This window comes from Desulfothermus okinawensis JCM 13304 (assembly GCF_054654515.1).
Genome location: NZ_BAAIEW010000024.1, coordinates 1 through 57,647, shown reverse-complemented (window position 1 = coordinate 57,647; position 57,647 = coordinate 1). Strand labels below are relative to the sequence as shown.

Annotated in this window: 47 protein-coding genes and 4 tRNA genes; 23 read left to right on the top strand and 28 right to left on the bottom strand. The window is 36.6% G+C overall.

Annotation, left to right across the window (positions count from 1 at the left end; translation table 11 throughout):
* Window positions 1–4: 4 nt before the first annotated feature.
* The 3 genes from ACYQ0O_RS10000 to ACYQ0O_RS09990 all read right to left on the bottom strand — a co-directional run bounded on the left by ACYQ0O_RS10000 (window position 5) and on the right by ACYQ0O_RS09990 (window position 1,698).
* The gene (locus ACYQ0O_RS10000; RefSeq protein ID WP_459892642.1) at window positions 5–1,048 is read right to left on the bottom strand and encodes a DUF3800 domain-containing protein; all 1,044 of its coding nucleotides are present in this window, start codon (window positions 1,046–1,048) and stop codon (window positions 5–7) included.
* 84 nt (window positions 1,049–1,132) lie between these two features.
* On the bottom strand, window positions 1,133–1,471 hold the full coding sequence (locus ACYQ0O_RS09995) for a type II toxin-antitoxin system PemK/MazF family toxin (RefSeq protein ID WP_075069942.1): 339 nt from the start codon (window positions 1,469–1,471) through the stop codon (window positions 1,133–1,135).
* Window positions 1,456–1,698, bottom strand: a complete 243-nt coding sequence (locus ACYQ0O_RS09990) for a ribbon-helix-helix domain-containing protein (RefSeq protein ID WP_459892640.1) — start codon at window positions 1,696–1,698, stop codon at window positions 1,456–1,458. The genes ACYQ0O_RS09995 and ACYQ0O_RS09990 overlap by 16 nt, the downstream gene beginning before the upstream one ends.
* A gap of 653 nt (window positions 1,699–2,351) precedes the next feature.
* Here ACYQ0O_RS09990 and ACYQ0O_RS09985 point away from each other — a divergent pair.
* Window positions 2,352–3,587 (top strand): integron integrase, encoded by a 1,236-nt coding sequence (locus tag ACYQ0O_RS09985; RefSeq protein WP_459892638.1) that lies wholly within the window; start codon window positions 2,352–2,354, stop codon window positions 3,585–3,587.
* A 132-nt stretch (window positions 3,588–3,719) separates the two neighbouring features.
* Here the strand turns inward: ACYQ0O_RS09985 and dapA are convergent, their stop codons facing one another.
* From dapA to pyrR, 4 genes are all read right to left on the bottom strand, one after another.
* Window positions 3,720–4,601, bottom strand: coding sequence for a 4-hydroxy-tetrahydrodipicolinate synthase (gene dapA, locus ACYQ0O_RS09980; protein ID WP_459892636.1), 882 nt, complete (start codon window positions 4,599–4,601; stop codon window positions 3,720–3,722).
* Window positions 4,602–4,704: 103 nt separating this feature from the next.
* On the bottom strand, window positions 4,705–6,309 hold the full coding sequence (locus ACYQ0O_RS09975; RefSeq protein WP_459892634.1) for a hypothetical protein: 1,605 nt from the start codon (window positions 6,307–6,309) through the stop codon (window positions 4,705–4,707).
* A gap of 132 nt (window positions 6,310–6,441) precedes the next feature.
* Window positions 6,442–7,875 carry an acetyl-CoA carboxylase biotin carboxylase subunit gene (locus ACYQ0O_RS09970; RefSeq protein ID WP_459892632.1) on the bottom strand — a complete coding sequence of 478 codons (1,434 nt, stop codon included), beginning with the start codon at window positions 7,873–7,875 and terminating at the stop codon, window positions 6,442–6,444.
* Window positions 7,876–7,949: 74 nt separating this feature from the next.
* Window positions 7,950–8,486: a bifunctional pyr operon transcriptional regulator/uracil phosphoribosyltransferase PyrR gene (gene pyrR, locus ACYQ0O_RS09965; protein WP_075069946.1), complete on the bottom strand. Its 537-nt coding sequence runs from the start codon at window positions 8,484–8,486 to the stop codon at window positions 7,950–7,952.
* A gap of 181 nt (window positions 8,487–8,667) precedes the next feature.
* Between pyrR and galE the strand changes: the two genes are divergently transcribed.
* Together galE and ACYQ0O_RS09955 are read left to right on the top strand one after the other, a co-directional pair.
* Window positions 8,668–9,663 carry a UDP-glucose 4-epimerase GalE gene (gene galE / locus ACYQ0O_RS09960; protein WP_459892630.1) on the top strand — a complete coding sequence of 332 codons (996 nt, stop codon included), beginning with the start codon at window positions 8,668–8,670 and terminating at the stop codon, window positions 9,661–9,663.
* Between the two features lie 247 nt (window positions 9,664–9,910).
* Window positions 9,911–10,312: a Ros/MucR family transcriptional regulator gene (locus tag ACYQ0O_RS09955; RefSeq protein ID WP_459892628.1), complete on the top strand. Its 402-nt coding sequence runs from the start codon at window positions 9,911–9,913 to the stop codon at window positions 10,310–10,312.
* Window positions 10,313–10,409: 97 nt separating this feature from the next.
* Here ACYQ0O_RS09955 and ACYQ0O_RS09950 read toward each other — a convergent pair.
* Window positions 10,410–10,501 (bottom strand) — tRNA-Ser (locus ACYQ0O_RS09950).
* A 436-nt stretch (window positions 10,502–10,937) separates the two neighbouring features.
* Here ACYQ0O_RS09950 and pyrG point away from each other — a divergent pair.
* From pyrG to ACYQ0O_RS09890, 12 genes are all read left to right on the top strand, one after another.
* The gene (gene pyrG, locus ACYQ0O_RS09945) at window positions 10,938–12,581 is read left to right on the top strand and encodes a CTP synthase (protein ID WP_459892626.1); all 1,644 of its coding nucleotides are present in this window, start codon (window positions 10,938–10,940) and stop codon (window positions 12,579–12,581) included.
* 15 nt (window positions 12,582–12,596) lie between these two features.
* Window positions 12,597–13,406, top strand: coding sequence for a 3-deoxy-8-phosphooctulonate synthase (gene kdsA / locus ACYQ0O_RS09940; protein WP_459892624.1), 810 nt, complete (start codon window positions 12,597–12,599; stop codon window positions 13,404–13,406).
* Window positions 13,403–13,927 (top strand): KdsC family phosphatase, encoded by a 525-nt coding sequence (locus ACYQ0O_RS09935; RefSeq protein WP_459892622.1) that lies wholly within the window; start codon window positions 13,403–13,405, stop codon window positions 13,925–13,927. Before kdsA ends, ACYQ0O_RS09935 begins: the two co-directional genes overlap by 4 nt.
* On the top strand, window positions 13,906–14,448 hold the full coding sequence (lptC, locus tag ACYQ0O_RS09930; protein ID WP_459892620.1) for an LPS export ABC transporter periplasmic protein LptC: 543 nt from the start codon (window positions 13,906–13,908) through the stop codon (window positions 14,446–14,448). Before ACYQ0O_RS09935 ends, lptC begins: the two co-directional genes overlap by 22 nt.
* A complete protein-coding gene (locus ACYQ0O_RS09925) occupies window positions 14,445–15,044 on the top strand; it encodes an LptA/OstA family protein (RefSeq protein ID WP_459892618.1) in 600 nt (199 codons plus the stop codon). The genes lptC and ACYQ0O_RS09925 overlap by 4 nt, the downstream gene beginning before the upstream one ends.
* A gap of 30 nt (window positions 15,045–15,074) precedes the next feature.
* Entirely contained in the window at window positions 15,075–15,800 is a 726-nt protein-coding gene (gene lptB, locus ACYQ0O_RS09920) for an LPS export ABC transporter ATP-binding protein (RefSeq protein WP_459892616.1), read from the top strand.
* Window positions 15,801–15,942: 142 nt separating this feature from the next.
* Window positions 15,943–17,367 carry an RNA polymerase factor sigma-54 gene (gene rpoN / locus ACYQ0O_RS09915; RefSeq protein WP_459892614.1) on the top strand — a complete coding sequence of 475 codons (1,425 nt, stop codon included), beginning with the start codon at window positions 15,943–15,945 and terminating at the stop codon, window positions 17,365–17,367.
* A gap of 19 nt (window positions 17,368–17,386) precedes the next feature.
* Window positions 17,387–17,926, top strand: a complete 540-nt coding sequence (gene hpf / locus ACYQ0O_RS09910) for a ribosome hibernation-promoting factor, HPF/YfiA family (RefSeq protein WP_459892612.1) — start codon at window positions 17,387–17,389, stop codon at window positions 17,924–17,926.
* Between the two features lie 19 nt (window positions 17,927–17,945).
* The gene (locus ACYQ0O_RS09905) at window positions 17,946–18,395 is read left to right on the top strand and encodes a PTS sugar transporter subunit IIA (protein WP_459892610.1); all 450 of its coding nucleotides are present in this window, start codon (window positions 17,946–17,948) and stop codon (window positions 18,393–18,395) included.
* A 4-nt stretch (window positions 18,396–18,399) separates the two neighbouring features.
* Complete coding sequence (gene rapZ / locus ACYQ0O_RS09900) at window positions 18,400–19,281, top strand: RNase adapter RapZ (RefSeq protein WP_459892608.1); 882 nt, start codon at window positions 18,400–18,402, stop codon at window positions 19,279–19,281.
* A gap of 78 nt (window positions 19,282–19,359) precedes the next feature.
* Window positions 19,360–19,779, top strand: coding sequence for a PTS sugar transporter subunit IIA (locus ACYQ0O_RS09895; RefSeq protein ID WP_075069948.1), 420 nt, complete (start codon window positions 19,360–19,362; stop codon window positions 19,777–19,779).
* Entirely contained in the window at window positions 19,766–20,257 is a 492-nt protein-coding gene (locus ACYQ0O_RS09890; protein ID WP_459892606.1) for a PTS sugar transporter subunit IIB, read from the top strand. Before ACYQ0O_RS09895 ends, ACYQ0O_RS09890 begins: the two co-directional genes overlap by 14 nt.
* A gap of 91 nt (window positions 20,258–20,348) precedes the next feature.
* Here ACYQ0O_RS09890 and ACYQ0O_RS09885 read toward each other — a convergent pair whose 3' ends face one another.
* Window positions 20,349–21,566 carry an IS256 family transposase gene (locus ACYQ0O_RS09885; RefSeq protein ID WP_459892604.1) on the bottom strand — a complete coding sequence of 406 codons (1,218 nt, stop codon included), beginning with the start codon at window positions 21,564–21,566 and terminating at the stop codon, window positions 20,349–20,351.
* A gap of 172 nt (window positions 21,567–21,738) precedes the next feature.
* Here ACYQ0O_RS09885 and ACYQ0O_RS09880 point away from each other — a divergent pair, with 172 nt between their 5' ends.
* Window positions 21,739–22,344: a hypothetical protein gene (locus ACYQ0O_RS09880; protein ID WP_459892602.1), complete on the top strand. Its 606-nt coding sequence runs from the start codon at window positions 21,739–21,741 to the stop codon at window positions 22,342–22,344.
* Window positions 22,345–22,374: 30 nt separating this feature from the next.
* On the opposite strand, the gene ACYQ0O_RS09875 is transcribed toward ACYQ0O_RS09880, so the two are convergent.
* The 4 genes from ACYQ0O_RS09875 to ACYQ0O_RS09860 all read right to left on the bottom strand — a co-directional run bounded on the left by ACYQ0O_RS09875 (window position 22,375) and on the right by ACYQ0O_RS09860 (window position 24,884).
* Window positions 22,375–22,458 (bottom strand) — tRNA-Leu (locus ACYQ0O_RS09875).
* Between the two features lie 55 nt (window positions 22,459–22,513).
* Window positions 22,514–22,834, bottom strand: a complete 321-nt coding sequence (gene secG, locus ACYQ0O_RS09870; protein WP_459892644.1) for a preprotein translocase subunit SecG — start codon at window positions 22,832–22,834, stop codon at window positions 22,514–22,516.
* A gap of 87 nt (window positions 22,835–22,921) precedes the next feature.
* On the bottom strand, window positions 22,922–23,677 hold the full coding sequence (gene tpiA, locus ACYQ0O_RS09865; RefSeq protein WP_459892600.1) for a triose-phosphate isomerase: 756 nt from the start codon (window positions 23,675–23,677) through the stop codon (window positions 22,922–22,924).
* A 19-nt stretch (window positions 23,678–23,696) separates the two neighbouring features.
* Window positions 23,697–24,884, bottom strand: coding sequence for a phosphoglycerate kinase (locus tag ACYQ0O_RS09860; protein ID WP_459892598.1), 1,188 nt, complete (start codon window positions 24,882–24,884; stop codon window positions 23,697–23,699).
* A 255-nt stretch (window positions 24,885–25,139) separates the two neighbouring features.
* On the opposite strand from ACYQ0O_RS09860, the gene ACYQ0O_RS09855 reads away from it, so the two are divergent.
* A complete protein-coding gene (locus ACYQ0O_RS09855; RefSeq protein ID WP_459892596.1) occupies window positions 25,140–26,720 on the top strand; it encodes a tetratricopeptide repeat protein in 1,581 nt (526 codons plus the stop codon).
* Between the two features lie 20 nt (window positions 26,721–26,740).
* On the top strand, window positions 26,741–29,104 hold the full coding sequence (locus tag ACYQ0O_RS09850; RefSeq protein ID WP_459892594.1) for a FecR family protein: 2,364 nt from the start codon (window positions 26,741–26,743) through the stop codon (window positions 29,102–29,104).
* On the opposite strand, the gene ACYQ0O_RS09845 is transcribed toward ACYQ0O_RS09850, so the two are convergent.
* The 12 genes from ACYQ0O_RS09845 to waaA form a co-directional block, all read right to left on the bottom strand.
* On the bottom strand, window positions 29,105–31,048 hold the full coding sequence (locus tag ACYQ0O_RS09845; protein ID WP_459892592.1) for a CHASE2 domain-containing protein: 1,944 nt from the start codon (window positions 31,046–31,048) through the stop codon (window positions 29,105–29,107).
* Between the two features lie 88 nt (window positions 31,049–31,136).
* A tRNA-Pro gene (locus tag ACYQ0O_RS09840) sits at window positions 31,137–31,210 on the bottom strand.
* Between the two features lie 59 nt (window positions 31,211–31,269).
* Complete coding sequence (locus ACYQ0O_RS09835) at window positions 31,270–31,704, bottom strand: archease (RefSeq protein WP_459892590.1); 435 nt, start codon at window positions 31,702–31,704, stop codon at window positions 31,270–31,272.
* Between the two features lie 23 nt (window positions 31,705–31,727).
* A complete protein-coding gene (locus tag ACYQ0O_RS09830; RefSeq protein ID WP_459892588.1) occupies window positions 31,728–33,041 on the bottom strand; it encodes a nicotinate phosphoribosyltransferase in 1,314 nt (437 codons plus the stop codon).
* Window positions 33,042–33,059: 18 nt separating this feature from the next.
* Window positions 33,060–33,617 (bottom strand): isochorismatase family protein, encoded by a 558-nt coding sequence (locus tag ACYQ0O_RS09825; protein WP_075069469.1) that lies wholly within the window; start codon window positions 33,615–33,617, stop codon window positions 33,060–33,062.
* Window positions 33,618–33,752: 135 nt separating this feature from the next.
* Window positions 33,753–33,827, bottom strand: a tRNA-Pro gene (locus ACYQ0O_RS09820).
* Window positions 33,828–34,032: 205 nt separating this feature from the next.
* Window positions 34,033–40,689, bottom strand: a complete 6,657-nt coding sequence (locus tag ACYQ0O_RS09815) for a PKD domain-containing protein (RefSeq protein ID WP_459892585.1) — start codon at window positions 40,687–40,689, stop codon at window positions 34,033–34,035.
* Between the two features lie 506 nt (window positions 40,690–41,195).
* Window positions 41,196–41,777, bottom strand: a complete 582-nt coding sequence (locus ACYQ0O_RS09810) for a hypothetical protein (RefSeq protein WP_459892583.1) — start codon at window positions 41,775–41,777, stop codon at window positions 41,196–41,198.
* Between the two features lie 26 nt (window positions 41,778–41,803).
* Entirely contained in the window at window positions 41,804–42,595 is a 792-nt protein-coding gene (locus ACYQ0O_RS09805; RefSeq protein WP_459892581.1) for a substrate-binding domain-containing protein, read from the bottom strand.
* A gap of 97 nt (window positions 42,596–42,692) precedes the next feature.
* The gene (locus ACYQ0O_RS09800; protein ID WP_459892579.1) at window positions 42,693–45,326 is read right to left on the bottom strand and encodes a cobyric acid synthase; all 2,634 of its coding nucleotides are present in this window, start codon (window positions 45,324–45,326) and stop codon (window positions 42,693–42,695) included.
* Between the two features lie 107 nt (window positions 45,327–45,433).
* On the bottom strand, window positions 45,434–46,339 hold the full coding sequence (locus ACYQ0O_RS09795) for a lysophospholipid acyltransferase family protein (protein WP_459892576.1): 906 nt from the start codon (window positions 46,337–46,339) through the stop codon (window positions 45,434–45,436).
* 4 nt (window positions 46,340–46,343) lie between these two features.
* Window positions 46,344–47,624 (bottom strand): lipid IV(A) 3-deoxy-D-manno-octulosonic acid transferase, encoded by a 1,281-nt coding sequence (gene waaA / locus ACYQ0O_RS09790; RefSeq protein ID WP_459892574.1) that lies wholly within the window; start codon window positions 47,622–47,624, stop codon window positions 46,344–46,346.
* Window positions 47,625–47,813: 189 nt separating this feature from the next.
* Between waaA and aat the strand changes: the two genes are divergently transcribed.
* Window positions 47,814–48,533, top strand: coding sequence for a leucyl/phenylalanyl-tRNA--protein transferase (gene aat / locus ACYQ0O_RS09785; RefSeq protein ID WP_459892572.1), 720 nt, complete (start codon window positions 47,814–47,816; stop codon window positions 48,531–48,533).
* Here the strand turns inward: aat and ACYQ0O_RS09780 are convergent.
* The 3 genes from ACYQ0O_RS09780 to ACYQ0O_RS09770 all read right to left on the bottom strand — a co-directional run bounded on the left by ACYQ0O_RS09780 (window position 48,516) and on the right by ACYQ0O_RS09770 (window position 52,969).
* Window positions 48,516–51,137 (bottom strand): PAS domain S-box protein, encoded by a 2,622-nt coding sequence (locus tag ACYQ0O_RS09780; protein ID WP_459892570.1) that lies wholly within the window; start codon window positions 51,135–51,137, stop codon window positions 48,516–48,518. The two genes, aat and ACYQ0O_RS09780, sit on opposite strands and share 18 nt — an antisense overlap.
* A gap of 81 nt (window positions 51,138–51,218) precedes the next feature.
* On the bottom strand, window positions 51,219–51,650 hold the full coding sequence (locus ACYQ0O_RS09775) for an ACT domain-containing protein (protein ID WP_459892568.1): 432 nt from the start codon (window positions 51,648–51,650) through the stop codon (window positions 51,219–51,221).
* A gap of 14 nt (window positions 51,651–51,664) precedes the next feature.
* A complete protein-coding gene (locus ACYQ0O_RS09770; protein ID WP_459892566.1) occupies window positions 51,665–52,969 on the bottom strand; it encodes a phenylacetate--CoA ligase family protein in 1,305 nt (434 codons plus the stop codon).
* Between the two features lie 227 nt (window positions 52,970–53,196).
* Between ACYQ0O_RS09770 and rsfS the strand changes: the two genes are divergently transcribed.
* From rsfS to ACYQ0O_RS09750, 4 genes are all read left to right on the top strand, one after another.
* Window positions 53,197–53,577 carry a ribosome silencing factor gene (rsfS, locus tag ACYQ0O_RS09765; protein ID WP_459892564.1) on the top strand — a complete coding sequence of 127 codons (381 nt, stop codon included), beginning with the start codon at window positions 53,197–53,199 and terminating at the stop codon, window positions 53,575–53,577.
* On the top strand, window positions 53,564–55,111 hold the full coding sequence (gene gpmI, locus ACYQ0O_RS09760; protein ID WP_459892562.1) for a 2,3-bisphosphoglycerate-independent phosphoglycerate mutase: 1,548 nt from the start codon (window positions 53,564–53,566) through the stop codon (window positions 55,109–55,111). The genes rsfS and gpmI overlap by 14 nt, the downstream gene beginning before the upstream one ends.
* A gap of 232 nt (window positions 55,112–55,343) precedes the next feature.
* Window positions 55,344–55,583 carry a hypothetical protein gene (locus ACYQ0O_RS09755; protein WP_075069490.1) on the top strand — a complete coding sequence of 80 codons (240 nt, stop codon included), beginning with the start codon at window positions 55,344–55,346 and terminating at the stop codon, window positions 55,581–55,583.
* A gap of 27 nt (window positions 55,584–55,610) precedes the next feature.
* Window positions 55,611–57,647 (top strand): cysteine synthase (locus ACYQ0O_RS09750; RefSeq protein ID WP_459892560.1); only part of this gene is annotated, 2,037 nt, incomplete at its 3' end.

The window sequence follows — 57,647 nt, the reverse complement described above, 5'->3', positions numbered from 1 at the left end:
ATTGTTAGCTGAAATTTTTTGCCACGAAATCAATAAATTCATGTGCCTGAGTTCCTGAGCGAAATTCCTTGTTTTCTTCAAAGCTCACGCTTGGCAGCATATGTATAATGTTGTTGTCACCGTATAAGCTTATTACGTTTTGATTGTAGTCGTTTTTTTCAATCAAGCCCGCCAGCGACATCGAATACTCAATTACACCTCCGATAAGAATGTCAGCTAATTGAACAGCATAACTTTGACGGGAATCTCTTTGTGATACATTCGATAGCTTCATGGGAAATCTAAAAGATGTAGCTTTTGTTTGCCTAAACTCAAGGTCAGAATCCATAGAAATAAACCAGTTTATTATCTGGTTGTACCTACGAAGATTATTTGATGTATCGTGAATAATCTCATACTCTGAATCAACGTGTTTTTCAATATGACTAATAAGGCTAAGCAAAACTACAAAAGCAGCGTCAGTATTTGATTTTGGATTCTTTATTTCCTTGATGCATGCGGGATATTCAACAATTAAAGGAAAGAGGTATTCTGCTAGTTCTTGCCCCATTAGTGATTTGGCTTTTTCTATTAAGGCCTGCACCGCTACGTTTGATTTGGCTTTTACTGCCTTTTGAAACAGAAACAATAGTTCTTCATAATTTTCCGCTCCCCAAAAGGTAGTGGCTGTATAGTATAAAAGCGATGCAAGAGCGTAATTCTGTCCGTCAGCATAGAAATTTACGCCTCTCTCATAGAAGAATGGCTCTACACATGAATCCAAGAACATCAGAGTTAACAAGTATTTCTTGTCACATACATAAGTAAATCCCATATGATCACTCAGTAGTACACGCTGAATATCCAGCAAAGCTTTCCAATTGTTTTTTCTCCGAGAAAGGCTTCTGTGCTTAAGCTCCTTAGATTTGTTTCTTGGAAAGTGCTCTTTAACAAGCCCCGCTGCACACTTTTCATCAATCTGTATAGAAGATGCACCTTGGAATGGCTGCTGCTTATTCAGCAGGTCATATCCTGTATATCCACTCTCATCTATGAAAAATGCATCCATAATTCTTCAGCTAACGATAAAGGTCAGCGGCGAGCAACCGCAAGGCAAAGCCGCAGCGGGTTGCGAGTCCGCTGGACCGATTGGTTAGCCGTCAATTATTTCATTTAACCCTTCAATTATTATCTCAAGTTCTGCAGGAGATACTCTTGCTATTCTTTCCTTAAGTCTTTTTGTGGATAATGTCCTTATCTGACTTATTTTAACCCACGACCTTTTAGGTAATTTTGTCTTTGATAGTTCCAAAGTCAAAGGAAATCCTGCTCTTTGAGGCTGGCTTGTTATTGCCATGGCTATAACAGTACCTGACTTCTCGTTAAAAATATCATGACTCAAAATAAGAACAGGACGAAAACCGCCCTGTTCACTTCCTATTACTGGATTTAAATCAGCCCAATAAATATCACCCCTTAATATTCTGGCCATTCATTTATCTCCATTGAAAATCCCTCTTCTGCCATCCTCTGTTCAAAATCTGGATCAAGTTTAGCACATTCTTTAGCCAATCTAGTTTTTTTTAGTTTTTTAATCTTCTCAGCAACAGCTTCTTGAATAGCTTTGCTCCTACTGGGAAACAAATTAGATTTTACAAGCATATCAATCTCTTTAAGTAAGTTACTATCTATTGTAATTGCAATTTTTGAAACAGCCATTTTTGTCACCCCTAGTATGATATTACATCATACTCAAACTTATTTCAACTTTCAATTTTTGTTTTTACGGCTAACGTCACGGATCAGGGGCGGCAAACAATGCGGGGCAACAAGCCTGGAAATGCCGCAAGACTTCTTGCGGGGCAGGGCCTTGGAAAACCGCCACGCTGTTTGCCGTCACCTGCAGCCGATGGTTCGGTTAAACAATGAATATTTTTAAAAGCAAATCGAAGTAATGCCACCTCTCAAAAAATTGCTCTGCAAGTTCTTCTGTTTTGTTGCCATCTTTTCAGCCTGTGATTTGCATATATGCGTTTGGGTAGGGGCTTCTTTGTCTTCGCAAACGCAAGACACAAATTTGATTCCCGATACCGAACATTGTCGTTTAACTTTATTCTCTTTTTATAAATTTTATATCAGAATATTCCCTATTTGTAAAGTTGTTTTGTGGGTTAGGGAAGGATTTTAAATGAATTTTTGGAAGCTATAAATGCCTTATAACTTAAGGATATTATTAGAGAAATTATGCAAACACCAAATTTTCAAAAAGGCTCATCAATAGAGACTTTTTTAAAGGTTGCATAAAACATAAATTCTATATAAGTTCGAAAATTATTTGTGTATATTGAAAGTGATTAAGATGGAGATATGATATGCTCAAAAGGTTCCAGGCGTTTCTTCTGCGCAATAGGGCAGTGAGACCTAGGTACATCTCCTATTACCTGAAGTGGGTGTTAGACTGCTACCATTTTCTGGATAAATCTCTTTCCAACCGTTTAGGTAGCGATCAGATAAAAAAATTCCTCGCTCATCTGGAAATACGCCACGAGGAGTGGCAGGTGAAACAGGCGGACACGGCACTGCGACTCTACGACTTTTTCCTCTCCAAAGATGTGCCACATGGAAAATCGCCAACTTCCACACAAAAGAAAAAATGGGCCAGCCTCCATGAAAAGATGTGCCAGGCCTTGAGAATTCGCCATAGATCACTTAGCACTGAGAGGACGTACCTCATGTGGGTAAGGAGATTTCAGGCCTTTGTGTTAAAAAAGGAGCCATCGCATCTCCAGGGTAGCGATCTCAGGGACTTCCTTACCCACCTGGCCGTGGAAAAGAAGGTATCTGCATCCACCCAGAATCAGGCCCTTAATGCCCTTGTGTTCTTCTTTCGCCACGTATTAAAAAAAGACGTGGCAGATCAACTTAGCGCTGTTCGTGCCAGGGAGCGAAGAAGACTTCCCGTGGTGCTCACGCCAAGGGAGGTGAAAGAGATCTTTCGTCACATGTCTGGGGTGCAGAAGCTCATGGCCATGCTCATATATGGGTGTGGCCTTAGACTCCAGGAGTGCGTAAGACTCAGAGTAAAAGACTTGGACATCGAACAGAACGCGGTAATAGTGCGTTCCGGGAAAGGTGACAAGGACAGGGTAACCGTACTTCCAGAAACCCTCAAGGACGGACTCATCAGGCACCTTGCACAGGTGAGATCCTTATACGAGAAGGACAGGAAGGAGGGAATAAACGGGGTTTGGCTTCCCCATGCCCTGGAAAGAAAGTATCCCAATGCAGGGAAGGAGTGGGCGTGGTTCTGGGTATTCCCCGCCAAATCGCTTTCCGTGGATCCTCAGAAACTCGTTGTAAGAAGGCATCACGTACATCCCAATTCCCTTCAGAAAGCGTTCAAATCAGCGGTGAGCAGGGCAGGAATCCCAAAGAACGCCTCTGTGCACACCTTAAGGCACAGCTTCGCCACCCATCTACTGGAGAAAGGATACGACATCAGGACCGTGCAGCAGTTGCTGGGGCATAAAAACCTTCAGACAACCATGATATACACCCACGTGGCCAGGAAGGATTTACTGAGGGTCAAGAGTCCCCTGGACGAATAAAGCCTCCAATGAAATAGTGGAGTCACCTATTAGCCCAAGTCTATCAAAATGACAAACTTGGGCTAATAAATATCCATAAAAAAATAGCAATAGGGAATGGAGCGTTGTCTGGATTCTCTTACAACAAATGTGTTATATTAGACCTGCTTTTTTCAAAACACTTTCAAGTTTTTGTCTATTTTCAGGTTTCATTTCGCATAAAGGGAGGCGAAGTTCCATCTCTATTCTACCCATTAGGTGAAGAGATGTCTTAACTGGTATTGGGTTGGTCTCAAAGAACATTGCCCTGCATAAGGGGGCAAGCTCATAGTGAAGTCTCCTTGCACCTTCAATATTACCATCAAAAAAACTGTTGCAAAGGGATGCCATTTTATCAGGCACTATGTTACTTACAACAGAGATTACCCCTCTGCCACCAATTGAAAGCATTGGAAAGGTAATAAAGTCATCTCCTGAAAGCACTATAAAGTCCTCTCCACATAACTCTAAAATATCCGATGCCTGCCTTATATTTCCACTTGCCTCCTTAACCCCAATGACCTCAGGTACATTCTTCTTTATTTCATAAAGGGTTTCAGGCAATAGATTAGTTCCTGTCCTCCCAGGGACGTTGTATACAACTATTGGAATGGGAGCTGCTTTTGCAATCTCTTTGTAGTGCAGGAGCAATCCCTGTGGGGTGGGCTTGTTGTAATATGGAGTTATCACCAGGGCCCCGTCAACACCAGCCTCTTTGGCAAAGGCGGTTAATTCAATGGCCTCTTTAGTATTATTTGAGCCTGTCCCGGCAATTACCGGAACACGGCCTTTAACCTGTTCCACGCAAATTTTTATCACCCTCTTGTGTTCATCATGGGACATTGTAGCAGATTCTCCAGTGGTTCCACAAGGGACCAAGCCATGGATACCCTTTTCTATCTGCCACTCTATATGCTCTCTGTACTTTTCTTCGTCTATTTGCCCATTTTTAAAAGGTGTTATAAGGGCAGTAAATGCTCCTTTAAAAAAATCCATAGTTATTCCTCCTCTTCCTTAAAATAGGTTGTTAATTCTTTCCTAATCCTTATAGATATTTTATTTGGAAATTTGGTGATTGTAAACCTGATATTAGACATTTCTATTTCTCTGCCACTTTTACGCTATAAGTCTTAAAGTGATGGTCTACCAGACATGAAGTCTTTACCTGATCTTCAAAAAGTTGAGTTGATATAATATCTATCCAGTGGAGCTTTCCCGTGTCATCGGAAAAAGAAATCCTTCTGCCGTTTTCAAATCTGCCTTTATGAAACCATATGTCAGGGGGTAACAACCATGTCCTTCCAAATTTTTCTTCAAATTTTACATACTCTACAAAATCCCTTGGGAATAAAAGATATAGAGCCAAATCTTCATCTGTTGGTTCCCTTTTTATTTCCTCCTCCAACTCTTTTTTTCTCTTAGCTAAATCTTCCTGGGCTACTGGTTGACTCCTTACGCTGCTTCCAGTTTTTATCTCTTTTTTAAATACCTTTTCATAGATCCATTCTGGAGGATCATAAAATGGGAAAGGCCCATAACCACCAAGAAGGAGCCTCTTTAAATCATCTGAGGGTTGTTCATATCTACCGTATAAAACATTGCTAACAGCAGTTGACCAGAGGATTTGACTCCCAGGTGTAAGGGGCCAGATGTCTCCAAGTTCCAGTATAACCATTGAGAGTTCTTTGAATATTTCATTTATTCTCTGTAAAAGTCCTAGGGCTTCAGCCTGTTCATATGCCATGGACACTGCCCCTCCTGTCAACCTATGGGCATGTACCAATGGATCTATCCCCCTAAAAGGACTCTCAAAATCAGCGTAGTATCTTCTTTCAAATCTAATAATTTCTGAAGTCTCAATAATTGCCTCAATATTTAACCCGTTGGGCTTTATGTCATATTCATCCAACAATTGAATAAGAGATAGTGCTGGGGCCTGGGAATACCAAGCTCCATATCCATGGTCACACACCTCAACTATCTTGACCCCTGCTTTAATTGCAGCAACCATCCTGGACAGATCATTCCCATCTGTGTTGTGGCCATGATAAGCAAGCGGTACCTCGGGAAATTCTGAATTTATGGCCTTAATTAAATCAGATATCCTTTCTGGAGGACCAACTGCAGAGGAATTTTTTATACATAAAATTAAATTTGTACCAAATAACTCCACAATTTCCTGGACCTTGGACAGATAGAACTCATTTGTGTGCTCTGCACCAATACCAAAACAAAGGGAAGGCATGAAGACCTTTCCAGCTTTTATCACTTCCTCGCCTATTATCTTCATATTTGGTATGTGATTTAAAAAATCATACACCCTAAACACATCTACATATTTTGCAATCTGGGAGATAACCTTTCTTATTACATTTTCCCCATAAGGACGATATCCAAATAAATTGTGGCTTCTGACACCAGCCTGAATAAGGGTATTTGGCATGGCCTTTCTAACGAGACTCAATTTATCAAATGGATTAATTTGTTTCTTCATAAGATCCACATGCACAGAAGCACCGCCAGACACCTCAAATGCAAAATAGCCTACCATATCCCGAGGAGATGCTGCCCTTAGGGTGGTCCACGGCATAATGCGACCCTTAAAGTCAGACTGTGAAACATCTCTCTCATTGTTTGTAAGCATATATCCATCAAAATTTTTTACATATTCTACAATTTGGCTATTTGTCATCTCTCTTAACATAAAATAACTCCTTCTCACACCTTCTATTGTTCGATCTTTGCTGTGTCTGTGGTCTGTGGACTGTGTATATGCTCTGTAACTTTCACTCACACCCACACATACACACACACTTACACAATATACATATCACCATCAAATGTATGGATTGCATCCATGAGCATTAACTTCTGATACAAACCTTGCCAATTTATCCATTTCATCTTCATGTTCCCTATAATTTAATAGCTCTGGATGTTTATCTATATATGTAGTATCAAAATTTCTGGCCATAAAATCAGGCTCCTCAATAATCGCCTTATAATATGGAATAGTGGTCTTAACACCAACAACATTGAATCCACCAAGGGCACGTCTTAATCTATCCACTGCCTCTTTCCATGTAAAACCATATACTGTTAATTTTACTATAAGGGAGTCGTAAAACTGAGGAATCTCGTAGCCTTGATAAACCGCACCATCTAACCTTACTCCATGACCTCCAGGAGATTGATATGCTTCAATCAACCCTGGACTTGGCATAAAGCCCATTTTTGGATCTTCTGCATTTATCCTCAGTTCAATAGCACAGCCCCTTACATTTACGTCTTCCTGCTTTATGGATAAGGGTTCACCTGATGCAATTCTAAGTTGTTCCCTGACAATATCAATACCAGTGACCATTTCAGTTACTGTATGCTCCACCTGAATTCTGGTATTTACTTCTAAAAAATAATAGTTGTTATCTACATCCACTAAAAACTCCACTGTTCCGGCACTTCTATAGCCAGCCAACCTGGTCGCCCTTACTGCTGCTTCACAAATTTCCCTATCAATTGCAGGAGGTAAAAAAGAAGGTGCCATCTCCACTAACTTTTGGTGCCTTCTCTGTATTGAACAATTTCTTGATCCAAGATGGATCACATTCCCAAAATTGTCTGCAAGGATTTGAACTTCCACATGTCGGGGTTTAACAATCCCTTTCTCAAGATATATATCTTCATTTCCAAATGAAATCCTTGCCTCGGACCTTGCCAATTTTAACCCTGATATTAATTGTTCTTCAGTTGTAACAACCCTAATACCCTTGCCGCCGCCACCAGACACGGCCTTTATCATTATTGGGAATCCATATTTTCTGGCAAAATCCAGGGCAAATTTCTCACCTTCACTTCCTGGAGGCAACGTCTCAGTACCTGGAATCAGCGGTATACCCACGTTACTCATAATCTCTCGTGCAATTACCTTGCTTCCCATCTTACAGATTATATCAGAGGGCGGACCAACAAAAATAAGTCCAGCTTCTCTACATTTTTTGGGAAAGTCAGGATTTTCAGACAAAAAACCATATCCTGGATGGATGGCATCAGCCCCAACCTCTTTGGCAGCATGAATTATTTTTTCAATATTTAAATAGTCCTTCCTTGGTCCAGGTCCAATACACACCGCCTCATCTGACCTCATTACATGTAATGCAAATCTATCGGTCTCTTCGTAAATAGCCACTGTTTTTATTCCCAATTCCTGGGCAGACCTCATGATCCTAATTGCAATTTCTCCCCTATTTGCAACTAGCAATTTTTTTATCATATTACTCCCTCTATTAGCTATATGATTAGACTATTAAATATTTCTAACCTGAATATTAATTATAAAAATAAAAATTATGTCTTGTGCAATTCCACAATATCTCTTTTATCTATCTCTTCTAGAAGAACATCCACATGTTCTCGTCTTGCAGTATCGATCTTTTTCCCACAATAATCAGGGTGGATTGGCAGCTCTCTATGTCCCCTATCAACCAGTGTCAGCAACTCTACTTTTGAAGGCCTACCAAAATCAAGTATTGCGTCAAGGGCTGCCCTCACGGTTCTCCCCGTGTAAATCACATCATCTACGAGTAAAATCTTCTTTCCATTAATGTCAAAGTGAATCTCAGTTTCATTTATAATTGGATGCTTGTCTAAAGAAGTCCAATCATCTCTATAAAAATTGATGTCCAATTTGCCCATGGGGATCTTGCTCTTTGTATTTTCCTGCAAAATATTTCTTATCCTCTGAGCCAAAAATACTCCTCTTCTGTGTATTCCTATCAATGCAAAATTTTCGCAGTCTCCATGCCTTTCCAAGATTTCAAAACAAAGTCTCTGGATAACCCTTTTGATTTGTTGTTTATCTAAAATAATCACCTTATTCCCCATAGTTAAACTCCTGCAATAAATTTTAAATAGCATTGTATATAAAAATCTATATGAAGAAAAGTTCCAAAATAAGGAGAAAATCTTTATTGATTTTGAAAATAATGTCAACTATACTTTTAAAAAAAGCCAAATCTAATTATGTTATTAGATTAAAAATAGTTAACAACAAGGAGACTCATTTATGGCAAGGATTATGATAACTGGAGGAGCCGGTTATATTGGTTCCCATGTGGTTAAATTACTTGGAGAATATGGACACCAAATAGTGGTATATGATAACCTGTCCAACGGAAATAAGTGGGCAGTGTTATATGGAGACTTAATAAAGGGAGATATTGGAGACGAAAATTTATTAAATAAGGTTTTTAAAGACTTTAAACCAGATATAGTTATGCATTTTGCTGCATTTATTCAGGTCAATGAATCAGTGAAAGACCCTATAAAATATTATCAAAATAACACATCAAACACCTTAACTCTAATTAAATCAATGATAAACAACAAGATAAATAATCTTATATTCTCATCTACTGCTGCTGTATATGGAATACCCTCTAAAATTCCTGTAACAGAAAATCACCCATTGGAACCCATTAATCCATACGGACAGTCTAAAACATTTGTGGAAAAAATTTTAAGGGATATATCTTACTCCTCAAATTTTAACTACATATCCCTGAGGTATTTCAATGTGGCTGGAGCTGATCCAGACTGCAAGATTGGTCAGGCTTACAGGGAATCTACCCATCTAATAACCAGGGCACTCAAAACTGCCAGAGGAGAATTTGACAAACTACAAATTTTTGGAATTGACTATCCCACAAAAGACGGTACATGTGTTAGGGATTATATCCATGTTGTAGACCTTGCAGAAGCACATATTTTGGCAATGGATTATTTAATAAACAACAATATTAGCGATGTATTTAATTGTGGTTATGGCCATGGTTTTACAGTAAGGGAAGTTGTAGATACAGTCAAAAAAGTTACAGGTATAGATTTTTTCGTTGAAGAAACTCATAGAAGGGAAGGAGATCCACCTGAGTTGATAGCAGATAGCACAAAAATAAAAAATATTCTCAAATGGACACCTAAATATGATAATCTAGAGTTTATAATAAAAACTGCATGGGAGTGGGAAAAAAAATATACAAGAGAAATTAGCCCAAACAACTAATGTAAAACAAGTAGATATTATATATTATTTCAATCTGTTATAGGGATATGTCTAATAAATGCATAACTATTTTTTAAACAAAAAAGGTATATGGGCTTGACTTAATTACATCTTAAATTTATAATTGTTTAAATTGTTTTTATTTCGATTTTTTATTGATTGTTTTTTAATTTTTATTTATGAGCACATCTTGTTTTGGTACTTTGGTGTAATGCAAAAAAAATTTTAACTATAAGGAGGTATTGAAATGGAGGAATACATCAAACAGGCCCTGGAAATTGTTAAAGCCCAGGCTAGTGTTAGAAACATGACAGAAGAAGAAATTACTTCAATGGTGAAATCTCTTGCTGATCAATTAAAGGGTTTAGTAGAAGGTAAAGACGCAAAAGGGGAAGAGGAAGAACAGCAACAGCCAGCAGTAGATCCCAAAAAGGCTATTAGAGAAAAATCTGTTGTATGTCTTGAATGTGGAAAATCTTTTAGAATACTTACAAAGAGACATCTCAAAAGTCATGGTTTAACCCCAGAAGAATACAAAAAGAAATGGGGTTATAAGAAAACCCAATCTTTAATAGCTAAGTCCCTTGCCAGAGAAAGAAGAAAAAAGATGCAGGAAATACAGCTTTGGAAGAAAAGAAAGATGTCATAATGTTTTGTAATACAAACAAAAAAGCCCTCTATAAAGAGAGGGCTTTTTTGTTTTAACATTCCCACAAATTCATTTTTTTAATTCAACCCAATTAAAACGGAGAGGGAGGGATTTGAACCCTCGATAGAGGTTTTAGCCTCTATACTCGCTTAGCAGGCGAGCGCCTTCAGCCAGCTCGGCCACCTCTCCATGTTTCAAATGGAAAATTTATAATATATCCGTGAAAATCTTGTGTCAAGTATTTTTATTCAAAGGAAAAAAATAGACTTTTTTGTCCATTCCTTATAACTCTCATATCTCAAGCTTTGATGAGTCCAGTCTAGCTGTGGACTGAGGACTGTGTCTGTGTATGTGTGTAAAGTTCAAAGTTCAACGTTTTAGGTGCTCTTCATCCTTCTACCTTTCACTAATCACTAATTACTAATCACTTTGCCTTTTGATCCATAACCCAATCAATAATTGGAGCTAAAGAAATAGGCAGATAAATTAATAATCGGATTTAATGGAATAAGCAAATTACAATGTTAGCCCAAATTTTGACAAACTTGAGCTAGGTGTATAGAATTTGCCTATTAAAGGACGAAACAAATCCTTTTAACAATAAAACAAAAGGGATGTCTTAACCATGAAAAATAGTAGGACAAAGTTTATTTTTGTCACTGGAGGAGTATTATCATCACTGGGCAAAGGGCTGGCAGCAGCGTCAATTGGTGCATTACTCAAGACAAGGGGGCTTAAGGTCACCATTCAAAAATTAGATCCTTATATTAATGTGGATCCAGGAACAATGAACCCATTCCAACATGGGGAGGTATATGTAACAGACGACGGTGCTGAAACTGATCTGGATCTCGGGCATTATGAAAGGTATTTAGGAATTCCCATGGGGAAACACAACAATTATACTTCTGGAAGCATTTATTATGAAGTCATAAAAAGAGAGCGTAGAGGCGATTATCTTGGAGGGACGGTACAGGTGATTCCCCATATCACAGACCAAATAAAACAGTCCATTTTAAATGTAGTAAGAGACAATGAAGACGTGGCAATAGTGGAGATTGGAGGCACTGTAGGAGATATTGAAGGACAGCCTTTCCTAGAAGCTATCAGGCAAATGCGCTATGACCTTGGAAAAGAAAATGTTTTATACATACATCTCACCCTGGTACCATATATTAAAACTGCAGGAGAGTTAAAGACAAAACCCACCCAACACAGTGTAAAAGAACTAAGGAGCATAGGTATTCAACCAGACATCATACTGTGTAGAAGTGAGATGGAATTAGATGAAGGCATAAAAAGAAAAATCGCTTTATTCTGTAATGTTGATCCAGACGCTGTGTTCTCTGCTGTGGATGTTGAAAACATCTACGAGGTTCCCCTGACCTTTTACAATGAAGGCATAGATCAAAAAATAGCCATTATGTTAAAACTCCCAGCAAAAAATCCAGACCTAACCCCGTGGATAGATCTTACAGCCAAACTAAAGTCCTTAAACCCTGGTCCCAAAATAGCAATTGTGGGGAAGTACGTTGACTTAAAAGAATCATATAAAAGTCTCCATGAGGCCCTTGTACATGGGGGAATAGCAAATAGTGTAAAACCTGAGCTGGTTTATGTTAATTCCGAAGAACTAACAGTGGACAATGTGTACGAAAAATTGAAGGATGTCCAAGGGGTTTTGGTGCCAGGAGGTTTTGGTTATCGCGGAGTTGAGGGGAAAATTCTTGCCTGCAAATTTGCCAGGGAAAAGAAAATTCCTTTTCTAGGAATATGTTTAGGGATGCAATGTGCAGTAATTGAATTTGCCAGGAATGTTTTAAAATTGCTTAAAGCAAATTCTTCTGAATTTGACCCCAATACCCCTGATCCAGTGATATATCTCATGACAGAATGGTTTGACTTTAGGAAAAGGTGTGTACAAAAGAGAGATCCAGGTTCTGATAAAGGTGGGACCATGAGGCTTGGGGCATACCCTTGCAAACTCAGAAAAGATACAAAGAGCTATAAAGCATATAAAAAAGAGTTAATAAGTGAAAGACATAGACACAGATATGAGTTCAACAAGAAATATGCTGACAAATTTGAACAAAATGGACTTGTTTTAAGTGGACTGTCTCCAGACGAAGAATTGGTTGAAATTGTAGAGATAAAAGATCACCCATGGTTTGTGGGGTGCCAATTTCATCCAGAATTTAAGTCTAAACCAATGGAGCCTCATCCATTATTTGTGGACTTTATAAAAGCAGCAAAAAAATTCAAAAATTAGGCTACGAGGATAGAGATGAAGGACATAGAGGATATGTATAAAAAGAGTTACGAAAATTTATTCTTCATATTGGGGCCATGTGTAATTGAGAGCCAAGAAGTTGTTTTATCTGTGGCCAAAAAGGTAAAAGAACTTTCAGAAAAATACAATCTGCTCGTCATATTTAAAAGTTCATTTGATAAAGCAAACAGGACATCCATCAATAGCTACAGAGGACCTGGACTTGATAAAGGTCTAGAGATATTACATAAAGTAAAACAAGTAACCAAGTTGCCTGTGACAACTGACATACATGAGCCATCCCAGGCTCAAAGGGCAGCAAAAGTTGTAGATGTAATTCAGATACCAGCATTTTTATGCAGACAAACAGACCTATTAATTGCAGCGGGAGAGACAGATAAAATTATAAACATAAAAAAAGGACAATTCTTAGCGCCCTGGGACATCTTAAATGCCGTTTATAAAGTTAAATCAACGGGCAATAATAAAATTTGGTTAACAGAGAGGGGTACTTCTTTTGGGTACAATAATCTTGTTGTTGATTTTAGATCTATCCCAATTATGCAGCAATCAGGATGTCCTGTAATTTTCGATGCAACCCATTCAGTACAACTGCCAGGGGGAAAGGGCGCATCATCTGGTGGTAAAAGAGAATATGTTCCCCACCTTTCTAGCTGTGCTGTGGCAGCTGGTTGTAATGGTATTTTCATGGAAGTCCACCCTGATCCAGATAAAGCACTGTGCGATGGCCCTAACAGCTGGCCCCTTGACCATCTTGAAAATTTAATTAAAACACTCCTCAAAATAAAGCAGGCAATCTCATGAACGAATTGGTTGAAAGAATTAAAATACTTATAAGTGATGTGGATGGTGTCTTAACTGACGGAGGACTTTATTATGACGACCAGGGAAGGGTATTCAAGAAATTCAATGTCCAGGATGGACTTGGGGTAAAACTGGCACAAATGGCAGGTTTAGAGATAATAATAATTACAGGACTGAAATCCGAAGCAGTTAAATCCAGATTAAAGCAACTGGGTATTAAAGAATATTACCAAGGTTTTATAAGAAAGGATCATATTATTAGGAAAATCTCTAAGGAAAAGGAACTAAATTTTGAGCAAATGGCATATCTAGGAGATGACTGGGTTGACGCGCCTGCCATGAAATTGGTGGGATTTCCCATGGCAGTAAAAAATGCTCAACCAGAGATCAAAAAAATAGCAAAGTGGATTTCTCAAAAAAAAGGAGGAGAGGGAGCACTTAGGGAAGCAATAAATTTCATATTGAGTACCCAAGGCAAATTGGAACAGTTATGGGAAAAATGGTTAAACGAAAATTTCTAGCACTATTTTTCATACTTACTATTGCATTTGCTCTTTTACTACATTTTTTATGGACTCCAAAAAGGACAAGTCAATCTCAGCCCTTTTTAATAAAAAATCTTCCATTTGAATCTATTATACAAAAAGCCTTTATAAAGGGTTACAGTAAAAAAAACACCTTGTGGCAGATAAAGGCGGAGAAAATCCTCTCAAAAAACAAGCTGTCTGAGATTTATTTTACATCCCCTAACCTGTTGATCACCTTAAACGATAATTCCACTGTTAAAATAATGGCACTAAGCGGAGTCTATTACAAGAATTCACAAAAAATAAAATTAGAACACCAGATTAAAGGCAAGTACAGAGACATTATACTCAATGCCAATTTTATGTATTTTAATTTAAGAGTAAATAAAATTGTATTTAACCATGGCATAAAATTAAAAAAAGATAAATTAACTGTACAAGGTACAGATTGTGTAATAGATCTAAATGATCGCAGCATAACCATTACAAAAAATGTCAAGGTGATAATTATATGAAAAAATTTATACTTTTACTCTTATCATTACATTTCGTATTTGTGAATAAGACTGGTTTTTGCAAAAACATTAATTCATCTACTAAACTAGATAGTAGATCGAAATCGCATTGGTCAAGTCCAGTTACCATAAATGCAGAGAAGGCTACTTATCTTCAAAAGGAAAATAAGGTATTATTTGAAAAGGAAGTTGTTGCAAAAAGTAAAGACTTAACAATTGAATCAGATAAATTAATAGTTATTTTAAGTAAACATACAAAAAATATAAATGATAAAAATAAAAAAAGTATTATAAAGTTGATGATAGCTACAGGCCATGTACACATAATATTTCAAGACAAAGAAGGTTATTGTTCCACTGCTGAATATGATTTAAAAAACCAAAGAATCACTTTAATTAATAATGTAACACTTATTCAAAACAAAAATAAAATTCAAGGTGCTAAGTTGATTATTGACTTAAATAAAAATACCAGTGAAATATTTTCCAACAGTTCAAACAAGGTTGAAATTACTTTTTATCCAGAGAAACAAAAATCAGATAACACAAAACCAAGTCAGAATTTAAAGTTTTATGAGGATAAAAAAGAAAATTAACCCAACAAAAAAATAAAGACTAAATATAGTATGAAATCAAAACTGGAAGCTAGGGAACTTTCAAAAAGTTACGGTAAAAAAACAGTTGTTTGGGATATAAGTCTTTGTGTGTCCAGTGGACAAGTAGTGGGTCTCCTTGGTCCAAATGGAGCAGGCAAGACCACGACCTTTTACATGTTAGTGGGCATAATTTCCCCCACAAAGGGGGAGGTTTTTTTAGATGATGATCACATTACATCCTGGCCACTATATAAGCGAGCAAGAAAGGGAATTAGTTATTTACCACAGGAAAGTTCAGTCTTTAAAAAACTTACAGTAGAAGACAATCTAAAGATTATCCTGGAATTTACAGGATTATCTCCAAAGGAACAAAAAGAAAGAGAAGAATTTTTATTAAAGGAATTGGGAATTTTTCACTTAAAAAAACAAAAGGCCTGTTACTTATCAGGAGGGGAAAGGAGGCGCCTTGAAATTGCCAGGGCATTAATTAGGCAACCCAAATTTATTTTATTAGATGAACCCTTTGCAGGCATAGACCCATTGGCGATTTTAGATATTCAAAACATTATTGCAAAACTAAAGGAAAGAGGGATAGGTATATTAATTTCAGACCACAACGTGCGAGATACCATGAAAATTTGTGATCTAGTGTATTTGGTATATGAGGGCAAAATTATCTTAAGTGGATCACCTAAGGAAGTAGCTGAAAACCAAATGGCCAAAAGAATATATCTTGGAAACCATTTTGAGTTATAAACTAATAAAACTATAAAAAACTAACCAATTTTAATTTGCCTTGGGACAATACATATGGCATAATATTTGATAAGCAGAAATTGTGAAGCCTGGGATATAAATAAATTAAATGGGAGTTTTCAGAGGAGGTAGTAGTTAGATAATGAGTTTGGAACTGAGACAGGGCCTCAAATTAACCCAACAGCTTGTAATGACCCCTCAATTACAACAGGCAATAAAACTTTTACAACTCTCAAGGCTTGAGCTGGTCCAGACAGTTCAACAGGCATTGCAGGAAAACCCCCTACTTGAGGAAACCACCACAGAAATACAGGAACCAAACAATGAACAAAAAATCTCCAGCAACGATATTCCAGGTTTAATTAAAATCGATGAAAAAAATCTACTTAAACATGCTGAATGGGAAAATTACCTTGGATATTTTTCCAGTTCCTCAAAAATTGCCAGAGAAATTGAGTTCCAAGATGAAAAATCAAACCTAGAGGCATTTTGCGCATCAAAACCAACTTTGGAAAGCCATCTACTCTGGCAGCTTCACCTATCAAATATGGATCCAGAAGAAATAGAAATTGGGGAAATAATCATTAAACACATTAATTCTTCTGGTTATTTAGATAGCCCCATAAAAGAAATAGCCACTATCGCACAAAAATCACCAGAAGAGGTGGAAAAGGTCTTAAAGAAAATCCAACAGTTTGACCCAGTTGGCGTGGGAAGCAGAGATTTGAAAGAGTGTCTTATAGAACAACTAAAATTTCTCGGCATACTAGATGAGACAATAAAAAAAATTATAGAAGACTACTTGCCGTATCTGGAAAAGAAAAAATACAATCAAATAGCAGAAGATCTAAACATTCCATTGGATAAGGTCCTAGAATACGTTGAAATTATAAAGAGTCTAGATCCAAAACCAGGTAATAATTACAGTGAAGGGGAAACAATTTATATCAGCCCAGATGCATATATTTTTAAGTATGAAGATGATTTTGTAATAATACTAAATGATGAAGGTTTTTCAAATATAAAAATCAACGATTATTATTTGGAGCTACTAAAAAAAGAGGATACTAAAGACAAAGAATATATTGAATCCAAATTTAAAGATGCCCTATGGCTAATAAGAAGTATTCATCAAAGACAAAGAACACTTTATAAGGTCATTGAAAGTATTGTGAAATTTCAAAGAGATTTTTTTGAAAATGGTATTACACACTTAAAGCCCCTTGTCCTTAGAGACATAGCAGAAGATATTGGAGTTCATGAATCAACTGTAAGCAGATTAACAACTAATAAATATATTTCCACTCCCCATGGTATCTTCGAGTTGAAATTCTTTTTCAATAGTGGACTTAATACTGAAAGTGGTAATGAAGTATCTGCACAAAGCGTAAAATATTATATAAAGAAATTAATTTCAGAAGAAGACCCTAAAAAACCATTAAGTGACCAAAAAATTTCAGAGATATTAAAAGAAAAATTTGAAATCAACATAGCAAGACGTACTGTAGCAAAATATAGAGAATCAATGGGTATCCCATCTTCTAGCAAAAGAAAAAAATTTTTTTAAAACCATATAAGGAGGCAATATGGAACTACAATTTAATTTCAAGAACTTTGAACCTTCAGATCATCTAAAAAAATATGCTCAAAACCGTTTTAGTAAACTTGAAAAATATATAAAAAGGGTAGATAGCGCTTTTTTGCAAGTAAATATGGAAGTAGATAAATATAGGCAAAAAATAGATGTTGTTTTCAATGCAGATGATATTCATATATCTGCCCAAGAAGAATCACAAGACATGTATGCATCAATTGACAAGGTATTGGATAAAATGGATGCTCAACTCAGGAAAATGAAAGATAAAGAAAAGGACAGAAGAAAAGGTAAACTTACTAAGTCACAGACTTTTAAACAACAACCAGGGGAAAAGTCCCTCTCAGAAGGAACTCCCAATATTGTGATGTCAGATAATTATATTCCAAAACCGATTTCAATTGAGGATGCAGCAATAGAATTACAAAGAAGCGACAATAATTTCATAGTGTTTATAAATGCTGATACCAAGCGAGTTAATGTTTTATATAAAAAGAAAAATGGCGATTTTGGGCTAATAGATCCACACTAATACAGTTAAGGGAGAAAAAATGCAATTATCTGAGTTTTTAAGTAAAGATCTGATACTCCCAGAATTAAAGTCAACCACAAAACAGGAAGTCTTAAAAGAGCTAGTTAAACCTTTAGAGGGCAAATTCCCAGGGCTAAATATAAAAAATGCTTACAAGGTACTTATAGAGAGAGAACAACTAGGATCTACAGGCATAGGGGATGGTGTTGCCATCCCCCACGGCAAATTACATGAACTTAACAAAATTATTGTAGTTGTTGGAAGAAGCTTTCTGGGAGTGGATTTTGATGCCCTTGACAAAAAGCCGTGTCATATTTTCTTTTTGGTACTTGCCCCGGAAAATGTAGCTGGACTCCACTTAAGAATCCTGGCCCATATCTCAAGACTTCTTAAAGATCCTGAATTCAGACAATCATTTATGGAAGCTGAAGGCGTTGAGGGAATCTGGGACCTTTTGACCTCTGGTTAGAAAAATGAATGAATTCAAACTTCCTTTAATAATTATAACGGGACTTTCTGGAGCTGGTAAAAGCACAGCTTTAAGGGTATTTGAGGACATAGGTTTTTTTGCTGTAGATGGACTTCCTTTACCCATGACAATGAGACTTACAGAACTATTTAGTAGTGAAAACCCCAGGAGGTATAGGGGCCTAGCCCTTGGAGTGGATGTAAGACAAAAAGATTATCTGTCTGATTGGAATCAAATCAAAGAAGGACTTGTATCCTTTGCTATTGAACCACAAATCATATTTTTAGAAGCTGATGACGATATTTTAATAAAAAGGTATGCAACAACAAGGAGGCCCCATCCCCTTGAGTCAAAGGAAATAGGGCTTAAACAAGCTATAGAAGAAGAAAAAAAATTACTTAATGCTCTAAGAGATGAAGCGAAATTAATTATTGACACCTCAAACTTTTCAATTCATGACTTAAGGCGAAAAATCCAGTCTAGTTTTAATTATTTAGTAGATAATAAAGCTGGTTTTAGAATACAACTAATCTCCTTTGGATATAAGTACGGTATTCCAAAAGAGGCAGATATTGTACTGGACCTTAGATTTTTGCCCAATCCATATTTTGAAAAAGACCTAAAATCTTACTCTGGCAGGGAAGAAAAAATTCAAAAATACATCTTACGATTTGAAGAATCTCAAACTTTTTTAATAAAGCTAGAAGATTTTTTAGAATTTATACTTCCACTATATGCCAGGGAAGGACGCTATAGACTGGCAATTGCCTTTGGATGTACAGGTGGCTTTCATAGGTCTGTGGCAATATCTGAAATAATATGTAAAAAACTAAAGGCTAAAAATTATAATGTCCAATTGGAACATCGACACCTTTCTCTGGGATAAAAACAAACATACAAACAAGGACCTATCAAGCCGTATCCAGAATTTCATTCGGCTTGGCCAGGATTCAAGAGGTATACCATGATTGGAGTACTCATAGTTACTCATCTGGATCTAGGAGAAAAGCTCATTGAAGTTGCTGAATTAATTATGGGAAAACAAGAGCTCTGTAAGGCACTTACCATTGATACATCAAAACCAATGGAAGAAATCCTGGGGGACATCCAGATCAGTGCTAAGGAGTTGGATAGAGGGGATGGGGTTATAATTTTAACAGATATGTTTGGAGGGACCCCAAGTAATTTGAGTTTTTCCCTATTAAATTCCAATAACCTTGACGTAATTACAGGAGTAAATCTGCCAATGTTGCTGAAAATTTTCTCATCCAGAAATCTACCACTAAAAGAGCTTGCAGAAGAGGCCAAACTTGCTGGCAAAAAGGGTATTAGGGTTGCGGGAGAAGTCCTAAAAAGGAAAGTTTCCACAAATGGAAGACAATAAAATGTGGGTGAGAATAGATAACAGGCTTATACATGGACAGGTAATCGAGACATGGGTACCTTATTTTAAATCCAGATTTTTGGTTGTTGCCAATAATGAACTAAATAAGGATGCTGTTAGACAAGAAATAATAAAACTGGCAATACCTGCTAACTTAAATATATTTTTTTGCGGCATAAAAGATATTTTAAAGACTATTGAGACAATTAAAACCAAAAACAACAGTGGACAATTATTTATTCTATTTGCTACCTGTCAAGACGCAAAAAGGGCCTTTGACATTGGCCTTGAATTCAATACCCTAAACATAGGGAATCTCCACTATTCACCAGGGAAAATACAGGTATGTGACCACATATTTTTGAGCAAAGAGGATATAAGTTGCTTGAGATATTTAAATAAAAAAGGTATAAATCTTGACCTAAGATGCGTACCCAATAATCCCATTTCAATAACCATGGATGAATTATGGAAATAAATTTTGCTACTCCATTTTATTATAGTTTTTTTTTGGACTTTTTTCTCGAGCCTGTAACATAATCTGTGTAAATCCTTTTGTAGTCTTAATACTATTGAACTACATTTTTAATCCTGTCCTCAAAAAATATATAAAGTTGAGGATATATTTTGGACCAGTTTCTTATGGTACCTGCCCATTTTTTGCTTATATCCAAAATTGCCAGGTATAAGAGTTTCAAAATGGCATCTTCAGTTGGGAATACTCCTTTTGTCTTACACACTTTTTTGAGTTTAAAATTAAAGCTTTCTATTGGATTTGTGGTATATATAAGTCTTCTTATCTCTGGTGGATATTTATAAAATGTCTTTAGATTATCCCAGTTAGTTCTCCAGGACCTTATTACATGAGGATATCTATCGCCCCATTTTTCTTCAACCCTATCAAGTTCTAAAAGACCCATTTCCTCAGTGGGTGATGTATATATCTTCTTTAAATCTTTTGCCAGTTCTTTTCTGTGCTTATAAGATACGTACTTTAATGAATTTCTCATTTGATGAACTAAACACCTTTGATGCTCTGCTTTTGGGAATACAGCTGATATAGCCTCACTGAAGCCTGGCAGCCCATCTGTTGCAAATATTAATACATCCTTTACTCCCCGGTTTTTCAATTCATTTAAAATACCCAACCAAAACTTAGAAGATTCTGTCTCTAAAATCCATATCCCCAGGCACTCTTTTTTTCCCTCTAAAGTTATCCCTAACATTGCATATACAGCTGTATTTTTAACTGTCCCATCTACCCTGGCTTTTAAAAATATAGCATCTAAAAATACTATTGCATAAATAGACTCTAAGGGCCTATTTTGCCATTCCTTAGCCTTTTCTAATACAGAATCTGTTATCCTGCTTATACTCTCAGATGATACCCCTACTCCATAAATTGAATTAAGATGATCCTGAATATCTCTACAGCTCATGCCCTTGGCATACATGGAGAGAATCTTATCTTCCATGCCTGTAATATCTCTTTGTCCTTTTTTTATAACTAAAGGATCATATCCTCCTTTCCTATCTCTAGGCACATTTAGATCTATTTCTCCTAAAATAGATCTAACCTGTTTTGAAGTATAACCATTCCTGGAATTGTCCGTATGTTTATTTGATTTATCATATGGAGAATATCCTAAAAATTCAGTAAGTTCTGCTTGATATAAAGTCTCAATAATATCTTTCATCACTTTCTTGAGAATACCATCCAACCCTTCAGAATCTTTAACTTTCCCCTCTTTGTACAATTTGATTATCTCTTCTTTGTTTACTAACATAAAAAACAACCTCCTTTTTAAGGCTTCTCTCCCCAAGCTCCCCTAGGGGAGCTTGACTATCTCTTTTTTCTCCTTCCTGCAATACCTTAATCCTTTCCCCTATCTTGCCTTAAAAAGGATTTACACAGTTTTTGAAACACCTCCTTTTTCTCTAACCAGATTTTTTCTGCCCTTGGGATTAATAGATAGGCCTATTGCCATCTCCCTTATATTCGCATTGTTCTCACCCAACATTGAAATTTGTTTAGGTAGTGGAATCTTTTTTGAGCTTTTATGGCTCGACTCCTTCCCAGCAGGAACATATATCCCACCTCAAAGACAATTTTCTCTATTTCTCACATTAGGCGCAAGCAATTATTTTGGAAATCTTAATCCACCCTTCTTTTATATATTGCTTTTGATCACCCTTGTATTTGCCCATTTTGGAAAGTTGTTAGAAAGATTCCACAGGATAATACAAAACAAAGATTACGATAAAATAACAAAAATGATCTCCACATCCCCATCTTACAATTTAAAAGGAAGAGTGGTTAAATCTTTCGCACAGCTTTTTATGATAAATACTATTGGGTTCTATCTATCTTATTTAGTTGTAATAAGGGTAGGAAGCTCTCTCTACAACTATATTCCCATTACTGGCAGGGAAATAAACTGGCCACTTGTTTGGGCCATTTCCTTTGTTGGTGGAGTTTTGTCTCTTAGAATCAAAAAAAGTTATATGGCCTTTATTACCAGTTACGTAGGACTTGGACTAATACTACTACTTCTCCAAAATTAAAAAGCTGACACATTTTGTGTCAGCTTTTTATGCCGAGGGAGGGATTCGAACCCTCACGGGCGGATGCCCACTACCCCCTCAAGATAGCGTGTCTACCAGTTCCACCACCTCGGCATCCAAGACAAATTCTATCTATAAAATTTTTTTCCAGTTGTCTAGAATTTTCTTGTTATTTTTTTGTAGCATTATCTTTCTTTTTTACAGGGACTGCAGGAATACTTTTAACTTTATTTACTGGTTTTTCCAGGATCACTGAATGCTGTACCTTAATTTTTTTTGAGGAATCATAAATTGTGAAGCCAAGGGAAGTACAAAAGAATACTATAGCCAAAACAACTGTCATTTTTACTAAAAATCCGCCAGCACCACTACTTCCAAAAAAAGATGAAGAACTGGGGCCGCCAAAAATAACTCCCATCCCCTCATGACCACTTTGAAGTAAAATCAAAATTATTAGAAAGATACATGCTATAAAATGGATTGTAAGCAACAGAGTTTCCAAGACTATCCTCCTTAACTATTTTGTTCAATTTAAATGTTCAATGTTTAGTCACAGCTGCTGTCAACATTTCAATATTTACGCTGTAATTATCTTACTAAAGCTCTCTGCATTAAGACTGGCTCCTCCTACCAAGACTCCATCTACGTTGTCAATACTTATTATATTTGCTGCATTTTCGGGTTTCACACTCCCCCCATATAAAATCCTAATTGAATCCCCAGCCTCACCAAAAATATTTTTAAGCTCCTGTCTAACAATGGCATGGGATTCTAATATTTCTTTTTCACCCGCAACCTCTCCTGTACCAATTGCCCATACAGGTTCATAGGCAATGGAAAGACGACCTTCTATCCCTTTTTCATTAACTAACCCTTTTAATATGGAAAGCTGTGAAATCAGTACTTGCTCTACCTTCCCAGCCTTTCTCTCCTCAATCTTTTCCCCAATACAAAAAATTATATTTAACCCAACTTCCAGTCCATATCTTACTTTTTCTTTTAACAACTGGTCTTTTTCTAAAAAGATATGTCTTCTTTCAGAATGTCCAACCAGGGCATATGAACATCCCGCATCCAGTAGCATCTTAGGGGATATTTCACCAGTATAAGCGCCCTCATTTGCTGGATAAAAATTTTGCCCACCCACAGAGACATAATGAATGTCTTTTATTTCATGAGCTACCACACTTAGGGATGTAAAAGGTGGACATATCAAAACCTCCCTATCAACATCTAAATTTTTACCCAAAATCTTGATCAGTTCCCTTACAGTATTTCTGGCTTCATCTTGTGTTTTATACATCTTCCAATTTGCAGCCATTAATTTTTTCATAAAAACAACTCCTTATTATCTAGTCATATAGTCCAAGTGCCTTAAGTCCAGGTAATTCTTTACCCTCTAGAAATTCCAAAAAGGACCCTCCACCTGTTGATATAAATGTTATTTTATCCTGTAGTTTACATTTGTGAATGAGATTATCTGTATCTCCGCCTCCAACAATAGTCACTCCAGATACAGCAGCCACACTCTGGGCTATACCAAAGGATCCTTGAGAAAAGGTCGGATTTTCAAAAGCCCCCATTGGACCGTTCCACACAACTGTACCTGCGTCTTTTAAAACTTCTGAATATAGTGTATGGGTTGCTGGCCCTGTATCAAAAATTTTTCCCTCTGTGTCCAGATTTTGATATGGGAACCCCCCCAGAGGCACTTCATCATTTAAGTCTTTACCCATAATATAGTCAACAGGAAGGTAGAAACCGACCCCTTTTTCCTTGGCCTTTTCTATTATTTTTAAAGCATCACCTAACAATTCCTCCTCAAAAATTGATCTACCAATGGGATAGCCCTGTGCCTTTCTAAAGGTATTTGCCATAGCTCCACCTATAAGCACCCTATCCACCTTCTCCATTAAGTTGTTTAGCACTCCCAATTTAGTGGAAACCTTGGCCCCTCCAGCTATAAGTACAAAGGGACGTTCTGGATTTGCAAGATAATTGCTTAAATACTCCACCTCTTTTTTGATTAAGAATCCACCACAAACTGTATCAACAAAGTCACAAACCCCTACTACAGAGGCATGTTTTCTGTGAACCACACCAAATGCATCATTTAAATACACATCAGCAAGTTTGGCCAGCTCTTTGCTAAATTCTGTGTCATTTTCAGTCTCCCCCTTGTGGAACCTTAAATTTTCAAGGAGAAGAATTTCTCCTTCCTTAAGGGAATTGGCCATGGCCAGAACACCATCTCCTATACAATCATCTGCCATCTTTACCTCTTCATCCAGAAGATATCCAAGGCGCATGGCAACAGGTTTCAAGGACAGGTCCTCAACCCTCTTTCCCTTTGGTTTACCTAGGTGAGAACAGGCAATTAGTTTGCCACCATTTTTTAAAATATATGTTATTGTATCAAGGGCTGCTTTTATTCTTGAGTCATCCTGGATTTCTCCATCTTTAATAGGAACATTAAAATCAAATCGACCCAACACTCTTTTTCCTTTTATATCTATTTGGTCAATAAATTTTATGGCCATGACCAACCTCCATGGTTTTTTAAGAATTAGCTAAAGGAGCAAAAATTTTAATTTAAAATTCCATTTCTTGCAACAGCAAGAAAGTTATCACAGAAGGAAAAAGAAGACAACCATGCTCCACACTTTTATAACCATAGGGCAAGGAAAATGGAATCTCAATGCACTAGAAACTTAATTTTCTATATTGACTTAAATTTATTTTTTTGGATATGTTAAAAAAAATACTCTTATTTAAACAAAAAGGAGTCATTTAAAATGAAAAATATGACCTCTAGTTTTCTGCTATTGATTATATTACTCATACCTGTTCCAGGTCTTTCTTATTTCTCAGATAAGTGCAATTCGCTCTTTTCACAGGGAATAATCAATTATAGAGAAGAAAATTTTGAAGAAGCAGTCATAACACTTAAACAGGCATATAATGCGTGTCCCTCTACAAAAATAGCTTTTTACTTGGGACTTTGTTATAAACAAATGGGAGAATACGAAAAATCAGAGAAATTTTTTAAAATGGCCATATCTTCTAAGCCTATAATTTATGATGCCTATGTTGAACTAATACAGATCTTATATGAAGTTAACAGGTTAGATGAAGCAGAAAAATTTTTAAATAAGGCTGAGAAAGAAGGTATCTACCCTTCAAAAATACTATTCTTAAAAGGACTTATATACAAAAAAATGGGCCAGTTTAAAAAGGCTATATCTGCTTTTGAAAAGGCAGGACATCTAGATCCATCTACAAAAGAGTCTTCAGACCTGCAAATAGCCATAATTTATGCAAACATGCGCTCTTACTCCAAGGCCAAAGAGATATTAAAAGGCATAGTAAAATCAGCGCCTGAAACAGACATGTCAAAATTTGCCAAAGAGTATCTAAAATCCCTGGACAGATTGACAAAGGAATACAAGCCATGGGCAATAGACCTCAGGTTTGGGGGAGTTTATGATACAAATGTAGTATCAAAACCTTCGGACAATATTGGACTTGCAGCAGTAGATGAAATTTCCAGAAAAAAAGATGGTGGAGTTTATGGTAGCTTTAATTTTTCATATACACCAATTTTGCCCATCCCCTATTATTTAAACATTGATTACAACATGTCTGAAAAGAGATATTTCCATAAGATAGAATATAATCTATCCAGCCAGGAAATAACTCTAACTCCTGGTATAACATTCAAAAAATGGGCATTAACTTTGCCCTCAGGACTTACATACATATGGCTTAAAGGAGATAGGTATTCTTTTTCAGGACAAATGGAGCCAACCCTGGCCTTTAAAATTAACAAAAAAAATATTGTAAATTTCATGATTGGGCTGGAAAAAACAAATTATTTAAAATACGTATCTGGATCTGATCCAGAGGAAGATAGGGATAGTTTAAAAAGTAAAGCACTTTTAGGATACAACTATGTTTTTAAAAATGGGGAAGGCCTGGTATTTGTTAGAGGAGAATATCAAAAAGACAATACCGATGGGAAAAATTGGGATTCCCATTCAACAGGTGGCCATATAGGCATTTTATGTCCACTTATTAGAAAGCTGAAGCTGATTACATCTATTGGATATACAAACCAGAAATTTGAAAACAACCATACCATAACTATAGAAAATGATCTTAGGAGAAAAAGTGGATGGCCCACAATACCTGGATTTCCAGAAACTCCAACTAAGAGAGAAGATGATATTTTAACTATCAGCGCCACATTGATATTTCCAATATCAAAGAGATATGAAATTAGTATTAATAACATCTACATAAATAATAACAGTAATTTTAAGATATATGATTATAGTAGAAATGTAACAATGCTTGAATTACACTTAAAATTTTAACTTCCAGGTAGGAGTGTAAAATGAAAAACAGGATATTAATTTTGTTATTTTTATACATTATATCTCTTCCCTTATGTTCCATTGCAGCAACAAAGGTAGGGGATATAGTCAAGATTCAGGGAAAAGTGAATGTAATTTCAGGGGGAAAATTCCCTGCTAAAAAAGCTTTTATCGGCATGACCCTCTACACAGGTGATATCTTAAGGACGAAATCCAGGTCAAAGGCTCAAGTCAGGCTGTTAGATGGCACTATATTAAAAATAGGTCCAAGATCCAGGGTGGACATCAGTGAGTATAGTTTTGATCGTAACAAATTTAAGGCATCCTTCAATATAAAGCGAGGAAGTATTGGAGCATTTGTTTCCGATGAAGTCAAAAAAATTATTAAGGCTGATCCCCATGCCAATAAATTTGAGATAAAGACACCAATAGCAGTAGCTGGAGTAAGGGGAACAAATTTTATTGTTACCCATTTTGCTACAATAAGTAATATTATGGTATTAACTGGAAAGGTCTATGTATATAATCCTGCTCTCCCAAGGCAAATGGTATTGTTATTACCAAATCAATCTACTGTTGTAAGAGAGAGAAGGCCTCCTGCTATACCAAGGCCATTTTCACCCAAGACAAAAGAGAGGATCTTAAAAAATATAAACATCGCACCTGAGTCCCCAGAAAAAAATCCCGGTAAAGGCAAGGGAGGAGAAGAAAACAATAGACCTGAAAATCCAGCACCAGGTTCTATTAATGCACCTCAACCAGAAGATATAACAAAAGTTGTAGAAACAGGAAAAGACCTTTCTAAAACAGAAGGTGGTCTGGAGACTGCCACATCATTCTTTGAAAATCCCAAACCAACAGAAGAAGTAATCCCTATAACAGAAACCTCCACTTTTACTGGAGAATATGAGGAAATCACCTCTACAGAAGAATCCGGGGCATCTAACCAGACTTCCACCAATACTTTTTCCTATTCTATAGGAAATTCCCTTCCCTATCAGATAGTATGTGACAGCTCATCCAACTGTAAGATTCAACTCACAGACAATACCCACTTGCTGGGGGAGAAATACTTTGAGGCGCCCTCTTTTCGTTACTTAAAAAAAGGTGAGTTCGGGACAAAGACATCGGGTGCCACAGTGATTTCCCATTCTGATACAGGAGAATCTGTGGGGATTTTTGACTTTGGGAATATAATAGCTGATTCAAATATAGTATTTTTAGGTCCCAACTGGGGAGGAAGGTTGATCAAAGGTGAACTTTTTGGAACTCCCTACACTTTTTGTCATGTAGTGGGCTATAATCTTCTATTCAATAAATCAACTGGGGCAGCACCCAAAACAAGTATTGTGATAACTCATCTGGGAAGCACATATACAGGAGATGGTATATTTATACCGGAAATTAATTTTGGAATTACATTTGGAGACTACAAGGAAGTGGAAGTTTTAAATGGAGATTCTGATACTTTAATAAATTACGACCTCCAGCCAACCTTCAATTCAATTATTGCCACAAACTTAAATAGGATAACCAATCCCCATTCATACATCCATTTTAAACTTGAATCTTCTCCTGTTGATGAACATACAGCAGGCATATTTCAAATTATTCTGGGAGCAAACTACCTGGAAAATACTTCTGATGAAGCAGACTATGTTGTGGTTGATTTTATGGATAGTTCCAGTGGATTTTATGGAGGAGGAATTTTCTTAAATTCAATTATTGCCAGTGACAACGAAGTTTTTGGAGACTCGGTACTCTACAATTCAATAAAAGGGAATATGTATGGATCATATATGAACCTATCTGCCCCTTATCCAGAAACAGGCATATTGGTGGGAGAGACAATTGGCACATTTGATCCAAACCAGTATTATTTTCAAGCAGTAACTATAGGAGCCACCTTGGATACAGGATATTTTTTAAATTTAATAGACGATCCAACAGGAAGCGGAAAAGATAAATTAATGACCCTTGGTTTTCCTGTGGTGGAGATTGGGAGCACATCAGTAAGTGGTAGTAATGGTGAAATTGAAGTCCAGATAAATAATATGAGATTTTTTGCCACCAAGTCAGGAACACCACCTGTAATCTGGGTATCTAACGATGTCAGTGGTCACTATTATTCCACTGTAGCACCAGATACTCAGATAATGTTAAGTGGAACTAAAATAAGTAACCTTACTTTTAAAATTTCCCAGTGGGATGAGATATATCAAAAATGGGGAGCCTACCTTAATTCAGAGAGTCCCACTTTTCATGGAACCATTGGAAGCTATAAAATAGAAGGTATGGGGGGGGTTGCTGCGGGGAAAATAGACCCATCTACACAAAGTTTTCAGGGAACAGCAGCAGGCGCGCTGAAAGCAAAGATGCCTTAGTTATTTGGTATCCATTTTTATGAGTTCCCAATTGGACGGTTCTCTTATTTCACAAGGACCGTCCCTAAATTCTATACTGTAGATCTTAACAGGTCTTTTCTTTCCTTTTACCTGTACCTTGGCAAGTCCACTTATACATATATTTTCCGTAACAGAGACATCAAGCATCTTTAAAGTAAACTCTGAGACAATTATATTGGTGTTAAATTTCTTATTTAAACCCTCCAGCCTTGAGGCCAGATTTACATGGTCTCCAATAACAGTATAATCCATTTTCTTTCCTTCTACACCAATATTTCCAACCAATACTTCCCCTGTATTTATTCCAATTCCAATATCCAGATCCAGATTTTTTTCTTTCTTCCACTTATCTTTCAGAGGCTTAAGCTTTTCAAGCATATTCACTGCACATTGAACAGCCCTGATAGCATGATCATCCTGGGGCAAAGGGGCACCCCAGAAGACCATGATAGCATCTCCTATGAACTTATCCAGGGTTCCCTCTGACTCAAAAATAACTTCTGTCATCTCCTTAAAATATTCATTTAAAAGTTCAACAACCTCTTCAGGATTTAAATCCTCAGACAAAGAGGTAAAGCCCCTGATATCAGAAAAGAGGATAGACACTTCTTTCCTTTCTCCCCCCAGTCTCACAAGTGAAGGATTCTCCATTAATTGATTAACAACCCGTTCAGTTACATAGCTTGAAAAAATCTTTTTAATTTCAAAGGCCCTTTTTTCAGATTGTCCATATTTTATTGCCATTGAACATAAGAATATCACAACGCAATTAATAAAAGGATAATCAACTGGCAGATAATAATTTTTTATATCAAAAAGATAAAAGTCAAAGAGAAATCCAGTTATTGCAACTAACATGAAGATCAATGATGAATAAAAGGCCTTTAAGGTCTGGAACAAAAAGGAAAATAATAGACCTGAAAATATAAGAATGCATAAAACTATGTTATCATCAGCCCAATGAAAAAATCTATTTTTCAGTATTCCTCCAATTACATGTGCGTGCTTTTCAACCCCTGGCATCACTGGAGTCAGAGGGGTAACCCTGAGATCATATATTCCTATTGCAGTAGCACCTATAAGTACAATTTTCCCCTGAATATCTTCTGGCCTTATCTGGTTTTCAAGCACCTTATAGGCAGATATTTTTTTTAACGTTCTAGTATCGTTAAAATAAGGGATCAGCATCCTCCCATATACATCAGTTGGAATAAACTTCTTATTCCCCAGGTAAATTCCCTTTGCTGGATCAACTAAAATCCGCTCTCTGGGTATCCCCAGATACAAAGAAGTTATTTCAAGGGTGAAAGAGGGGATAAAGAATCCATGATAATTAAAGTAAAGAGATTCCCATCTAAGTGTCCCATCTGTGTCAGGAAACATATTTATAAGACCAAAACCTGCTGCAACATCCTGAAATATATCTATCGGAACAAGTAAACCATCTCCAGAAGGTGGAAGGTATTTCAAATTTAAATGATTTCTCTTTACACTTAAGGCAAATTCCTCAGCCAATTTTTTGGGGTACATATCTTTCTTATGGAAGATGAGAACACCTGGCACAATTATATTAGAAGCATAGTCCATGGCCTTAGCCAATACCATATCGTCTTTGGAGGGTTCACTAAAGATTATATCAAGCCCTATTACCGCAGGCTCAAATCTGGAAAGGTTATAGATGAGCTTTGCCATGATCCGTCTATCCCAGGGCCACCTGCCTATTCTTTCTAAAGAATTATCGTCAATTGTTATAAGTACAATATCATTGGGGATTTTTTCTCTGGATCTTACCTTAACAAATAGGTCATAATTTTTGAGTTCTATTAGCTTTAAAGGAAAAAATTTTATCAAAAACAAAAAAGAAAAAATAATGGTTATTGCTATTCCAACCCAATATGTATTTTTATAAAAAAATCTACCCATGGATCAATAATAGGAAAAAACATAGTCAGGAGTCCAGCAAAAATAAAAAAAGGGATTGGGCAAAAGCCCAATCCCTTTTTAACCCTCATCGGGATGGTGGGATTTGAACCCACGGCCCCTTGAACCCCATTCAAGTGCGCTCCCAGGCTGCGCCACATCCCGTTAAGAAATTAGATATATTCATAAGTTCCTTTTGTCAAGGAACATAAAAACAATTAAATTCAAACATCTATAACACATTGGGCTATCCATATATTGTTATCCTTTTCTACCCTGGCCTCACAATATGTTGCTCCCTTAACCTCCACACCTGTACACCATCTATCAACAGGATATCCCATTGCCTCACAAAAAAGCTTTTGTCCTTCAATTTTCAGAGAAAAATCATAAAATGCTAAAGAATTTATATCTGATTCAGAAATTAATGTATTTAAAAATTTGATAAATAAAGATGTAAGATCACTATCTTCTAATTCAATAACTATTTTTTTTATATCCTTATTTGTTCTAGAGATAGTATCAACATCATACATATATTCAAAAAGTGCCTTTGCTCCATTTAAAAATGCTTCTTTAACGCTGTTTCCGTAGCCCCTAACACCAATGTCTGCCCCATGATCAAAGGTCTCAAATCTACTTACTTTTCTTTCTTTCATCTTAATAATATTTCCTATTCATTTCACAAAGATGACTTTATTTTCTCCAATGATGGGCTAAATTTAACTGGATATGAGTCCTTATTTTTTTCTAATCTCTTTAAATTATCCGGTAACCTATATACTTCTTGCTTAACCCTTTCCCGAATAACACTTAGTTCTTCAATGGCGCCATCCACCACCTCTCCATTTTCCATAACCTTTGTGATCAACGGATTACCAGGAAGTACTTCACTGAATATGGAAATAACATCTTCCCTATACTTTCCTCCATTTATATATCTATATACCTGTTTTTGAAATGGAATAGTTGCTTTTCCCTTTGATTTTTTAAATTTACCTTCTCCCTTATATTCTGTTAATTTATATACAATATCTAAAAAAGGCACATCTTCTGAAACTATTGCCTTTGTTCCCACCCCAAATCCATCTATGGGGGCGTTACACCTTACAATATCATAGATTTTATACTCATCTAAACTTCCGCTTGCAATTATCTTGACCTGATAAAGACCTGCCTTATCCAAAATTCGTCTGATTTTCTTTGATGTCTCTATTAGATCTCCAGAGTCTATTCTAACCCCTTTTATGGAAAATTTATCTCCCAGTTTATAGGATAATTCTATTACATTCTCTAAACCTTTATAAATATCATAGGTATCAATTAATAAAATAGTATCTGGATATATTGAGGAAAAGGCCTTAAATGCCTCAAGTTCATCTGAATGTACCTGTATATAGCTGTGTGCCATTGTACCTGTTACTGGTATATTGTATATTTTTCCTGCCAGTACATTACTTGTTGCATTCATACCAGATATATAAAATGATCTCGCTGCCTTTAACCCTGCATCTATACCATGGGCTCGTCTTGAACCAAAGTCCACTACATCTCTATCTTGAGACACTGAGCATATCCTCACTCCCTTTGTTGCAAGCATACTCTGGAGCTGAATTTGATTTAAAACATAAGTCTCCAGCAATTGACATTGAATTATAGGTGCTTTTATCTCTATAATAGGTTCATTTTCAAAGAATAGAGTACCCTCTTTCAGTGCATAAACATCACCTGTAAATCGTAACTCTTTTAAAAAATCCAAGAAATCATCTCTAAAGAGCCCCAGCGATTTTAAGTAGTCAATATCATCTGATGAGAATTTAAAATTTTCTAAAAAAGTCAAAACATCGTAAAGTCCACAGGATACTAAAAAATTCCTATTTTCAGGTAATTTTCTAACAAATGTACTGAATACCGCATCACCATCCAACCCTTCCAAAAAATAACTTTGAGCCATGGTCAGCTCATATAAATCCACAAATAAAGGGCTAATCCCCATTAGCTTCTCCTGAATTAATTAAATTATAACTATGCCTTTATTTTTCATTTCAGCTAGCGCCTTTTCACCTGATTTCTCACTAACAGGCCTTGAGCCTTCTCTAATAAGGTATGTATCAAAGCCATTATCCATGGAATCAATGGCCGTTGCCTTTACACAAACATCCAGGGCAAGACCTGCAATAAAAACTCTTTTTATTTTTAATTTCTTAAAAGCAAAAGCAAGACCAGTTTCATCAAATGCAGAATACTGGTCCTTATCAAACCTGGTACCTTTTGTGACAATGATTGATTTTTCAGCTATCCTAAGATCAGGATGAAATTTAGCCCCTTCAGTGTCCTGGACACAATGAGTTGGCCACAGGCCACCATTTTCTTTAAAACTGGGATGCAGCCTGGGATGGAAATCTCTGGAATAAAAGACATATATACCATCCTTTTCTGCTTGCTCTATAACTGGATTTAAAATTGGGACAATTTCGTCCCCCCCTTTAATTGAGAGCTTTCCACCAGGACAAAAATCAATTTGTATATCAACCAAAAGTAGTACGTCTTTTGGTTCAAAGACTATATCCATAAAATCCCCCTTGATCTTGTAAAAAAATTCCAGGCCACTCTTTTATCTATGAAACAAAGTGGTATTTTTCATGTGAAATTTTAGATTTCTATACCCACTTATTCCACTGATTTTTTAACCTACTTAATCTATTAATCGGGATGGTGGGATTCGAACCCACGGCCTCAGCGTCCCGAACGCTGCGCTCTAGCCAGACTGAGCCACATCCCGAATTGTTTTAAGTGGATAAATAGTGTAATCTAGCCAAGGGGAAAATTCAAGGAAAAGAATTGAAAGGTTAAAAAACCAAATTATTATTTAATTTTTAATTAATTAAAAAAAATTTGTTTAAGCTTTAATGGTAAGACCCTTAAAAGGATCTTTAAAAATCCTTTTAAGGGTCTTATTGTTATTTTTCATTCTACTTCATCTTGTGTTATTGAGACGACTTCCATATTTTTTGCTTCCACACCATCTCATCCACAGTATTCATCTCTCTTAAATTTTCTGGAGGCCACCCAAAAAATGAGGCTTCTTCTAAGAAAACCCCTTTTGATAGAAGATCACGAATAAAAGAATCATAGTCAGTTGATATCCTAAAACAATTCACTCGTGCTGTTACCTTACTCAACGCATCTGTAGCTGGATAGCTTTGAACATCACCACCTTCCCATCCTTCAATAACACTTTCAGGCAAAGGATAATATACTGTAAATTGCGCAACTTTTCCATCAGAAAGAAAATGTTCATATCTATTACGATCAGCGTATCCATCTCCATTAGTATCAAACTCCATATTCAAATCAACAACACAGGCATCAGCTCCATTGGCCTCATAATGTACCGTTACAGTTTTATTTTGACTATCTACTTCAATCCCAGGATAGGACACACTAACATTAGTATTAGGTTTCAACAGGTCTATTTCACTTGGGATATCATTAATAGATAACCATTGATAATATCCTGTACCATCTCCATTGTTTGTGCCATCAAAAAATATGTGCATTCCTATTTCATTGGGTATAGAGAGAAAAGTTTTTGTATTTACGCTATCAGATAAATTTTGTGAGGAAATCATTTTGATTCCTGAAGCATTAAGAATCTGTACCCAAAAAGAACCAGAAACAGGGGTTGAAATATTTATTGGAGATTTTTCCTGTAAGTTACTAAGGTCCAAAACAATGTCAGAATCATCTGAAGTCACACTTTGTCCACTGAGAGGCACTTCAACACTCCAATATGAATCAGAAAATGTTATGCCAAGTTTAAACAAGTAATCTGCTCCAGGAATAACTGGGATTTTATATCTACCTTGAGAATCTTTTGGTAAATGATGCACTTCTCCAAAGCCCAATTTCATTCCATCAATAAGGATAAACACATCTGACAAACTTACCTGAAGGCCTTCGGGGACATTAATTAATAATGGCTTCAATTCCACAGAATCCGAATTACTTAGGATTATTGGGTCTTGGGTGGATCCTTTAAAACCCCAATATTTGTATTCACATGTGCTATTCTCCTTGTTCCATTCTCCCAATAAAGCTATTACATCTACTTTTCCGTCTTTAGTAATATAGGAAATAGGTGGGTAAATTTTAGAAGAACTCAAAGGAGTTTGTTGGTCTCCCCAATAACCAAAACTCTGCGCCCAATCCCTAAAAACAAGGGATCCACATGTATATGATTGGGGGAATTGGACAGTTCTATTATATCCACTATTCCAGGTGTTAATTCCCACTTCGTAATTACCAGGTATATTTATTTGAACCAATATATCTGACAAACTTCCCCAGCTTTCTCCATGAAATCCAAAAAACCCCATTTTTTGAAATTCCATGTGTGCCTTCAAATTTATCAAGTCATTTTGATTCACTGTTGCATCATTTAGAGGAGTATACACAAACCACAATCCACCCCCATGCTGAATTACATCTGCAAGGGCATCAAAATCAACCAGTGGCCCCAGTCCATCGGCTCTGACTTCTTTAAATTCAAATACAGTGGTGGCAGCATTTGGATCAAAGACATAAACTGTTACCTCTTTAAAGGAGGAATTGCCTTTATTGTCAGTTACAACACACTTTAGATTATAGTTTCCTGGAGTAGAAAATAAATAATCCAACGTGGTTCCTTCGCCGACTTTTTGCTTATCTACATACCATTCGTATTTTGAAATACCGTTATCATCTGTGGCATTAACTTGTGCTTGAATTTTCAAAGGAGCTACCCCTGAACTGGGGGTTAAATGAATCCAGGAAATGACGGGAGGAAGGTCTCTAACAGCAACAGTAACAGTCTCCTCAGCAGTCAAACCACTTTCATCAGTTACCTCAACCTTGACATTGTGAGATCCTTCAAACTTAAACTCATAGTTAAAAGTATTGTTTGTTCCAGCACTTATGGGCTGACCATCAACAAACCACCTATAACTTAAGGATTCACCAACTCGAGCATCTGGATCTTCTGCATTGACTACAAAATTAACTTTAAGGGGTGGACTTCCAGACATGGGATTGGCAACAAATGAGTTTATCACTGGTGGCTTAGCAATAACTTCAAAAGGTCCATAAGATTTTTCAGATACCACACCTCTATCATCCTCCACCAAAACCTTAACAGTATAATTGCCTGAGCTTACAAAAATCCAGGAAGATTTAAGTGTACTGTTAGTGGGAACTGGAGAAAAGCCATTCTCAGGTCCATCTATAATCCACTTCACAGATGAAATGGTAACTCCATCTGGGATAGAGACTTTAAAACTTACTGAATCTCTTATCCTTAATCCATCATCAACATTTCCTTCCTCATTTAAAACATCAATGGGCAGTGGTGAATAGGCCTGGAACTTAAGTTCCCGAGTTATCTTATGTACATTGGCAGTCTCTTGAGCATTTCGCATCTCCACCTTAACAGTATGATTACCTTCTGTAGTAGGACTATACTCAAAACTGGGATCCTGAGTTTCTCCCTTGTCACTACCATCCACATACCAGCGATACCTCAAATCAACACCTTTTGTTGCATTAACCACTGAAAATTCCATTTTATCCCCAACCATTACCCAACTACCAGAGCTAATAAATTCATCTATCCCCATTTCATTTACTTGAAGTTCTCCATCAAAAGGAGCAATTACTTCTATTACTTTGGAAAATCGTGCATACATTCCATAAGAATCTTGTGCCCACATATTAATTGAATAGCTTCCAGGCCTATCCAATGTTATGGGAACAGTTCCATTTTCAGGAATCTCTTCACCTCTAGCAATTGTCTCACTCCACCACCAACGATTTCCAGACCTGTATGTAACTGAATAAGAACCTTGTGCAATGGTCCCACCACCTTCTTTATAACCATTGGGTCCATTATCACTTATTGCACTAATTGTAATATTAACACTAGCATTTTCACTTGCAGGCAAATTAACTATTGTAGTCCCATTTTGAGAAAAAACAATTTCTTCTGGCACATTAACATCAAACCTTAACGGATATAGCACATGAACAGTAGTTGTTAGAGTCTTTTCTAATCCTTTGGAGTCCAATATTTTATAAGTGACATCATAATCTCCTGGTGATGTATAGTAACAGGATGGAATTTCCCAATAATTCTGAGATAAAATAGCTCCAGTCCCATTGCCACAGTCTAGCTCAAAATGATCTATATCTCTGTTTTTGTCTTTAAACCAAACATATCCTTTTAACCATATATTTGCAGCTTGTTTCCATGTGTTGTTTTGATAAACCTGCTGTAAAGATATTACATAGTCATTATCTAACCCTCCTGTTGAAACTTCTGGTGGTACGGGATTTGGTAATATAGTGAAGCTTTTTTCCTCCCTGGTTGTCAGCCAGTTATTATCTTGAACATATGCAGTAACTTGACACTCTATTGTTTCATCCAAAGCAGGATACGCCCATTCAGTGGATATGGACCATGTTCCATTTGATTGTAAGTTAGGCGTTATATACCTGACATTAAGCTTGTTTTGATTACAAATAACCGACAGTGATTTGTATCTTATATTAGAGGGACCATCTGCGTCCTCCACATCAAAAGAAACATTTACAGGTGTTCCAGCTTTTACTTGCATAGAATCTAACGTAAAGTTTTTGATTTCAGGCGGAGTACTTTGTACATCTATATATAGATATAAATCTTTTGGAATAATTGATTGATCATCTGGGACACTTATGGTTACTTTCAGGGTATATAAACCTATGTTTATCTCAGGAGTAACACTAAATTCAAAAGAATCCCCTGAAGTCTCTTTAATTGGTACAGACTCATTTGTTACATATCCTTTATAAAGCTGATAAGTATAAGACAAAGCACGACCACTAATTGTATTGGACCATCTTGTAGGCTTTATCTCTATGGACTCTCCCCGTTTAAGGCTCGTCCGCCAGGGTACTTTTTGTCCATTGATTGAGATCCTATCAACCACCCTAATGTCATCAATATGTACCCCACCTTCCTCAACTCTGGCATTGCACCACATATTAACCGAGGGGATTTGGCAAGGTAGCCAATTAGATTCACTGAGCCATGTTATTTTGCCAGATATATTTCCATTATTATCAGATATTAATTTTTGCCCTGCAACAATTACAGGGATCCCATTCAAAGGATTACCTCCAGTAGTCTCAATCTTGCCTGTGACCAACATGTTTGGCTCAACATCCAACGTCCAAGTGCCTAAATATATGGCAGGAGACTGTGGAGTACCTGTTCCATACGAAGAAACAAAAGGAACTGAAATAAATGATGCGTCTACTCCTAGATCTGATCTTCCATTTATTGGCGCCCATTGAGTCCCATTATAATATTCTAACATTACTGCAGAGGAACTTCCTAAAAAAGTGGGTTTATTGGGCCAATCTTCTACAATATTAAACTGGCCTGTTGTATCAAAATAGCCCCATTTATAGCGTCTCATGCGAGAGTATCCAAATAAAACTCCCCCCACCTCATCATAAGATGAGAGTACATCCTCAGTAATTTCGTTAACAACTTTTTCTTCATCTTCAGGGGTTTGGGGATTGGGAACGCTGCGTGTAACATTGATTGAATTATACGCTCTCTTAATGGAACGTCCGCCAAGGGTAGAAGCTAGATTTTTTATGTTCCCGACTGTCTCACGAAGTTTGTCTGCCAAATCCCAATAATCCCGCCAGCTACCTGTACCATTTTTATACTTTTTATAGGCATCCAACGCTTGTTTGGCCAAGTCCTTTGCTGATTTTACCTGCTGAGGAATATCACCAAGTTCTTTTGCTACACCATTGGTATTCGCTACAATATCCAGAAAATCTAAACCCTTTGTGGCTGCATACTCAAAATCCATATTACTGGGATTGTATGCATCAACTGCAATCTGCATGAGAAATGCTGTAACTTGTTTAGCTTTTTTGGAATTATTCACAGCTTCAGCAGCTGCTGCTATTACACCTTTACATAAATCCGGTGTTTTTCTGCAATCTAGGCCCGCTGGATTAATAAATGCATCCGTAATTTCTTTCTGTTGAAATATAGCCCTCAAACCTCTTGCAAAATCACTCTTTTCTGAAGCAATGTCTCCTAGTTGTTCTTGCTCGTATCTTTGAAGGGCCTCTATGAGAGCAGCAATGGCATCAGGATTGTTAGAGTTCATAATAGAATATAAAAGTTTTGAACGCAGCTCTGGAGTAATGTTCCTGTCTAACACACGTTTGATAATACTCTCAGCAGTTTCGGCCCGATAGGTATGTAGATTAGAATTAGATCTATTATCTACATCTGTAGATCTTCCTCCATTTATGGATCTTATACGAGTTGAAAAACCATCTAGCGGCTTACCATCTTTGGAGCGAAACCTAGCATGATAACTAACTGAACGGCCTGCCCTATCACAATTCCATGTACTAAAATGGTTCACCTTTCCTACCCCAAAAAGAATCATTGTTGAATTTTTTTCACCCACTATCTCCATCAATTTGTCTTGGGTAATCCTATTTCCATAACTGTCTTCCAAATGCCCATATGCAGGAGTGCCATCCTCGTTTCTGTGCATTCTCCATGTCCTTGAACCCTCGTCATAGTAAAATAAAGGGATATCAACTTCATCTGTTGAGGGATCTTCATCTTGAAGAGTAGAGTACGCCTCATAAGGAATCGCAATACGAATATTAATTTGTCGACTTCTATCAGTGGGGTCAGTGAGAAGCTTATTACCCAATTCATCATAAAGCGAAATCTGAGATGCTCCATATGTAGAAAGAACGTTTATGGGATCCTCTCCACTTCCTTCTGAAATAAATCCTCCAGGCATAGTATCTGGATCTTTAACTGTGTCTAAATAGGCAACACTGGCATATAGTTTTGTTACCCCTCTTGAAATATGTAGGCCACGTAAAGGAAAAGAAATCCTAGTTAATTCTTCCCCTCCACTGGTTTCCCCATTTTTTGAAATTCTCTTTAGCACCCTTTTATTGCTAGTTCCTTCTGTTATTAATGAAAGGGTCACCACTTCATCACTACTAATAATAACTTCATTGGAACCGCGAGAAGGAGAGGCCGTTATACCACTCAAGTCAACTGCAGTTACCGCACCCTCAGACAACAATGGATCGAAAACTATAGGTCCCTGCAATGATTGATAAAGTCGTATAAATGTACTAAACCCCAATTTCTCGACCCGCAATTCAGCACGTTTTCCAACAGAAATCCCAGGAACTTCAAGATAATAACCACCATTGGAATTACTTTGAGTTACAAACAGTTCTGTTTTTGGGTCAAAATCCCCGTCTTCATTAAGATCCACAAATAGTTTAATTTCTGCATTGCCTATCACATCAAGCATGTCTCGAGTTGATCTACTTTTACTACTAGCAGTTAAATTCCTCACAGTACCAGTAAGCACGAGATTTTGTTGAGTGTTGGAATTAGGAGAAACATTACTTCCAACTTCATTATTGTCATTTGAACCACATCCAAGAAAAAAAAGCCATATAAATAAAATGGGTACAATCAGAATTAAACTTCGGAAATTGCTTCGCCAAACAGAATTCCAGGGCAATTTTAACATCTTAATCTTGTCTCTCCTCATACTCCCCTCCTATGATCAGTTTAATACATTATAGTTGAGAACTTCCTATAAACTAACACCCCATAGATGCTATAGATGCTATTGTTGAAATTTTTTATTAGATCATAAAGTGAAACTTTTAGTTGTTTCAATTTTCTACTTAACTTATTGTTATAGTTCAAATTAAAAAATCTCAATTTTATTATAGTCTATTTATATATTTTTGTAAATATATTTCTATAAATAATTATTTAATAATATTTTGAGACTATATCTAATAAAAATTTTTGATTAATTTTATAGGGGAGTATCTCTAAACATTCCTGGGTGGATTTTAATTTTATAACAGAGGGATATTACACAAATTTCTCAAAAAAATTAATTTAATTTTATGAAGTGAGTAAGATGTGATCCATATTTATTCTTATCATTTTAAAACGTATTTATACTTTTTCATAAACATCGTAGTTTAAATTATAAAATTATATTACTTAGAGATACAATTTCTAAATAACGGACATACAAAATTATCCATTAAAAGACAAAGATGTCAAATAATATACCCTGTCTTTCTTTTTGACAAAAATATTCACTTCAGAATTTGGATGAGAACTAATTATTTTCTTTAAATCCAGAATTCCATATACATCCGTACTCATTTCCATGACAGTTGAAGTCAAAGGAATCTGTACAATTATCTTTCCCGATCTCAGTGGAGATGGTCTTCCACACCTTTTAAATCTCCCTGATGGCACATATCCTTTATCAATCTCCTCTTTACTGTTTTGGGCAACAGTATCAGCTATCACCCAATCTGCCAGTCCCAGACCAAATATTGGTAACTCAACCAGTGCAACCAGTGCCCCCCTTGTTTGCTTTTTTTTAACTAAAATAATTCTTTGTTCAATTGAACAAATTGGTGTCTCCATTACCCTGTATGTGTAACCTCCCAGCGGCTCTAGTGAAAAATCAAAACTAACTACACCTCCTAATTTAGTATCGCCTTTTTTTTCAAAGGTATAGGGAGGCATGGAAGAGGTAATCACAGTGGCACAGGAATATATAAAAAAACAGGATAATAAAACAAAAAACAAAAATCCCTTTTTCATGTTGTAAAAAGCCTTTTTTTGGAAAATTAAAACACAGGATACATACCCTTTGAAATAATTATTTCCCTGCCTCTCTTGGACATTGCAGCATTTATAAATTCCTTTGCATTCCTGGTGGGAACACCCTTTGTAATAAATGAAAAGGTCTGATAATATGGATAACTCTTATCCTTCACATCTCTACCATTTACTTTTAATTTTTTCACTCCCTTTTTATCCTTTAAAGCACCATTTGAAATAAAACCAATTGAACCATTAATGTTTGACACCAGCCTCACCACATTAATTGACAGATATGACTGAAAATCCCAACTAATTGGAATCTGCTGCATAATTAGCAACTTAAAATTTTTATAAAGGGCTGTTTTCATATTGGGAATTATAGTGTAAATGGGACCATTTGCTCCATTTTGTAAACCGCTCCAGTCAGTTATTTGATGGGAAAATATCTGACGTAACTGACCAGTGGAAACGTCCTCTAACCCATTTTTTGAATTCACTATTATAGCCAGAGGGTCTTTTGCAAAGGGAATTTCCACATACCCCTGCTCTATATAAGTTGCTGGCAGTCTGAAGGCAACACAGGCAATGTCACTAAATCCATTAACAATCCTCTGCAGGGCTGTATCAGAAGAACAAATAAATACCCTTACCTTTATATTGTGCTTTTGCTCAAACTCTTTGACCACATCCATTCCAAAAGCATGGGCTATCTGAGCTGAGGTAGCCATATGCAGTACTTCTTCTCCAAATCCAGGATCCCTATTAAAGACCACAAAGCTAAAAACAATAAAGAAATAAACAATAAATCTTTTCATCTCAATACTCCTACCTATCAGTTGGTTACCTATTTAAGCAATAATTTATTCTTAAATGTTAACCCACATACCCAGAAAAATCAATAGGAATACTGTATTATCTACTTATGAAACTAAAGATTCTATCCAGGTGCAAACTATTTTTCAAAACCTCTGCCAGGTTATTTAGGCCCTGTTCAACACTGTATTGGGCCTGGATTGTTTTAAGGGGAGCTAAACCCTTTTTAATTCTAATTTGGTCGATAAACCACCTTCTAAAAAGATCATTATCAAATATTCCATGCAAATAACTCCCCCATACCTTGAGGTCCTTTGTTCCAAAGCCAATTTCATCTCCTTTTTTATTTTTCACAACAGTCACAATATCTTTTGATGTTATACAGAAGGTCTTACCATGGTGAATTTCATAACCTGTTAGTTTTAACCCAGAGGGTATATGGACAGCCTCTGTTTGAATTAATGTCTTCTTTCTATCCAGCTCTGTTATAACTGGCAAAAATCCTAGGCCATGTGTATTAATTTTAGTTGACTCAATATTATATGGATCACTTATCTTTTCTCCTATTATTTGAAAACCACCACATATACCAATTAACTGAGTATGCTTTTTATGTATAATAGACCTGATGGATTCTGCAATTGAAGAGTGTACTAAATATTCGTTGTCTTTAATTACGTTTTTACTTCCAGGTATAATGATTACATCAAATTCATTTTTAATTAAATCTGATTTATTTTTGATTATGGTTATTGATACATCTGGCTCAAATAAAAATGGGTCCAGGTCTGTAAAATTGGATATGTGTGGAAGATCAATACATGCTATCTTCACTTCCACATCTCTATTTTTTTTAATTTTATCCCATCCCATTTTAAAAGATACAGAATCTTCTTCAGGAAGACCTAAATTTTTTATATATGGAACTATTCCAAAAAAACTTTTACCAGTATATTTTTCTATTAAATCTATAGCAGGGTCCAGTAAAGACGCATCACCTCTAAATTTATTGATAATAAATCCCTTGATTAAATCCTGTTCCCATTTATTGAGTAAATCCATGGTCCCAATAAACGAAGCAAATACCCCTCCCCTATCTATATCTCCAACTAAAAAAGTATTCGCCCTTGCATACCTTGCCATTTCCATATTTGTAATATCGTGTGGCTTTAGATTCACTTCCGCAGGACTTCCAGCCCCTTCTAAAACTATTACGTCAAACTCTTGAGCCAGGGAATCGTACGCCTCTCTTACCACCGTTAACAGTTTCTTTTTATACTCAACATAGTCTAATACTTCCATGTTGCCAACGGGCTTTCCAAGTACAATTACCTGGGAGCCTGTATCAGTTGAGGGCTTTAAGAGCACTGGATTCATCCTCACATCGGGATCCAATCTACAGGCCTGTGCTTGAAGGACCTGGGCCCTACCCATCTCTCCCCCATCCATTGTTACATAGGAATTTAAAGACATGTTTTGGGCTTTAAAGGGAGCCACTTTAAACCCTTCATTGTATAAAATTCTGCAAAGCCCTGCCGCCAGAATGGATTTACCAGCATTTGAACATGTACCAACAAACATAATAGCAGGTGTTTTGAAGGGAGAATATGGACCCATGGGATAGATTTTTCTTAAACAACCTCTTTTACCAGGGGAGGATATTTCCTTTAAACATTCCACTAAATACAGGTTCTCTTCTCTTTTTTTCACTGCAATTCTAAAAAATTTATTATTTAGGCCCATATAATTGGAACAATCTCTAATAATGATGTTCTTTTTTAAGAGAGATTTTTTTACAAAAGACACATCTATATCTTGAGAAATAATCTTTACTAAAATAAAATTGGCACATGATTCAAAGGGATGCAGGTAAGAAATTGACTTTAATTCATTAAAAAGCAAACTTCTTTGTTCTAATATGTATTTTTTGCTTTCATAGATATATTTTTCTTCCTGAAAAATATTTTTTCCAACCTCATATGCAATGGAGTTTATTGACCATGGAGGTAAATATGATTTGGTCTTTTCTATTATACTCTTGTCTGCCATCATAAGTCCCAGTCTAATGCCTGGAATAGCAAAAAACTTTGTAAGGGATAAAAGTACAACTACATTTTCAGGACGATCAATGTACATCCTGTCTATTCCATCAACAAAATCACCAAATGCTTCATCTACAACAAAAATTGAGTCGGGACAGGAAATCGCCATCTCCCTCAATAACCTTGGATCAACCAATGTTCCAGTTGGATTGTTGGGCTGACCTATAAAAACTATGGATGGGATATCTAAAAGGGAAATTAAATCCTCAATTGAGTCCAATACAAATTCCCTTTCTTCCTTTAAATAAAAAAAATCAACATCCAAACCGTTTAATCTCGATACCTTCTCATAATCCACATATGATGGGACAATTATCACAGCCCTGTTTTTATTTAAAATCCTTGGAAGTATGTATAGTAATTCTGTGGAACCATTTCCAAATAATATTTCTTCCTCACAAACTCCATAAAAATCCTTTGCAGCCTCAATTAAACCATATGGAGGTGTTTCTGGATAGTGGACAATATTGTGTAATGAGTTTCTAATGGAACGGATAACTGAAGGGGGTGGCCCAAGGGGATTTATATTTGCAGAAAAGTCAATCAATTCATCTGATGATGTCCCAATTTCCCTGGCAATCCTGAACAAATCTCCACCGTGCTGGAATTTCTCCACTATATCCACTCCCATCTAGTTTAATGTTGTGTTTCAAGTCCCAAAAACTCTTATTGTGGGTGTGTAGATGTGTGTATGTGTGTGAAAGTGTGAGTGTGGGTGTATGTGTGTATATGAGAAAGTTACAGACCACAGACACAGTCCACATACACAGTCCTAGGTCTGGTCCTCCACCTATTATGAATCCAGTACCACTGGTCTGGGTATCTTAAAACCATTTCTTCCACAGCCCCTGTATAAAATTTGCAAATACAACTCACTTTATCCTTGAGGTTCCCCTGACAATCTAAGGTATCTAGGGGTGGTAAAAAATGTAGCTCATATCCCTTGTCCCCTCCCCTTGTTAGAAATACAGGTAAGACTATTGCCCTGGTCCTGACTGCCATTAATGCTGGTCCGAAATTAACTGCAGCTATTTCTCCTAAAAAGGGCAGAAAGATAGCCTTTCTCCTGCCACAATTATGATCAACTAAAAAGGCACACATCCCATTTTGTTTTAATGTGTTGGCTATCCTTGGGGCTGAATTGTCACGTGGCACTATCTCATGCTTGTATTTTCCCCTGAGTCTTTTCACAATTCTACTTATTGTGGGATCATCTGGCTCTCTAATAACTATCTGGGTAGGAATATCTCTAAACAAAATCGCCATCATGCCAGATAAAAGCTCCCAGGAACCTAAATGTCCAGTCACTGCAACTATTGGCCTATTTAATGACTTAATTTTATTTAAAATATCCACATTTTTTATCTCCACAAAATTATGCAAGAAATGATAATCTATTTTTAGATTATAGAAAATCTCAGCAAAGGACTGTCCAGTATTGAAAAAATTTTTCCAGGCAATATTTTTTGCTTCCCTTTCACTTACCTTTAAATGATCCTGTATGCTGGTAATTGCCCTTTTTTTCCTGGAGGGCACAAAAATCCACATAAATATCCCGATGCCCTTTCCCAATTTTGATATTTGTTTAATATTGAGTTTTAATAAAATCTGTACCAATGTTTCAAAAAAAATTTCTTTAACCATAACATTAATTGCCCTGTACACATTTTTCAACAAGAGGAACAACTATGTCCATGGTTCTGGAAAGGGCCCCTTTATTTTTTGTTAGAACCATTTTTGCACTATTTATAATATTACATCTTATATTTTTATCCTTAAAAAGGAGATAGGTCCGTTTTTCCAATTCACGTTTATCTTTAACAACCACTATTGCATTTTTTTTCCTAAAAACATCTATTACTTCTTGAAAATTAAAATAGTGTGGACCAACAATCACAGGGACACCAATAGAGGCAGGCTCTAACACATTGTGCCCACCAACTTTCTCCATGGAACCACCCACAAATGCCACATCTGACATTGCATAGTACATCATCATCTCTCCCATGGAATCACCTAATAATACATCAAACTCCTTAGATGGGACCAAAGCCTGTGACCTTTTGTGAACACTAAGGCCATAAGAGATGCATAAATCATATACAAAATTAAATCTTTCTGGATGCCTTGGTACCAATATAAGCTTTAGTTGTTTTATTTTTTTTAGAAGATTTAAATATATATCAAGCAATATCCTTTCTTCTTCTCCATGGGTGGATGCTCCTATTAAAAACTTATATTCTGCAAAATATCGCTCTTTTATTTCCCTTCCTTGAACAACCTTATCCTCTGGAATGGGAATATCAAATTTTATATTTCCAGAAATTTTCACTTTTTCATTAGGTGCTCCAATGTCCACATATCTATCTGCATATACATTATTTTGCACCAAAATATAGCTACACTTAGATAGAACTTTAGAAATTATGCCTTTAATCTTCAGGTAATTTTTATAAGAAGATGGAGAAATCCTTCCATTTGCAATAACAATGGGAACATTATATCTATACAGTTTTTCAAAGAGATTTGGCCATATTTCTGTTTCCATTACAACAAAACAGATGGGATTTATATGAAATATAAATCTATTTATAAATTTATCCACATCATATGGCAGATATGAATGATACATATTGGATTTAAGATTTTTTTTTGCAATATTAGATCCCGTTGGTGTGGTTGTAGTTATAACTATTGGAACATCTGGAAAGCTCTCCCTTAGTTTAAAACATATTGGGAAGGCAGCTTGCACTTCTCCAACAGAAACCGCATGTATCCAGATTGATCTACTAAGGTTTGGGAAAGGAGCTATACCAAATCTCTCAGAGATCCTCTCCCTATATTGGGGGAGTTTAAGGCTCTTATAAAAAAGTCTAAGCAGGGCCACTGGCAGAGATCCATAGGCAAGCAAATTGTAAAATGAGTTCATACCTACTCCCTTTACTCCTTCAAATGGGGAGATAGTTTATAAAAAAAAATTGGTCAAGTTTAGAAAAGGGAAATATTTGTGACAAGAGTCCACTTCTTGATTTTAAAAGAGAAAAAGCATAAATGTGTAAGTGTGGGTGTAAGTGTGTGTGAAAGTTACAGATCACAGACACAGCAAAAGGGGTAGGATATGGTAATATATTCCCTTCCTCCAGAACCAGTATTTCCAGATCCTCTAATTGAGGATGTGGACGACATTGTTGCTATTGGAGGAGATTTGAGCCCAGACAGACTCATTGTTGCCTATAAAAATGGCATATTTCCCTGGTATGATGAACACTCTCCAATCCTGTGGTGGTCTCCAGATCCAAGGCTGGTATTAAGGCCAGAGGATCTACATGTATCCAGAAGGCTCAGACGTACGATAAGACAGGGAAAATTCACAGTGACAATCAACTATGCCTTTGAAGAGGTGATTAATTATTGCAGTAAAATAAAGAGAAAAGGTACTGAAGGGACATGGCTGGTACCTGAAATGATTGAGGCCTATACAAATTTACATAAAATTGGCTACTGTCACTCCATTGAAGCATGGTCTAATGGAAGACTTGCTGGAGGACTATATGGGGTCTGTCTTGGAAAAGTTTTTTTTGGTGAATCCATGTTTTACCAAATTTCCAATGCATCTAAGGTGGCCTTTGTATGGCTTGTTCTCATGTTAAAAAAGGCCAATTTCAAATTTATTGACTGCCAGCAGGTCACATCTCATCTAATGAGATTTGGTGCAAAACCAATAAAAAGACGAATATTTATAACAGAATTAAAAAAGGCCCTTTGGCTTACTCCTCCTCAAGACCTATGGAAACCAAAGGTGCTCTCTGAATATATATATTTAATTGAGGACATCTAATATTGTATCAAGTAGGGTGGTTAAAGAGTATGGTTTTTGGAGAAAACGTATATTTTGTTTAGAGAGTTTAGAAGTATCGAGGATATCTGAGGAATATCCTGTAGATACTATTATCTTTTTGTGTGGATCCACCTCTAAAAATTTATTTAAAAGTTCAATTCCTGATATTTCAGGAATATTCATATCTAAAATTATTACATCAAAATCTTCATGGTTTTGGTTAAATTTTTCCACAGCGTCTTTTCCGTTCATAGCACACACAACATTAAATCCTTTATCTTTTAAATAAATAGAAGATGTCTCCAATATCATTTCTTCATCTTCAATTAAAAAGATATTAACATTTCTCCTATTGATTTTGTCTTTACCATTAAAATTTATGTGGGCTTCCCTGGGTTTTTGGGTTTCTCCTGTATAAACAGCAGGAATATATATTTTAAAGGTGGTTCCCTTGCCCTTTATTGATGAACAAAATATAAATCCATTATGTTCTTCGATAATCTTTTTTACAATAGAAAGACCTAACCCTGTCCCCTTTCCCTTTGACTTTGTACTAAAAAAAGGATCAAATATTTTACTTAGATCATCTTTTTCTATCCCCATTCCTGAATCTGAAACTTTTATACACACATACTCACCCTTGGGAATAGTGTCTGTATCTTTAACATGGACATTTTGAGTGCTAATAATTATGGATCCCCGATTACTGCCAATGGCATCTACAGCATTGGTAATTAGATTCATGAGAACTTGTTGAATCCCTACAGGATCTCCATGTATATTCTTTACATCTTTATCAAGATCAAGGTCTATTTCAATATTTGGTGGAAGTGTTGTTATAAAAAGATTTGATATGTCCAGAATAGAATTGTTTATGTTCACAGGTTGAAATTTTTCAACAGAAGACCTTGCATATGAAAGGAGTTCTCTTACAATATTGGTGCCCCTCTCAATAAACTTCTCAATATTTGCCCTTGCACGTATTTGAGATGAAGAATCTTTTCTGTCCAAAAACATTAAATTGGAATATATCCCTTGGAGTATGTTGTTAAAGTCATGGGCAATGCCACTGGCAAGAAGACCTATTCCTTCCATTTTCTGAGATCTTCTAAGTTGTTCTTCCAGATCCTCATTCATTTTCTTTGCCTTTTTTTGAGGAGTTACATCAACAAGGGAAATGACAATATGATCTTCTGATTTAATTTTTGACATTGAACATAGTAGATTTAATCCCTCTCCCCAAGCATTAATGCCTTTAATTTCTAATAACTTTTGAGAACTAGCAGGAAATCCTCCTTTTATCCTGGCATAGGTTTCAAAAAACACCTCCCTTGAATCAGGAGATATAAGCTCATAGAAATATCTCCTATTTTCAATTAGAGATTTGTTCATTCTAAATAAGTTTTCAAAACCTCTGTTTACCTTTGTTACCATAAAGCTACCATCTATAATTGCTATTGAGTTTGCAGCATTTTCAAAAATCGCCTTATAATAATCCCTATTTTTGAGGGTCTCTCTTATTAATTTCTTTTTCTCTGTTACATCCCTTACTATTCCTGAAAATCCAGAGGGATTTCCTTGTTTATCTTTTATTAATCTAACTGAAATCTCAACTATCTTTCGATTTCCCTTAAAGGTTATTATTTCAAAATCCTCTAGAAGTTCAGACACCCCTGTTCTATATACCCTGTGAAAGACCATAAACATCTTTTTTGCACTTTTTGGGGGAGCAAATACCCTGTAATTTAAATTAATTAGCTTCTCAATATCATCCACTTCCCCAATATGCATTAATGCATTATTTACAAATGTGAGATTACCTCTAAGGTCTGTCTCAAAATAGCCCTCTTCCATATTTTCTAAAATATCCCTATATCTTTCCTCCCTTTTTCTCAATTCATTTTCTAATATTTTTTTAGGGGTAATATCTATAACAGATACTATTGCGGCTTCACTTCCCTTTACCATAACTTGAGCCCCGGACAAAAATATCCACTTTTCCTTTCCATCTTTTGTGATTATTTTTAACTCATAAGGTGGAACCTCTTCTCCCCTTTGTCTTTTTAGCCCTTTTTCCCTTACCATCTCCTTATGTTCTGGATGCACAACATCCCAGAAATTCATATTTAACATCTCTTCCACTGCATATCCAGTTATCTCTTCAGCAGCTCTATTTATATAGATCCATCTTGTCCCCTGGTATGCCAAAATTCCTACTTTAGTAGACTCTGCTAATTTTCTAAAGAGATCTTCACTTTCAGATATTCTACTTAAGTGCTCCTTCTCTTCAGTTATATCCCTGAATAATATCAGATACTCAAATGAGACATCCATACAAGCTGGGGGAAATAAAACAGAAAATTGGAGGGTTATGTACTTGCCAAAAGAGGAATTAAGGGAGAGCTCCCTGGAGATCTCCCTTTTATATTCTCTTGCTTCTTTTATATATGGACCAAATATCTCATTGAAAGAATCCTCATAACTATTATTATCAAAATTTTTAGCCAAGAATTCTTTGGCATAATCATTAATATATAATAGTTCCCCTTTAGTATCTGCAAGGATAACCCCAAATTCATAATTTAGTTGATTTATATTAATCATAATGGGTGTGTGTATGGGTGTATGTGTGGGTGTGTGTAAAAGTTACAGATCACATACACACTCCACATACACAGTCCTTGGTTATATTTTATACAACTCTTCACCAGACAACACTTTAATATTAGATTTTTTTAATACTTCAATTGCCTGGTCTGTTCTGTCAAATCTAAAAATCAGTACTGCATTCTTCATGGATTGTTGAACAAAGGCATACATATATTCAACATTTATATTCTCTTTACTCAAAACATCCAAAACCTCATGTAGTCCACCTGGTTCATCTTTTACTTCAACTGCCACTACAGTGGTCCTTCCAACTGTAAAACCATGCTTCTTTAATGTTTCTTTGGCCTTTTCAGTATCTGATACTATTATCCTCAATATTCCAAAATCTGAAGTATCAGCTAAGGCAAGTGCCCTGATGTTTACTTTTGCCTCAGCAAGGGCCCTGGTTACATCACAGAGCCTACCTGCCCTGTTTTCCAGAAAAATAGACAATTGTTCCAGCTTCATAACACATGCCTCCTCTATTTTTTGTCCCTTAAATCTATTATCCTCTTTGCCTTTCCTTCTGACCGCATAATTGATTTGGGTTCTACCAATTTAACCTTGGTAGTCACACCCAAGAATTCTTTAATGTTTTTCTGTATCTTTGCCTCTAATTGCTGTAGGTTTTTGATCTTGTCAGAAAAGATATTCTCATCCACTTCCACCTGGACCTCTAGTGTATCCATTGAGTTTTCCCGTCTTAAAATCAACTGATAGTGGGGTGTTAGACCTTCTGTTTCAAGTAGTATTGACTCGATCTGGGATGGGAATACATTGACTCCTCTTATTATAAGCATATCATCTGAACGTCCAAGCACCTTATTCATTCTCACATGGGTCCTCCCACACTTACATGGGACTGGATTCAGTGAGGTAAGGTCCCTGGTCCTGTATCTAATAAGTGGCTGCGCCTCTTTGGTTAGAGTGGTTATTACCAGTTCCCCCTCTTCCCCATATGGAAGGGGTTCTTTTGTATGTGGATCAATTATCTCCACAAGAAAATGGTCCTCCCAGATGTGGAGTCCTGATTGGGCAGTTGCGCACTCCATTGCAACACCAGGTCCCAGAACTTCTGATAGTCCATAGATATCCAGTGCCTTTAAATGGAGTTTAGATTCTATCTCCCTTCTCATCTCCTCTGTCCAGGGTTCAGCTCCAAAAATCCCTGTGTGCAAGGAGAGGTCTTTAAAATCTATACCAGCACCCTGGGCCACATCGTATAGATGCAGGGCATAAGATGGGGTACAGCAGATAACCGTTGCCTTGAAATCATTTAAAAGCATAACCTGTCTCTTGGTACCTCCGCCAGATACTGGCACAATAGTTGCCCCTATTTTCTCTGCACCATAGTGTGCACCAAGTCCACCAGTAAAAAGACCATATCCATATGCATTATGGATTATGTCCCTTCTTGTAACCCCTGCTGCCATAAAAGACCTGCCCATTAGCTCCGCCCAGTTGTTCACATCCCTCTGAGTGTATCCAACCACTGTTGCCTTTCCTGTTGTTCCTGAAGAGGCATGTATACGGACCACATTTTCCCTTGGCACTGCAAAAAGACCAAATGGATAATTATTCCTGAGATCCTGCTTTTCTGTAAATGGTAAATACTTGACATCTGACAAAGACTTAATATGTTCGGGTTTAACACCAAGTTCATCAAACTTTCTTCTGTAAAAAGGGACATTGTGATAGACCCTTTCTACTAGATATTTGAGACGTTTAAGTTGAAGGGCTTCTAAATCTTCCCTTGGCAAAGTCTCTTTTTCCACATCATACATCATGATTCATTTCCTCCTAAAAAAAGAATATTTTTGACTATTGCAGGTAAACAGTATAAATATAACAGGGTGATTATATAGACGTGTTTAGTCTATATTAAGCCAAAAAAGAACAAAAATGTCAAAACAAAAAATGTAGGCAAAATTATCCGTTAATATTAGATTTTAGTCAAGCAGATTGCCAGATTAAACAAATCTCAATAAAAAACAAGGAGGAAGTCAGGATCATTATGCAAAACAGAGATAACACTGACTATAAAGTGCAGAGCATAGCCAACTGGCTAATTGAAAAAAAGGCAAAGGACATAATCTCAATTGATATATCTGATTTTGGATCCATTACAGATGTAATAATAGTTGCGTCCAGTGTAAACATAAGACACAATCAGGCCCTTGCAGACTTTGTGTTGGAAAAGGTCTCAGAAAACAGATGGGAATACCTTGGCATGGAAGGATATAAAGCTGGAAGTTGGATATTAATTGATCTAAATGAGATCATAGTACACCTCTTTTTAGAAGAAACCAGGGAGTTTTATAACATAGAAGGGCTATGGAGAGGAGCAAAAAAAACCTCTTACAAAGTTAAGGAGATGGCCCATGAAGAATTTTAAGCCCACAATACTTCTTATTTTAGATGGTTGGGGACAGGGGAAAAAAGACCCAAAAATAAACGCAGTATTTAAAGCAAGGACTCCTAATCTGGACTATTTGCTTGGCAACTATCCATGGACAATGTTAAAGAGTTGTGGAGAGGCAGTTGGACTTCCAGAGGGACAGATGGGGAACTCTGAAGTTGGACATTTAAACATTGGAGCAGGAAGAATAGTTTATCAGGACATTGTCAGGATAGACAAATCCATTGAAGACGGTTCTTTTTTTGAGAATCCAACCCTTGTTTCTCTCTGGGATAAGGTAAAACAAAACAACTCCAGCCTTCATTTGCTTGGTCTCCTCTCAGATGGGGGAGTCCATAGCCACGAAAATCACATCTATGCTTTGCTAAAATTGGCCAAAAGAACAGGTGTAACAAAGGTCTTTGTACACTGCTTTTTGGATGGAAGAGACACTCCACCAACCTCAGGTGCTGATTACATCAAAAAACTTAAGCAAAAGATGAAGGAAATAGGTGTAGGAGAAATAGGTTCTGTTGTTGGAAGGTATTATGCAATGGATAGGGACAAAAGATGGGAAAGGACCAAACTTGCATATGACATGTTAACCCTGGGAAAAGGAGAAAAGATCGTAGATCCATATGAAGCAGTATTGTCAGACTATAAAAAAGAAAAGACCGATGAGTTTATAGAACCAAAGGTGGTTATATCAGAAAAGGGTAGGCCCCTAGGGTTGATACAAGACGGTGATGGAATATTTTTCTTTAACTTCAGGGCAGATAGGGCAAGGCAACTGACAATGAGTTTATTTAAAGACGATTTTAAAGAATTTGAAAGAAAAAGGGTTCCCAGGATATTGGAAATGGCCACAATGACCCAATATGAAAAAGACTTTCCCCTTGCTGTTGCATTTCCTCCTGAAACCTTAAAAAACATCCTGGGAGAAGTGTGCTCCAGTATGGGACTTACTCAACTTCGGATTGCAGAAACAGAAAAATATGCCCATGTTACCTATTTTTTTAATGGAGGTAGGGAAGAACCATTTAAAGGAGAAGACAGGAAGCTCATCCCATCTCCAAAAGAAGTTGCCACATATGACCAAAAGCCTGAGATGAGCGTGTTTGAAGTTACCAAGGAACTTAAAATGAGATGGTTATCAAATAAATACCACTTTGTGGTGTGTAATTTTGCCAACCTGGATATGGTGGGTCACACAGGAAACTTTGAAGCAGCAGTAAGGGCATGTGAGGCAGTGGACGCCTGTGTTGGAGAAGTGATGAAATTTGTTGACAAAAGGGATGGCAGGTTATTTGTCACTGCTGATCACGGAAATGCAGATGAAATGATTGATGATACAGGAGGAGTGCATACTGCGCACAGCAAAAACCCCGTGGCATTTGTCTGGTATGAAAAGGATAAAAATTTACCTGAACTAAAAAAGCAAGGGAAATTAGGAGACATAGCCCCTACTATTTTACAGTCATGGGGCGCTCAAATACCATCTGATATGACAGGGGATGTTCTAATAAAATAATTGTTTAATCTGCCTATTTCTTTAGCTCTGATTACTAATATAGTGATTAGTGAATAGTGATTAGTCTTTAGTTGTTAGTAGAAGGTAGAAGGGTGAAGAGCACCTAAAACTTTGAACCTTGAACGTTGAACTTTAGACACCCACAGACACAGCAAAGCTTGAGACTTTGGAGTTAATGAAATAATAATGTTCAACAAACCCTGAACCTTAAGGTTAAAATCAGGTGAAAAACATGGATACAAAAAGGCCCATTGAACCAGTAAAGCCAGAAGGGATGGAGATTATCCTCTATTACCCATGTCCTTTTTGCACAAGGAAAGTGCCAGTTATTGCACCACTTGAGCCTACGGTTATCAGGTGTGATGCCTGCAACAAGCAATTTCCAGTAGTCCCGTCAGATGATAAGACTATCCGCTTTTTAAAGACAATTCTTGACAATGGAAGGGCTGCAATTGCCCCAGATTTCCTATGATATTAAAAAAATGGAGGTTCTAAATAAATGGTATCTCAGAGCGTGCTAGATCTTATTGGGAATACTCCTCTGGTTGAGATTAAAAGGCTAAATCCCAATCCACGGGTTAAAATATATGCAAAAATAGAGTCAGTTAATCCTGGAGGTTCCATAAAAGATAGAGTGGCCCTGGCAATGATAAAAAGGGCTGAAGAGATGGGAGAAATCTCTAAGGACAAGATCATTATTGAAGCCACTTCTGGAAATACAGGAATTGGGCTGGCCATGGTATGTGCAGTTAAAGGATACAAACTTATGCTCCTTATGCCTGAGTCAGCCTCAGAAGAAAGAAAAAGGATAATGCGTGCTTATGGAGCTGAAATATATCTAACACCAGGTCATCTATCAACAGATGGGGCAATTGAAGAAGCATATAGGTTGGCCAGGGAAGAAAAGGACAAATATGTGCTAATGGATCAATTCAACAATCCAGCATCAATTGATGCCCACTACAATGGAACAGGGCTGGAAATATGGGAACAAACAAACGGCAAGGTAACCCATGTTGTAGCTGCACTGGGAACCTCAGGAACTGCAATGGGCATATCAAAAAGACTAAAGGAACTAAATTCTGAAGTGCAGATAATAGCAATTGAACCATATGTAGGCCACTCTATCCAGGGGTTAAAAAACATGCAAGCATCCTATCCCCCGGGCATTTTTGATAGGCATAAGGTGGATAAAATAATCAACATAGATGACGACACAGCCTTTGAATATACTCGAAAGCTTGCCAGAGAAGAGGGGATATTTGCTGGAATGAGCTCAGGGGCTGCCCTGGCTGGAGCAGTAGAAGTTGCAAAAAAATTGGATAGGGGTCTGGTTGTTGTAATCTTTCCAGATGGAGGAGAAAGGTATCTTTCAACCTCCCTCTTTGTTTCTCCTAAAAAACAAGGTGTATTTATATTTAATTTAAGGTCCAAAAAAAAAGACTTGCTTTCCTTTGATAAAGAGCCTTGCTTTTTTACCTTTGGTCCTTCTGCAGATTCTCCACAGGATATTGAAACCTTCAGGCGCATATTGTTTTTAGATGTGTTAGGAGGATATTTTAAGTATAAAGGTTGTTATCCAAAGCAAATTGTAGGTGTAGCTGATTTCGATGATCAGGCAATTTGTCAGTCAGAACAAAGGGGAATTGGTCTTTTAGATTTCTCAGAATATTTTATAAACACACTACATGAAAATGCCAAAAAGCTATTTATTAATGATGTTGAGTTTAAATCCGCCTACAGAGAATCTCACATGATGGTGGAGATTACGCAACACATCCTGGACAGGGGAAAGGGCTATGAAAAGCTCAGGTCTGTATACTACGATATATCAAGGGACGTAAGATATGGGACGCTGGTTGGTGCTGACTTAAACAAAATTTATGTGGGAAAGACCGTTGAGCTTGAAAATTACGCAAAGGACAATCCAAGGGACTTTACTTTACTCAAAAGGGCATCTTTAAGAGATCTAAAAAGGGGAGATTTTTTAAAGACAAGGTGGGGAAATGTTCGTCCCAGCTGGTATCTTCAAATGGCTGCATCAGCAGGCAGACAAAAAAGAATAGACCTGGTTTTAGGTGGCAGTATTCACTTTTTCCCCCACATGGAAAATTTAAAGGCAATATGGGAATTTGGATTAAACCTATCCCCTAAAATATGGACAATTGTAGGTGAAGTGAAATCAGATGATTATACAATGGGTAAACTGGACCAACTATTAAAGGTCGTCTCACCTCAGACACTCAGGATGTATCTCTTATCCCAATCCTATCATAAATCCTTATCTCTTAATATAGACAGCCTTAAGATGTGGCAAAAGAATCAAGAAAGGGTGCAACAATGTGCCATAAATGTAATGTCAATTATGGGCACTGGAGGTGAAGTAAAAAAAGAATTAAAACAAATCCTGTATGACTTAAAAAAGTCATTTTCATCATTTATAGAAGACGACTTCAAAATATATAAGTTCTGGCCAGCACTTTTTGACTTCTGCAAAAAAATCAACAATATGTTTTTTAAAAGGGAGCTTACACCT

What these genes read in the sequence shown, in the direction of transcription:
- ACYQ0O_RS10000 (WP_459892642.1), bottom strand. Translation starts at nt 1,048, where the DNA reads ATGGATGCATTTTTCATAGATGAGAGTGGATATACAGGATATGACCTG.
- ACYQ0O_RS09995 (WP_075069942.1), bottom strand. Translation starts at nt 1,471, where the DNA reads ATGGCCAGAATATTAAGGGGTGATATTTATTGGGCTGATTTAAATCCA.
- ACYQ0O_RS09990 (WP_459892640.1), bottom strand. Translation starts at nt 1,698, where the DNA reads ATGGCTGTTTCAAAAATTGCAATTACAATAGATAGTAACTTACTTAAA.
- ACYQ0O_RS09985 (WP_459892638.1), top strand. Translation starts at nt 2,352, where the DNA reads ATGCTCAAAAGGTTCCAGGCGTTTCTTCTGCGCAATAGGGCAGTGAGA.
- dapA (WP_459892636.1), bottom strand. Translation starts at nt 4,601, where the DNA reads ATGGATTTTTTTAAAGGAGCATTTACTGCCCTTATAACACCTTTTAAA.
- ACYQ0O_RS09975 (WP_459892634.1), bottom strand. Translation starts at nt 6,309, where the DNA reads ATGTTAAGAGAGATGACAAATAGCCAAATTGTAGAATATGTAAAAAAT.
- ACYQ0O_RS09970 (WP_459892632.1), bottom strand. Translation starts at nt 7,875, where the DNA reads ATGATAAAAAAATTGCTAGTTGCAAATAGGGGAGAAATTGCAATTAGG.
- pyrR (WP_075069946.1), bottom strand. Translation starts at nt 8,486, where the DNA reads ATGGGGAATAAGGTGATTATTTTAGATAAACAACAAATCAAAAGGGTT.
- galE (WP_459892630.1), top strand. Translation starts at nt 8,668, where the DNA reads ATGGCAAGGATTATGATAACTGGAGGAGCCGGTTATATTGGTTCCCAT.
- ACYQ0O_RS09955 (WP_459892628.1), top strand. Translation starts at nt 9,911, where the DNA reads ATGGAGGAATACATCAAACAGGCCCTGGAAATTGTTAAAGCCCAGGCT.
- pyrG (WP_459892626.1), top strand. Translation starts at nt 10,938, where the DNA reads ATGAAAAATAGTAGGACAAAGTTTATTTTTGTCACTGGAGGAGTATTA.
- kdsA (WP_459892624.1), top strand. Translation starts at nt 12,597, where the DNA reads ATGAAGGACATAGAGGATATGTATAAAAAGAGTTACGAAAATTTATTC.
- ACYQ0O_RS09935 (WP_459892622.1), top strand. Translation starts at nt 13,403, where the DNA reads ATGAACGAATTGGTTGAAAGAATTAAAATACTTATAAGTGATGTGGAT.
- lptC (WP_459892620.1), top strand. Translation starts at nt 13,906, where the DNA reads ATGGTTAAACGAAAATTTCTAGCACTATTTTTCATACTTACTATTGCA.
- ACYQ0O_RS09925 (WP_459892618.1), top strand. Translation starts at nt 14,445, where the DNA reads ATGAAAAAATTTATACTTTTACTCTTATCATTACATTTCGTATTTGTG.
- lptB (WP_459892616.1), top strand. Translation starts at nt 15,075, where the DNA reads ATGAAATCAAAACTGGAAGCTAGGGAACTTTCAAAAAGTTACGGTAAA.
- rpoN (WP_459892614.1), top strand. Translation starts at nt 15,943, where the DNA reads ATGAGTTTGGAACTGAGACAGGGCCTCAAATTAACCCAACAGCTTGTA.
- hpf (WP_459892612.1), top strand. Translation starts at nt 17,387, where the DNA reads ATGGAACTACAATTTAATTTCAAGAACTTTGAACCTTCAGATCATCTA.
- ACYQ0O_RS09905 (WP_459892610.1), top strand. Translation starts at nt 17,946, where the DNA reads ATGCAATTATCTGAGTTTTTAAGTAAAGATCTGATACTCCCAGAATTA.
- rapZ (WP_459892608.1), top strand. Translation starts at nt 18,400, where the DNA reads ATGAATGAATTCAAACTTCCTTTAATAATTATAACGGGACTTTCTGGA.
- ACYQ0O_RS09895 (WP_075069948.1), top strand. Translation starts at nt 19,360, where the DNA reads ATGATTGGAGTACTCATAGTTACTCATCTGGATCTAGGAGAAAAGCTC.
- ACYQ0O_RS09890 (WP_459892606.1), top strand. Translation starts at nt 19,766, where the DNA reads ATGGAAGACAATAAAATGTGGGTGAGAATAGATAACAGGCTTATACAT.
- ACYQ0O_RS09885 (WP_459892604.1), bottom strand. Translation starts at nt 21,566, where the DNA reads ATGTTAGTAAACAAAGAAGAGATAATCAAATTGTACAAAGAGGGGAAA.
- tpiA (WP_459892600.1), bottom strand. Translation starts at nt 23,677, where the DNA reads ATGAAAAAATTAATGGCTGCAAATTGGAAGATGTATAAAACACAAGAT.
- ACYQ0O_RS09860 (WP_459892598.1), bottom strand. Translation starts at nt 24,884, where the DNA reads ATGGCCATAAAATTTATTGACCAAATAGATATAAAAGGAAAAAGAGTG.
- ACYQ0O_RS09855 (WP_459892596.1), top strand. Translation starts at nt 25,140, where the DNA reads ATGAAAAATATGACCTCTAGTTTTCTGCTATTGATTATATTACTCATA.
- ACYQ0O_RS09850 (WP_459892594.1), top strand. Translation starts at nt 26,741, where the DNA reads ATGAAAAACAGGATATTAATTTTGTTATTTTTATACATTATATCTCTT.
- ACYQ0O_RS09845 (WP_459892592.1), bottom strand. Translation starts at nt 31,048, where the DNA reads ATGGGTAGATTTTTTTATAAAAATACATATTGGGTTGGAATAGCAATA.
- ACYQ0O_RS09835 (WP_459892590.1), bottom strand. Translation starts at nt 31,704, where the DNA reads ATGAAAGAAAGAAAAGTAAGTAGATTTGAGACCTTTGATCATGGGGCA.
- ACYQ0O_RS09830 (WP_459892588.1), bottom strand. Translation starts at nt 33,041, where the DNA reads ATGGGGATTAGCCCTTTATTTGTGGATTTATATGAGCTGACCATGGCT.
- ACYQ0O_RS09825 (WP_075069469.1), bottom strand. Translation starts at nt 33,617, where the DNA reads ATGGATATAGTCTTTGAACCAAAAGACGTACTACTTTTGGTTGATATA.
- ACYQ0O_RS09815 (WP_459892585.1), bottom strand. Translation starts at nt 40,689, where the DNA reads ATGAGGAGAGACAAGATTAAGATGTTAAAATTGCCCTGGAATTCTGTT.
- ACYQ0O_RS09810 (WP_459892583.1), bottom strand. Translation starts at nt 41,777, where the DNA reads ATGAAAAAGGGATTTTTGTTTTTTGTTTTATTATCCTGTTTTTTTATA.
- ACYQ0O_RS09805 (WP_459892581.1), bottom strand. Translation starts at nt 42,595, where the DNA reads ATGAAAAGATTTATTGTTTATTTCTTTATTGTTTTTAGCTTTGTGGTC.
- ACYQ0O_RS09800 (WP_459892579.1), bottom strand. Translation starts at nt 45,326, where the DNA reads ATGGGAGTGGATATAGTGGAGAAATTCCAGCACGGTGGAGATTTGTTC.
- ACYQ0O_RS09795 (WP_459892576.1), bottom strand. Translation starts at nt 46,339, where the DNA reads ATGGTTAAAGAAATTTTTTTTGAAACATTGGTACAGATTTTATTAAAA.
- waaA (WP_459892574.1), bottom strand. Translation starts at nt 47,624, where the DNA reads ATGAACTCATTTTACAATTTGCTTGCCTATGGATCTCTGCCAGTGGCC.
- aat (WP_459892572.1), top strand. Translation starts at nt 47,814, where the DNA reads ATGGTAATATATTCCCTTCCTCCAGAACCAGTATTTCCAGATCCTCTA.
- ACYQ0O_RS09780 (WP_459892570.1), bottom strand. Translation starts at nt 51,137, where the DNA reads ATGATTAATATAAATCAACTAAATTATGAATTTGGGGTTATCCTTGCA.
- ACYQ0O_RS09775 (WP_459892568.1), bottom strand. Translation starts at nt 51,650, where the DNA reads ATGAAGCTGGAACAATTGTCTATTTTTCTGGAAAACAGGGCAGGTAGG.
- ACYQ0O_RS09770 (WP_459892566.1), bottom strand. Translation starts at nt 52,969, where the DNA reads ATGATGTATGATGTGGAAAAAGAGACTTTGCCAAGGGAAGATTTAGAA.
- rsfS (WP_459892564.1), top strand. Translation starts at nt 53,197, where the DNA reads ATGCAAAACAGAGATAACACTGACTATAAAGTGCAGAGCATAGCCAAC.
- gpmI (WP_459892562.1), top strand. Translation starts at nt 53,564, where the DNA reads ATGAAGAATTTTAAGCCCACAATACTTCTTATTTTAGATGGTTGGGGA.
- ACYQ0O_RS09755 (WP_075069490.1), top strand. Translation starts at nt 55,344, where the DNA reads ATGGATACAAAAAGGCCCATTGAACCAGTAAAGCCAGAAGGGATGGAG.